The following is a 55,496-nucleotide window of genomic DNA, read 5'->3' as shown; positions in this document are numbered from 1 at the left end:
CCAGGGCTTCGGCAATGGGCTCGCCACGATGCCCAACGGCGTCTCCACCGCGAGCGCGCAGGAGCAGCTGGACGACCTGCGCCACCGCACGGACCTGATCCGGATCGGGATGGCCGGCAACCTCGCCGACTACGAGCTGCGGAGCTCCTCCGGTGAGGTGCTGCGCGGCGACCAGCTGGACTACAACGGCGCCCCGGCCGGATACGCCACCCAGCCGGCGGAGAACGTGAACTACGTCGACGCGCACGACAACGAGGCGCTGTGGGACATGAACGTGTGGAAGCTCCCCCAGGACGCCCCGATGGACGTGCGGGTGCGGATGAACACCCTCTCCCTCGCCACCGTGACGCTGGGCCAGTCGCCCTCGTTCTGGGCCGGCGGCACGGACCTGCTGCGCTCGAAGTCGCTGGACCGCGACAGCTATGACTCCGGCGATCACTTCAACACCATCGACTGGACGGGCCAGACCAACGGCTTCGGCAACGGCCTGCCCCCGGAGGGCAAGAACGGTGAGGCCTGGGATCTGATGGTGCCGATGCTCGAGGATCCCGCGAAGACCCCCACCCCGCAGGACATCGCCCTGAGCAGCGAGGTCACCCTGGACCTGCTGCGGATGCGTTCCTCCTCCCCGCTGTTCACGCTCGGCGAGGCCGCGCTCATCAAGGAGAAGGTCACCTTCCCCAACGCCGGCCCCGACGCGACCGCCGGACTGCTCGTGATGCGGGTGGACGACACCGCGGGCGAGGTGGACGTCGATCCGGAGCTGGACGGCCTGGTCACGGTGTTCAACGCCTCCGACGAGCCGATCACCGAGGCGATCGACGGCATGGCGGGTCTGGAGTACCAGCTGCACGAGGTCCAGGCGAACGGGGCCGACGAGATCGTCAAGGGCGCGAGCTGGGATACGGCGAGCGGCACCGTGACGATCCCGGCGCACACCGTGGCGGTGTTCGTGGATCCGCAGGCCGGGGCCGAGGGCCCGGGCGACGGGGACGGCGGGAGCGACGGGAAGCGGACCGGCCCGCCGGCGCATGCCGGCACGACCGGCCGTCCGGACCACGCCGGCGAGCAGGGCCCACCCGCTCACTCGAACGGGAAGGGCACGCGCGGCGGCGACGGCGCAGGCACGGGGCGCGACGAGGGTGAGGGCTGAGCGGCTGGACCGGGCCGCCACGGCCCTGCGCCCCGCGCGGCGCAGCCGGCGGACGGCCACGCCCCTCAGCGCAGCACGGAGCTCAGCAGCAGGCTGGTCTCGCTGTTGACGACCCCGTCGATCGAGCGGAGCCGGCGCAGCACGTCGTCGAAGGCCGGCAGGTCCGGGCAGGCGATCTCGGCGACCAGGTCCCAGCCGCCGTTGGTGGTGTGCAGGGACTGGATCTCGGGAAAGCCGCGCAGGTGGACGATGACGCGGTCGGTGCTGCGGCCCTCGACCTCGATGAACGAGGTGGCGCGCACGGTCGAGGCCTCGGCGTAGTCCCGCACCCGCACGGTGAAGCCGACGATCACCCCGGCGGCGGTGAGCTTGTCGATCCGGCTGGTGATCGTCGCTCGGGACACCCCCAGCCGGGCGGCGAGGGTCGCGATCGGGGCACGGCCGTCATTGCGCAGGGCGGCGAGCAGTCGTTCGTCGAGGTCTGTCAGGCGCTCCATGCGCATGATGGTAATACTCGCTGTGCAAAGCGCGTACGGACTAGACAGAACTTCAGCATTTCCGCCATTTCGCCTGCCATCTGCGAACTCTAGGCTGGAAGCACCAGCGCCGGCGCTCCCCGTCCGGCCCCGCACCCAGGAGGCGAGACGATGACCCAGCTGCTCGATGTCGCGAACATGGCCCGGTGGATCCGGCGGGACGGCGCGGAGAAGATCCTGGTGCGGATGACCGAGTACCTGGAGGCGGACTTCCGCCGCTGGGAGAAGTTCGACAAGACCCCGCGGATCGCCAGTCATACCCCGCTCGGCGTGATCGAGCTGATGCCCACCTCGGACGGCGAGCTGTACTCCTTCAAGTACGTCAACGGCCACCCCTCGAACCCGGCCCGCGGCTTCCAGACCGTCACCGCCTTCGGGGTGCTCGCCGATGTCGACAACGGCTACCCGACGTTCCTGGCGGAGATGACGCTGCTGACCGCGCTGCGCACCGCCGCGGCCTCTGCGATGGCCGCGAAGGTGCTGGCTCGCCCCGATTCCCGCACCCTCGCCCTGATCGGCGCCGGGTCGCAGTCCGAGTTCCAGGCGATGGCGTTCCGCGGGGTGCTGGGCATCGAGGAGCTGCGGGTCTTCGACATCGACCCCGCCGCGATCGATAAGGTGCGCCGGAACCTCGAGCCGCTCGGCTTCCGGGTCCACGCCGCGACCTCGGTCGACGATGCGGTCGACGGCGCCGACATCATCACCACCTGCACCGCGGACAAGGCCGAGAACACGATCCTGGACGTCTCCCAGGTGCGGCCCGGCGTGCACCTGAACGCGATCGGCGGGGACTGCCCGGGCAAGACCGAGCTGGACGCCCGGATCCTGGAGCAGGCCGGCGTGTTCGTCGAGTTCACGCCGCAGACCCGCGTCGAGGGCGAGATCCAGCAGATGGCCCCGGACTTCCCCGTCACCGAGCTGTGGGAAGTGCTCACCGGCGCCGCCGCAGGGCGCACCGGCTCGGAGCAGATCACCCTGTTCGACTCCGTCGGCTTCGCGATCTCCGACTTCGCCGCGCTGCGCTGCGCCCGGGATGCCACCGCCGGCAGCGCCCTGCAGGACGAGGTGGACCTGGTGGCCCAGCCCGACGACCCCAAGGACCTGTTCTCCCTGGTCGACGTCCTGGCACCGGTGAACTGAGATGACCGGGCAGGCGCCGTCGCACGTCGTCCTCGTCCGCCCCCACCACTTCCGGCCGAACCCGCTGACCGCGGCCGACAACGCCTTCCAGCATCTCCTGGACGCCCCCGCCGAGGAGATCGCACGACGGGCGGCAGCGGAGGTGACGGGACTGGCCGAGGTGCTGGACGCTGCCGGGGTGGGGGTCACCGTCGTCGACGACGAGGGCACCGCGACCCCCGACAGCGTGTTCCCCAACAACTGGCTGTCCACGCACGCCGACGGCACCCTCGCCGTCTACCCGATGTACGCCGTGAACCGTCGGACGGAGCGACGCGATGACGTCGTCGAGCACCTCCGCGAGCACTTCGCCGTGCACCGGGTGCTCGACTACTCGGGCGCCGAGCAGGAGGACCGGTTCCTCGAGGGCACCGGAGCGATGGTGCTGGACCATGTCGCGCGCATCGCCTACGCCTGCCGTTCCCGTCGAGCGGATCCGGACCTGTTCAGGACGGCATGCGCCGACCTCGGGTACGAGCCGGTGCTGTTCGAAGCCTCCGACGCGGCCGGGGTGCCGGTCTACCACACGAACGTGCTGATGAGCGTGGGGACCGAGGTCGCGCTGGTGGGTGCGGAGATGATCCGGGATCCCGCCCGACGGGGCCGCGTGCTGGACGCGCTGCGGGGCAGCGGCCGAGAGGTCGTGGAGCTCTCCGAGGCCCAGGTGCACGGCTTCCTCGGCAACTGCCTCGAGGTGCACGGCGGCGCGGGCCGGATCCTGGTGATGTCGGCCCGCGCCGCCGCGCAGCTCACCACCGACCAGCGGCGTCAGATCGAGCGCTCCTGCCGGATCCTCACCGCGCCGGTGCCCACGATCGAGGCGGCCGGAGGCTCGGTGCGCTGCATGCTCGCCGGGATCCACCTGCCTCTGCGGCAGGCGGAGGGATCGACCCGGGTGCCCGGCTCGAGCTCGCTCCCCCGCACCACGGCGGCGTCGGCCGCGGTGTAGAGGTGCGCCGCGGTGCCGTTGCTCCGCTGGGGAGCACGGGGTACGGTCAGCTCAGTTGTGACACGAGCGACGACGAGGTGGATCGTGAGCACTGCACGCCCTTGGGCACCGGCCCCTCTGAGCACGTCCGGATGACCGCCACCCGCTGGTCACCGACGGATTCTGCCTACCAGGCGCGGCTGTTGCGCGCCCATGAGGACCTGCGGGCGAACACCGAGCTGCGTGGCGGGCGGGAGCTGGTCCGCCCACCGGTGCTCGCCTCCTGGCGCCGCTCGCTCGCCGCTCTGCCCGCCGGCGCGCTCCGCACCGGTGAAGCGCTCGACGGAGAGGGACTGGCCGCCGCCCGGCAGGCGCACCTCTTCTCCGCCGTGCTGCCGCTGCTGCGCTCCCGGCTGATCGATCCGGCCGTCGAGGCCGGACTGATGGTCGCCCTCGGCGATGCGACGGGGCGGCTGCTGTGGGTCGAGGGCCGGCCCCCGCTGCTCTCCCGCGCAGACGACATGGGCTTCGCGCCCGGGGCCGACTGGTCCGAGTCCGCCATGGGCACCTCCGCCCCTGCTCTCGCCCTGACCACCGCCTCCTCGATGCAGGTGGTCGGGGCCGAGCACTTCCACGAGGCCGTGCACCCCTGGAGCTGCAGCGCGGTCCCGGTGCTGCACCCGCACACCCGCGAGACCCTCGGGGTCCTGGACGTCACCGGCAGCACCGAGGCGGTCTCCCCGCTGGTGCTGCCGCTGCTGGAGGCCACCGCCCGAGCGGTGCAGGAGGAGCTGCGCTCACGCCTGCCCGTCGGCGCCGCGGAGCCGGCCCGCACCCACACCTCTCGGCCGCGGATCCTGCCCCGCTCCCCCGCCGGCCCGGCGGAGCTGCTGCTGACCGGACGCCGCGCCCCGCTGCTGCGCCAGGGCTGCCGCAGCCTCGAGCTGAGCGGCCGCCACGCCGAGCTGCTCACCCTGCTGCACCTGCGCCCGGGCGGCATCAGCGGCGCCGAGCTGGCCGAGCAGCTGCACGGGAGCATCGCCGCCGAGGGCACGGTGCGCGCCGAGATGGTGCGGCTGCGCACGATGCTCTCCGCCGTCCCCGGCCTCGAGATCGCTTCGCGTCCGTACCGTCTGCTGGGGCCGGTCGACAGCGATCTGCAGCGCGCCCGGGCCGCTCTCGAGCGCGGTGACGTGGAGGCCGCCCTGGAGCACTGGAGCGGGGACCTGCTGCCCGCCTCGGAGGCCCCGGCGATCCGTCGGTGGGACCGACAGCTGGGCGACCACCTTCGCGAGCTGCTGCTGGAGGTGGGCACCGCCGCCCAGCTGTGGCGCTTTGCGCAGCGGCCCGAGGCGGAGGCGGACCTGGAGCTGCTGCTGGCGATCCTCGAGCTCGCCCCCGCGAACGCCCCGGAGCGCTCAGCCGTCGTGGCCCGGGCCCGGGCGCTGCGCGGCGAGAGCGGCTGACCCCGCCCGCACCCGCGCAACGTTCATGCAACGTGACGTGGATTACAGTGCTGGGCATCCGACGACGTCGTCGGCCCCGCACCGCAGCGAAAGGAACGCCATGACTGTCTACGCACGCCCCGGCACCGAGGGCGCGAAGGTCAGCTTCAAGCCCCGCTACGAGAACTTCATCGGCGGCCAGTGGGTCCCGCCCGTCAAGGGCGAGTACTTCGAGAACCCGTCCCCCGTGACCGGCGAGGTCTTCACCGAGGTCGCCCGCTCCACCGCCGAGGACATCGAGGTGGCGCTGGACGCCGCCCACGCCGCGGCGCCCGCCTGGGGGAAGACCTCGGTCGCCGAGCGTGCGGTGATGCTGGGCAGGATCGCCGACCGCATCGAGGAGAACCTCGAGCTGCTCGCCGTGGCCGAGACCTGGGACAACGGCAAACCGATCCGGGAGTGCCTGAACGCGGACCTGCCGCTGGCGGCGGACCACTTCCGCTACTTCGCCGGGGCGATCCGGGCGCAGGAGGGCGCGCTCTCCCAGCTCGACGACGACACCGTCGCCTACCACTTCCACGAGCCGCTCGGCGTGGTCGGGCAGATCATCCCCTGGAACTTCCCGCTCCTCATGGCCACCTGGAAGCTCGCCCCCGCGCTCGCGGCCGGCAACGCCGTGGTGCTCAAGCCCGCCGAGCAGACCCCGGCCTCGATCCTGGTGCTCGCCGAGCTGATCGGCGACCTGCTGCCGGACGGCGTGCTGAACATCGTGAACGGCTTCGGTGCCGAGGCCGGCAAACCGCTGGCCTCGAACAAGCGGATCGCGAAGATCGCCTTCACCGGTGAGACCACCACCGGCCGCCTGATCATGCAGTACGCCTCGCAGAACCTGATCCCGGTGAGCCTGGAGCTGGGCGGCAAGAGCCCGAACCTCTTCTTCGAGGACGTCGCCGCGCAGAAGGACAATTTCTACGACAAGGCCCTCGAGGGCTTCGCGATGTTCTCCCTGAACCAGGGCGAGGTGTGCACCTGCCCCTCGCGCGCGCTGGTGCAGGAGTCGATCTACGACGGCTTCGTCGCCGACGGCATCGCCCGGGTCGAGGCCACGACGCAGGGCGACCCGCTGGACACCGACACCATGATCGGGGCACAGGCCAGCAACGACCAGCTCGAGAAGATCCTCTCCTACCTCGACATCGGGAAGCAGGAGGGCGCGACGCTGCTCACCGGCGGCGAGCGCGCGGACCTCGGCGGGCACCTCTCCGGCGGGTACTACGTCACGCCCACGGTGTTCGAGGGAGACAACTCGATGCGGATCTTCCAGGAGGAGATCTTCGGCCCGGTGCTGGCCCTGACCCGCTTCAGCGACTACGACCAGGCGATCTCGATCGCCAACGACACCCTGTACGGGCTCGGCGCGGGCGTGTGGAGCCGGCAGCAGAACACCATCTATCGCGCCGGTCGGGCGATCCAGGCGGGCCGGGTCTGGGTGAACAACTACCACTCCTACCCGGCGCACTCCGCGTTCGGCGGGTACAAGTCCTCCGGCTTCGGCCGAGAGAACCACCTGATGATGCTCGACCACTACCAGCAGACCAAGAACCTGCTGGTCAGCTACTCGGAGAACAGGCTCGGCTTCTTCTGAGCCGCTGCAGCAGCAGCCGACGGGCGGGTCGGCCGGGGTTTCCCCGGTCGGCCCGCCCCGATCGCGACGGGGGCCTATCCTGGAGGTCAGAGCTCCCCACGACGCAGCACTCCTCGACCCCCTGCGCGATGACGCGCCCACCGACGGGAGATGATGACGATGCCCCACCTGCTCGATGTGCCCGGTATGAGCCGCTGGATCCAGCGCGATGGCACGGAGAACGTCCTGACCGCCCTGGTCCGGGTCCTCGAGGAGGATCTGCGCCGCTGGGATTCCTTCGAGAAGATGCCCCGCCTGGCCAGCCACACCCCGTACGGGGTGGTCGAGCTGATGCCGATCACCGACGGGGAGCTGTACGCGTTCAAGTACGTCAACGGCCACCCGCTGAACCCGGCCCGCGGACTGCAGACGGTCACCGCCTTCGGGGTGCTCGCCGATATGGACAACGGCTACCCGATCTTCTTCGCGGAGATGACCCTGCTGACCGCGCTGCGCACCGCGGCGCTGTCCGCGCTCGCGGCCCGGGAGCTCGCCCGTTCCGGCGCCCGGGTGCACGCCCTGCTGGGCGCGGGATCACAGGCGGAGTTCCAGGCCCTCGCGTTCCGGGCCGTGCTGGGGATCGATCAGCTGCGGGTGTTCGACGTGGACGCGTCGACGATGGAGAAGGTGCGGCGCAACCTCGAGCCGCTGGGCTTCACCGTGCACCTGGCAGGGTCTGTCGAGGACGCGATCGCCGGGGCCGACGTGATCACCACCTGCACCGCCGACAAGACCCGGGCCGCCGTGCTGCGCCGCGACCAGGTGCCCCCCGGCGCGCACCTGAATGCGATCGGCGGCGACTGCCCGGGCAAGACCGAACTGGACCCGGCGATCCTCGAGGCGGCGCGAGTGGTGGTGGAGTACGCCCCGCAGACCCGTCTCGAGGGCGAGATCCAGCAGCTGCCCGCGGATTTCGAGGTCACCGAGCTGTGGGAGGTGATCACCGGGGAGGCCGCCGGCCGTACTGACGATGCGGAGATCACCGTCTTCGACTCCGTCGGCTTCGCTCTGGCGGACTTCTCCGCGCTGCGCTGCGCCCAGGAGGCGACGCAGGACTCCGAGCTGCTGAGCTGGATCGATGTGATCGCCGATCCGGATGATCCCAAGGATCTGTTCTCGCTGCTCGCCTCGCCACCGGCACCGGGCTGAACGTCGCGAGGCCCGGCCCTCTCGGGGCCGGGCCTCGCCGGGTCAGGCGTGAGCGGTCAGGACGTCGGCGGGGTGCCCTCGCTGCTTCCGGACTTCTCGGTGTCCCGGGCGTCCCCGCGCTGCTGACGGTTGAAGAGACCGCGGGTGCGCGTGAGGCGGTAGTCGATCCGGTCGTCGACCAGATCGGTGATCTCCCCGGTCGACGGGTGGTCGTGGCCGAACTCGTCGGAGACGTAGGCGGTCACCGTCCGCAGACGACGGATGCGGTCGTGCTCCTGGAGCACCGCCCGGTCCAGGCTCAGCGCCTTGACCAGCGCGACGGCCATCAGCAGCAGGATGATGCTGAACGGCAGCGCCGTGATCAGCGAACCGGCCTGCAGCGAGGTCAGCCCCCCGGAGAGCAGCAGCGCCGCGGCCAGCAGCCCCTCGAGCAGGGCCCACAGCACGCGGGACCAGATCGGCGGGTTGGGGTGGCCGCCGGAGGCGAGCATGTCCACCACCAGGGAGCCGGAGTCCGAGGAGGTGATGAAGAAGATCGCGACCAGGATGATCCCCAGCACCGAGAGCAGGCCGGTGGCCGGGAAGTTCTCGAAGATGCGGAACATCGACTCCTCAGCGGTGATGTCGCCCAGGTCGCCGGCGCCGAACCACTGGCGGTACAGGCCGTTGCCGCCCCAGATCGAGAACCAGAGCATGCCCACCAGGGTGGGGACCAGCAGCACGCCGGAGACGAACTGGCGCACGGTGCGCCCCTTGGAGATGCGCGCGATGAACACGCCCACGAAGGGCGCCCAGGCGATCCACCAGCCCCAGTAGAACAGGGTGTTGCCCGAGAACCAGGACTGCGCGTCCTCGGAGCGGGTGTAGGCGCCGACGTCCAGCGTCATCTGGAACACGTCCGCGAGGTAGATGCCCAGGGACTGCACGAAGTTCTGCATCAGGAACACCGTGGGCCCGAACACCAGGGCGGTGATGGCCAGCAGGCCTGCCAGCGTGAGGTTGCCGTTGGAGAGCCACTTGATCCCCACACCCACGCCGGAGATCACGGAGAAGGTGGCCAGGAACGTGATCACGACGATGATGATCATCAGGGTCGTGTTGGAGGCGGAGCCGACCAGGCCGACGACCTCGAGCCCGGCCCCGATCTGCTGCGCGCCCAGGCCCAGTGAGGTCGCGATGCCGAAGACGGTGCCGAAGATGGCGAGGACGTCGATGACGTCGCCGAGGGTGCCCTTGACCCGCTCGCCGAAGAGCGGCTCGAGAGCCCAGCGGATGGAGACCGGGCGGCCACGGCGGTGCACCGCGTAGGCCAGGGCCAGGCCGATGACGGCGTAGGCGGCCCAGGGGTGCAGGCCCCAGTGGACGAAGGTCTGCGCCATGGCCTTCCCGGACAGCTCCACGCCCTCGCCGGTCCAGCCGGGCTTCGCGTTGCCGGTGGTGTAGCCGAGGGGCTCGGCCACGCCGTAGAACACGAGGCCCACACCCATGCCCGCGGAGAACAGCATCGCGAACCAGGACAGCAGTCCGAACTCGGGCTTGTCCGTGTCGCGTCCCAGCCGGATGGAGCCCCAGGGGGATACTGCCACGGCGATCGCGAAGACCACGAAGAGGCCGATCGCGAGCATGTAGAACCAGCCGAGGTTCGCGGTGATCCAGTTCTGGGTGCCGCCCATCGCGTCGCTGGCCACCTGCGGGAAGATGATCGTCAGCACGGCGAAGACCAGGATCACGATCAGCGAGGGCCAGAACACCGCCGGCGCGATCGTGCCCCTGCCGATGCGGGCGCCCTGCCGGCGGAGCTTCTCGGTGATCTGCTCGTCGCTGTCGGAATCGGCGATCTGCTGGTCGCGCGGCAGATGCACGGTCCTCGGGAGGTGGTCGGGCCAGGCTGCCGGGTGCGACTCGTCCCCGGCGCCCTCGCGCGGCTCGGTCGTTCCTGGGGAACTCATAGTGGGATTCCTTCCGGATGTCGATGAGACTCTCAGTCGTCCCACAGTGTGCTACATGCACCAGGATGTCAGACAAACGGATGGGGCGTACAGGTGGTCCGTCCCTCAGTGCGCGGCGTCCGACGCGCCGAGCTCCGTCGGCTCCGGGGCCGTCACCTCCGTGCCCGGGGCCGGTCCCAGCAGGTTCATCGCGTGGTAGATCACCAGGGCGGAGACGGTGCCCAGGGCGATGCCGGTCAGGGTGATGCCGTCGAACGTCCAGGTGACGTCCGCGATGCCGACCACCAGTGCGACGCCGGCGGTGAACTGGTTCTTCGGGCGGGAGAAGTCGACGCGGCCGTCCACCCACATGCGCACGCCGACGATGCCGATCAGTCCGTAGAGGACGAAGGTGACCCCGCCCAGCACGCCCGGCGGGACGGTGAAGATGGCGGCGCCGACCTTCGGGGAGAGCGACAGTCCGATCGCGACGACCCCCGCCACCCAGTACGCGGCGGTGGAGTAGACGCGGGTGGCGCTCATGACGCCGATGTTCTCGCCGTAGGTGGTGGTCGGCGAGCCGCCGAAGCCGGCCGAGAGCGCCGTGGCCAGTCCGTCGGAGGCCAGGGTGCGCCCCACCATGTGGTCGAGGTTGCGGCCGGTCATCAGTCCCACGCTGGTCACGTGGCCGACGTTCTCGGCCAGCAGCACCACCACCACCGGGAGGAACATCGGCAGCAGCCCGAGGTGGAACTCGGGGTGGTGGAACTCGGGCAGCCCGAACCAGGCGGCCTCGGCCACCGGGGTGAAGTCGACCTCGCCCCGCAGCACCGCTGCGATATAGCCGACGAGCACGCCCAGCAGCACCGAGACCCGGCCCAGCAGCCCCGTGAACAGGGCCGTGCACAGCACCACCGCGCCCAGGGTGATGGTCGCGGTGACCGCGGACTGCTGGAAGTTCTCGTACGCCGTCGGGGCGAGGTTGAAGCCGATCAGGGCCACGATCGAGCCCATCACCACCGGTGGCATCAGCGCCCCGATCCATCGGGTGCCGATCCTCGTGACCAGCAGCCCCAGCAGCGCCAGCAGGACGCCGGTGATCATCACGCCGCCGAGCGCGGCGCCCATCGACTCCGCGGCGGTGGACGCGGTGATCGGGGCGATGAAGGCGAAGGAGGAGCCCAGGTAGCTGGGCACCGTGTTCCGGGTGATGGTCAGGAACAGCAGGGTGCCGATGCCCGAGAACAGCAGGGTGGTCGAGGGCGGGAAGCCGGTCAGCAGCGGCACCAGGAAGGTGGCACCGAACATGGCGACCACGTGCTGGGCGCCGATGCCGATGGTCAGCGGCCAGGCCAGCCGCTGCTCAGGCAGGACGATGGCATCGGGGGCGATGGTGCGGCCGTCGCCGTGCAGGGTCCAGCGGAACATGGTTCTCCAGGGGTCAGGAGCGGCGAGCGGCGACCCGGGCTCAGCGGCCGGGGAAGGTCTTCCGCTGCGCGGTCTCCGCGGTGATGTCGGGGACGCGGTCGAGCAGGGAGGGCGAGCCGCCGTCCCGGGCCCGGAAGTCGGCGAACATCCGGGTGACGTCCGGGGAGCCGAACTCGTCGCGCACCGGGGCGGGCACCGTGAGCATCAGCGCCACGGCGAGCCCGATCGCCAGGGCCGTCCCCCCGGTGACCAGTCCCGCTCCGGCGGCCATCGCCAGCGAGTTCACGATCACGTCGAGGAAGCCCACGACCACCAGGATCAGTCCGGCGACCACGCCGCTGGCCCGGGCGCTCACGGCCGGACGGGACAGCAGCGAGGTGCGGCCGAACAGGGAGACGACCACGAAGCAGACGCAGACCACGGCATCGATGAGATGGAGGGCGGGGCTGCCGGGCGCCCGCCCGCCGAGGGCGGCGATCGCGGCCAGCAGGTGCCACAGCACCGCGGCGGCGTGCATGAGCGCGCTGAACTCGAAGGCCCGCACGCAGTAGACCAGCCAGTCGGTGCGACGGAAGGACACCGGCATGCTGCGCACGAAGGAGCGGGAGATCATCAGGCCGAAGGCCGCCACCAGGAACGGCAGGTAGACGAAGCCGGAGGCGAAGCTCAAGGGCGCCGCGAACTGGAGCTCGAGCGTGTTGTCGGCGAGTGCGGCGATCACCAGGGCGGCCACCACCGCCGTGGACAGCACGTACCAGGAGCGTTCCCGGCGCAGCGCGGAGACCAGCACGATCCCCAGCAGCAGGGCGGAGATCACGGTGTTCGCGAAGGCGATCAGGGAGTACGGCCAGCCGGTCGTGAAGATCCGCCCCACGATCATCACCAGGGCGATCAGCAGGGCCACGGCGGCGGCGATCCCCACCCCGATGAGCAGCGAGCGGGCCGCCCGACGCGCCGGGGCCTGCGGGACATAGCCCTCGTGCGCGCGCGGCTCGATGCCGAGGACCGCCCCGAGCAGGAGCAGGGAGACGCCGATCCCGATCCCGAGGGGCGGCCCCTCGGGCAGGGACGCGAACAGTTTCGGCAGCGAGAGCACCAGGTCGGCCACGACCACGGTGACGGCGGCGGCCAGGGCCGGCAGCATGCCGATGATCCGCAGCAGGCGCACCGCGGGCAGCGCCGGCGCCCGGGGGACCCAGCGCAGCACGTGCACGAGCAGCAGGGCGAGCAGCGCCCCGCCGATCGCGAGCTTCCCCAGCAGCTCCAGCAGCGGGCTGTGGGCGAGGGTGAAGGTGGTGGTCAGGGCGGCGGCCAGGCAGATCAGGGCGGCCACATCACGCAGCGCGTCGAAGACGCCGAGCTCCGTGAAGCGGTCGGGGAGCACGAACCCGTTCCACGGGATCTCGTCCCCGTCCTCCCGGTTCGGAGTGGTGCCGGACCGGGCGTAGGAGACCGCTCCCGGCCGGACCAGCGGCGCGACCAGCGCCTCGTCGTCGACGGGGTCGCCGTCGGGGCCGAGCAGCGGGATCGCACCGGTCGCGGCGGCGGGCTCGGCAGCGGGAGCCTGCAGATCCAGGCCGCTGAGGTCCACGGTCTCGTTCTCTCCCGGGGGCCTCACCGGGTCCACCCCGCGCCGGGCGAGCAGCGGTGTGGCGTAGCGATCGAACTCGGCCCGGTCCGGCAGGCGATCGGTGGGCAGGTTGTGAGGATCGTCCGCGGCGAAGATCCAATCGGCGCCCCCGGGGTCGTCCTCGTGCCGCTCCCTGTCCATCGACCTTCTCTCCTGCTGGTGGGCGCCCACGGGCCGTTCGGGTCCGCCTCTCTCGTGCGGACGTGCGTCTTGCATCTTAAGGACGTGCCGTCCGCCGGAACCGTCGGCGCGCCGGGGACCGGCGAGCGGATGCGCCGGGGTCGGGCTACAGGTGCAGGCGCGTGGCCAGCTCGTGGCGCACCGCGCCGCCGCGCAGCGTCAGCAGCAGCACCACCACGGCGAGGCTGAGGGCGCCGCAGATCACCGAGGGCAGCGCCACCCCCACCCATCCCAGCGACAGGAACACGATCGGGGTCAGCCCCAGCAGCACCGTCAACCCGCTGTAGACGACGTAGTCGGCCAGCTCCATCCGGATCAGCCGCACCGTGATCAGCAGGCCGACGATCGAGGCGGCACAGAGGATCGGCACCACATAGGTCAGCGACCAGGCGGACCACTGGGTGAGAAAGTCCCAGTACACGCTCACCCCGCCTGCGGCCAGCACCAGGTAGACGATGAACTTCGCGAGGTTCCGGCGTTTGCTCACCGCCATCAGCACCACCAGCCAGGTCGCCACGATCCCCAGCCACACGGTGCGCAGCGCCCCGAGGCTCTCCGCGTCGTGGCGGAACAGCAGCTGCGCGAGGAAGGACAGCGCGATCACACCCAGGGAGGTGAGCGTCAGCACACGCAGCACCCGGCGTCGGGAGAAGCGCAGCGGCACCGCGGGGTACGGGCTGGGCTCCGGCTGCCCGCCCGGCTCCGCGCCGTGCAGGACGCTGTCGCACAGGGGGCAGCGCTCCCAGTCGCCCTCGACCCGGAGGTCGCAGTCGGTGCAGGTCCTCATGGGTCCACCCCCGCGAGCTCCTCCTCGGTGGTCCGGGCGGCGGCGAGGGAGACCTCGACCCCGGCGGCGGTGAGCAGCCGTGCGTACTCCCGCACGTGGGCGGTCTCCACGAACGGCGAGGTGAAGCCGAGGGTGAGCTGCCCGTCGTGGGAGATCGCGCAGAACTGGGGGCGCACCGCGGAGACGTGGAACTGCATCCGGCCCACGTGCGCCTGGGCCGTATCGGGCAGCGTGACCCGGCCCAGGTTGGAGATCGCGACCGTCAGCGAGCGGTTGTTCGCGCGGTTGACCAGGCTCAGCAGGACGTCCTTGACCGGCCTGGGCACGATCCGGGCCAGCGGCCAGCGCTCCACCCGGAGCAGGCGATGGAGCCGGCGCTCGAGCGCCTCGGGGGTCGCCTCGGCGCTGAACGCCTCCTGCAGGCGCCGGGCGACCGCCCCTGGCGCGTCGTCGCCCTGGCCGAAGGTGTGCTCGACCCGGATGGTCGCGAAGAAGTTCCGCGCGGAGGTCGAGGGGAAGAACTGCCGCAGGTTCACCGGCACCGAGGCCGCCATGGTCGCGCCGGCATGCGCGCTCTCGTCGGTGCGGCGAATCGCCTCGAAGAACAGGGCGGTGAGATACATGGTCAGCGCCACGCCCTCGGCCTTCGCCAGTCCCAGCACGGGCGCGGCCGGCATGGAGAGCTCGAGGGCATGGGTGCGGTTGTCGGGGGTGCGGGTGCCGCGCACCCGATGGATCCGTCGACGGGGCGGGCGCGCGGACCGCGAGTCGCCCTCGCCCTCCTCGGACCACGCGTCCTCGGGATCGTCGGCCTCCTCCACGGTGAGCACCGCCGGGGCGGCCTCCCGGGTGAAGTCCTGCTCGTGCGAGGAGGGTTCGCGGCGCCGGCGCCGGCCGCGGAAGTAGTGGGCGAAGGAGTCCGTGGTCAGCTCATGCACCTCCTCGGCGGCCTGCGCGCCCGGATGGGTGCCGATCTGGGCCGGTGGCGGGTCGGGGCGCTCGCTCGCCCCCGGACGGACCCGCTCGGCGTCACCGCCGCCCGCCGGGACCTCGCCGGGGAAGCGGCGACGCATGTAGGCGCTCAGCAGATCGGTGAGGAACCACAGCGCCCCGGTGCCGTCGGAGAGGGCGTGGAACACCTCGAGCGAGACGCGCCGGCGATGATGGACCACCCGGAACAGCAGGGTGCGCCGATCCGCCTGGTAGAGCGGGGCGCAGACCTGCTCGGTCTCGGCCCTCACCGCGGGCTGCAGCTCGCTGTCCTGGAGGTAGTACCAGAACACGCCGCGGCGCAGCACCGCATGGTAGAGCGGGAAGCGCTCGAAGGACTCCTCGAGGGCCTCCTGCAGCAGCCCCGGATCGACCTCGTGATCGAGCTCGGCGCCGAGCCGGAACACCTTGGGGTCCACGTCGCTGCGCGCGGCGGGGAAGATGTTCGAGGCGTTGTCCAGACGCACCCAGTGGCGACGCTTCACGGAACGGCGCTCCCGGGCGGGCCGCCGTCGAGGAAGTCGTCGATCACCTCATAGGCGTCCTTCAGCGGGCGGGCGAAGCGGGGCAGGGCGATGAAGCCGTGCAGCGCGTTCTCGATACGGCGCAGCTGCACCCGATTGCCGGCCCCGGCGAGCGCCTGCGCGTAGGCCTCCCCCTCGTCGCACAGCAGATCGAGCTCGGCGGTGATCATCAGGGTGTCGGGCTGTCCGGTGAGGTCGGGGGCCATCAGCGGGGAGACCAGGCGGCTGCGGCGCAGCTCCGGATCCGGGACGTACAGATCGAAGTAGTCGCGCATCTCGGTGCTGGTCAGCCGGAAGTCCTCGCCGTGGCGGCGCACCGACTCGAAGGGCGAGGTCTCGGGATCATGGTCCCAATGGGTGACGGGGTAGAGCAGGATCTGCCGACTGGGCATGCGATGCCCCTGCTCACGCAGCAGCAGGGAGACGACCGCGGCCAGGTTGCCCCCGGCCGAGTCGCCCACCAGCACGATCTGGTCCGCCTCCGTCAGGCCGGCACGGCGCGGGTCCTCGAGCAAACGGCGCGCCGTGCCGTAGCAGTCCTCGAGCCCGGCCGGGAAGGGATGCTCGGGGGCGAGCCGGTAGTCGACCGACGCCACCCGGCAGCCCGTGAGCTCCGCCATGGTGGCGCAGGCGGGGGTGTAGCTCTCGATGTCGCCGGTGACCCAGCCGCCGCCGTGGAAGAACAGCAGCAGCTCCTCGCGCCGCTGCTCGCGCGGGGTGAACACCCGCACCGGCACGCGCCTGCCGTCCCCGCTGTCCGAGAAGGTGTCCCAGGTGGGCATCCGGTAGCGGGCGGTCGGCAGCGCGGCCAGCTGCCGCTGCATCCGGCGCACCCGGGCATAGTCCTCCCGCACGTCGAAGCGAGCGGCGGAGACCAGGCGCAGTGCCAGGCGCAGCAGCGGGTTCACCGCTGCCGGTCCGCGACGGCGAGGAGTGGGCGCATGCTGCCGAGGATAGTCGCCGTCCCTGGGTCCGCGATCAGTGCAGGGTGCGCTTCTCCCCGGCGAAGCGCAGGGCGGGCTCCGCGCCGCTGGTCCCCTCCCCCATCTCCACCACCGGGCCGATGAGCAGCCGATGGGTGGCGGCGTCCACCGCCTGCTCGACCCGGATCGCGAAATGGGCGAGAGCGCCGGCCAGGATCGCGTCCCCGTCCCCGGTGCGGGTCACCTGCAGGCCGTTGAGCATGCCCTGCAGGGGTGCTCCGGGGGTGCCGAAGCGGTCGGCGAGCGCCTGCTGCTCGGCGGTGAGCAGGGTGAGGCAGAAGTGCCCGGCCTCCTCCACCGCCTCGGCCGCGCGGGACATCCCGTACAGCGCGATGAGCATGGTGGGCGGGTCGTAGGAGAGGTCGAGGTAGGAGTCGACGGTGACGAGCAGGTCATGGGGCCCCTGCCGGGTGCTGGCCACGGCCACGCCCACCGCCAGCAGATCGCTGAGACGGCGGTACTCGTCCTGGTCGACGGGATCGGGCGGCGCCACCGCTCAGCGGACCGTCGGGAGCATCCGGGACCGGGCCGAGTCCGAGTCCATGACCTCCTTGCCGAAGGGGAAGCAGGTCACCGGGATCAGCTTGAGGTTCGCCCACGCCAGGGGGATGCCGATGATCGTGATGGCCTGGGCGAGGGCGGTGCCCACATGGCCCAGCGCCAGCCACCAGCCGGCGATCACGAACCAGAGCACGTTGCCCAGCGCGCTGCCCGCGCCGCCGCGGCCGGTGTCCACCACCTCGCGGCCGAAGGGCCAGATCACGAAGCCGGCGAGGCGGAAGGAGGCGACGCCGAAGGGGATCGTGACGATGAGGAGGCAGGCGATGACGCCGGCGAGCAGATAGCCCAGGAAGAGGGCCCAGCCGGCCGTGAGCAGCCAGATGAGGTTCAGGAGCAGCGAGAGCAGGGAACGCATGGCTCCAGCCTAAGCAGGACGCCCGGGTCCGGGGAGGGGGCTGTCCCCCGTCGTGCACGGTGGCTCACCGCCCCGGTCCACGTGCCGTCGGTCGCACTCGCTGCGTCCGGGCGGCCCCGGACGGGGTCCGAGCGCGCGTCGCGATTACCCTGGGGCCATGCCTGCTCCCGAGATCGCGCTGACCCAGCGCTTCCAGACCGCCTTCGTCGCCGCCTTCGGACCCGAGTACGCCGAGGCGGACCCGATCATCCGCCCTTCGCAGTTCGCGGACTTCCAGTGCAACGCCGCGATGGGCCTGGCCAAGCGCTTGGGACGCGCACCCCGTGACATCGCCGCGGAGATCGTCGACGCGGTGGACCTGGCGGACATCGCCGAGGCCCCGGAGATCGCCGGGCCCGGCTTCCTGAACATCCGCCTGCGCACCGACTGGATCGCGGCGCAGACCGCCGAGCTGGTGGACCCGGCGGCCGCCCTGGGCGTGCCGGCCCCCGAGCAGGCGCAGACCGTGGTCGTCGACTACTCGGCGCCGAACGTCGCCAAGGAGATGCACGTCGGCCATCTGCGCACCACCGTGGTGGGCGACTCCATCGTGCGCACGCTGGAGAAGCTCGGCCACACCGCGATCCGGCAGAACCACATCGGCGACTGGGGCACCCCCTTCGGCATGCTCATCGAGCACCTGCTGGAGGTGGGCGAGGACAGCGCCGAGGCGGATCTGGTGCGCACCGACCCGAACGCCTTCTACCAGGCGGCGCGCGCGAAGTTCGATGCCTCGGAGAAGGCGGAGGCGGCCGGCTCCGGTGCCGGGGGCGAGGACTTCGCCTCCCGCGCCCGCCGGCGAGTGGCGACGCTGCAGTCCGGCGACGCCGCCTCGCTGCGGATCTGGACGCACCTGGTGGAGCTGTCCAAGCAGTACTTCCACCGCATCTACGACATGCTCGACGTGACCCTCACCGATGAGCACCTGGCCGGGGAGTCCACCTACAACGACCTGCTCGAAGCGGTCTGCGACGACCTCGAGGCCGCCGGCCTCGCACGGATCTCCGACGGGGCGCTGTGCGTGTTCCCGGAGGGTTTCACCGGCCGCGACGAACAGCCGCTGCCGCTGATCATCCGCAAGTCCGATGGCGGCTACGGCTACGCCACCACGGACCTCGCCGCCGTCCGCCACCGCGTGAGCACCCTGGGGGCGGACCGCATCGGCTACGTGGTCGGTGCGGCGCAGGGCCTGCACTTCCAGATGGTGTTCACCGCCGCCCGCGAGGCCGGCTGGCTGCCCGCGCAGGTCGCGGCCGAGCACGTGAAGATCGGCTCGGTGCTCGGCGAGGACGGCAAGATCCTGCGCACCCGCTCCGGCTCCTCGCTGCGGCTGATGGCGCTGCTGGAGGAGGCCGTGGGCACGGCCCGCACCGTCATCGACGAACTGCGCCCCGACCTGCCGGAGGCCGAGCGGGAGCAGATCGCGCACGACATCGGCATCGGCGGCGTGAAATACGCCGACCTCTCCACCGCCCACGACTCGGACTACACCTTCGACCTCGAGAGGATGCTGGCGCTGACCGGCAACACCGCGCCCTACCTGCAGTACGCCGTGGCACGGATCCGCTCGATCAGCCGCAAGGCCGCGGCCCGCGGCCTCACCGCCGCTGCCACGCCACGGGTGGACAACGACGCCGAGCGCGCGCTGGCGCTGGCGCTGCTGGAGTTCGGGCCGACGCTGGTGAGCGTGGGGGCCGAGTACGAGCCGCATCGGCTGTGCGCCTACCTGTTCTCGCTCGCCCAGGCCTTCACCTCGTTCTACGAGGCCTCCCCGATCCTCCAGGACGCCGACGCGGAGGTGCAGGCCGGGAGGCTGGCCCTCGCAGAGCTCACCGAGCGGGTCCTCGTCGAGGGCCTCGACGCGCTCGGGGTGAACGCTCCGCAGCAGATGTGACACCGGATGTGACACCGCGGGCGGTGGAGAGCACCGGGCGATCTGCATGAAACGGACAGGTCCCCGGGGAATCCGCACAGTCGTCACCCTTCGTGACCGAACCGTGCCTCGACGTTACCCAAACGTGCCCGTCATCGGTGGTCATCGGCCTGGTCCGGGCCGGGGAGGCTTCCTACTCTTGAGCAGTGCCACCGATCCGCTCCGTCCACCTCGCGCTCTGGGCGGCGTATGCCCTCGCGGCGATGGTGAACATCGGTGCCGTGATGGCGGACGCCGAGATGGCCCGGCGTCTCTCACAGCCGCTGTTCGCCCCGCTGCTGCTGGCGCTGCTGCTGACCGCGGCCCCGCACCGCTCCCGCACCACCACGCTGCTGATCGGCGGTCTGCTGTGCGCCTGGGCCGGTGACGGCCTCGGGCAGCTGCTGCCGCAGTCCGCCCAGCTGGTCACCGCGGTCGGCTTCCTGGGCGCGCTGATCTTCTACGCGGCCGCGCTGGCTCCGCAGTGGGCCCGCACCCGTGATGCGATGCGCATCGCGCTGGCCATCCCCTACGGCGCCGTGGTGATCGGGCTGTTCATGGCCTGCGCGGACGGTGCCGGTCCGCTGCTGGTCGTGGTCGGCGCCTATGCGGTGGCGCTGGCGGTGGTGGCTTTCCTCTCGGCCGGCGGGAACAGCCTGACCTGGACCGGCGGGACGCTGTTCCTGCTGTCCAGCTCGCTGCTGGCGATGGACTGGTTCCTGCCCGGCGCGTCGATCGCCTTCAGCACCGAGCTGGTGATGCTCACCTACACCGTCGGCCACGCGCTGCTCATCGCCGGGATGATCCGCCTGATGCCGCGCCGCCGCTGGACCACCTGCGCGCCCGGCGCCGCCCTGGTGATCGTCGAGAGCTGAGGCTCAGCCGCTCGTCCCGAGCGCCTCGGCCAGCAGCTCCGCCTGCTCCCGGTGGAGCCGTTCGATGTCCTCGCCCCTGCGGGGGATCAGCTGCAGGCCGAGGCGACCGCTGATCTCCCGGTAATGCAGATCTGCATCGTTCTCCTCGAGCTGCAGCTTCGCCACCCGCACCTCCGAGAGGAACAGGTCCCGCATCCCCACGCTGAGGTGGACGGGCGGCAGGCCCTCCAGGCTCGCGTTGATCGGGGAGAGATCGGGGTGATCCAGCGGCGTGCGGCCGGCGTAGCGACGGGCCGCATCACGCAGCAGGCGCCGCTCGTGGACCGGATCGACCTGATCGGTCTCGGTGATCCCCGCGTTGGAGAGCTCGAGATCGAGCCAGGGCGACATGGCGATCAGCGCCGACGGGGCGGGGACGCTGTCCTGCTCGCGCAGCCGGCGGGCGATGACGAAGGCCAGACCGCCGCCGGAGTGCTGACCGGCCAGCGCCCAGGGCCGCCCGGCGAGGCGACCGTCGGCCGCGAGCGCTCCGAGCGCCGCCTCGACGTCGTCCCGACCCACCGGATGCTGGTGGTCGGGAGCGTTGCGGTAGTCGATCATCAGCCCGGCGCAGCCCAGCGCGTCGACCTGGCGGGAGAGCCAGGCCCAGTCGCTGGAGAACGGGCCGGAGACATAGGCGCCGCCGTGGAGGAAGACGATCAGGCCGTTCTCCGACCGGTGCTCGTCGAGCCAGACGGTGCGGGTGCGGCCGATCATCTCGTGCTCGATGGCGTGCGTCTTCAGCACGTGCCCGGGAGGCAACGGGCTGCGCGCCTCCCGCAGTGCCTGATGGGTCACTGTCGACGGGATCGGGATGCGCCGCACGGCGCGCGCCCCCATCACCACGGCGTCTCGGATCCGGCCCATCACTGCCTCCTGTCTACGACCCCTGCGGGCCGCCTCGCTGGCGGATGCGACCAGCCTAACGAACACCGCTGGGTGTGACGTCCAGGGCTCCAGCGACGGTCCCGGTAGCCTTCGACCATGCCCGCCTCCGCCGCTCCCCTCTCCGCCTCCGCTGCTGTGCCCGCTGCCGCGCCCGCGCCGCTCGCGGGCCCCCTGCTGGTCCTGGTCGCGATGCCTGAGGAGGCGGCTCCGCTGCTCGCGCGGCTCGAGGGCGGCGAGGAGCTGCCGACCCCCTTCGGCACCGGAGTCGCCGCGCGCCGCGGGCTGCTGGCGGGCCTCGACACGGTGGTGCTCACCACCGGCATCGGCATCGCCGCCGCCTCCGCGGCGGCGACCTGGGGGATCCTCACCACCGCCCCCGGCCTGGTCGTCGCCGCCGGCTCCTGCGGCGGGCTCGCGGCCGAGGTCGAGGTGGGAACGCTGATCGTCGGCGAGACCTTCACCTACTCGATCGCCGATGCGACCGCCTTCGGCTACGCCCCCGGCCAGGTGCCCGGCGGGCCCGTGCGCTTCGAGGCCGTGCCGCTCTGGGCGGACGCCGCCGAGCACGCGGCGCTGCGGGCCGACGGGCAGGACGGGGGCCGGGGCGTGCGCCGCGGGCTGATGCTCTCCGGCGATGCCTTCGTCACCGCGGAGATCGCCGCTCCGATGCGGGAGCGGTTCCCCACGGCGCTGAGCGCGGACATGGAGACCACCGCGAGCGCCCGCACCGCCGAGGCGCTCGGGTGTCCCTTCATCGCCCTGCGCGCGGTCTCGGACCTGTGCGGCCCGGCGGCCGGGCAGCAGTTCCATCTCGAGCTGGACGTGGTCGCCGAGATCTCCGCCCGTGCCGTCACCCAGCTCGCCGCGGAGCTGCTCCGCTGACCCGCTGAGCCTCTCAGCGCGTCGCCGCGTGCAGGATCTCCTGACCGTCGACGAGGGCGCGGAGGTTCGCGGTGATCCGCTCGTCCGCCCCGACGGGACGGCCCCCTGCCGCATGCGGCGTGAGCAGCAGGCGCGGCGCGTCCCACAGCGGGTCGTCCTGCGGGAGCGGTTCCGGGTCGGTGACGTCGATCCCGGCACCGCCGAGCGTGCCCGCCTCGAGGGCCTCCCGCAGCGCCACCTGGTCCACGGTCGTCCCCCGGCCGACGTTGAGCAGGATCGCGTGGTCCGGCAGCGCGGCCAGCACCTCCCGGCCCACCGCCCCCGCGGTCTGCTCCGTCGCGGGCAGGATGTTGATCAGCACATCGACCTCGGGCAGCGCGGCCGGCACCTCGCGCTCGGCGATGACCTCGAAGCCGGCACGGGTGCCCGCGCTGCGGGCCGCACCGCGCACCTCGGCACCGAGCGCCTGCAGGGTCGGGGCGAGGGTCTGCCCGATCTGGCCGAAGCCCCAGATCAGCACCCGGGCCCCGATCAGGGTGGTGAGCCGGCCCGCGGGGTTCAGCGGCTGCAGACCGCCCAGCTCGGTGGACCACTCGTGACGCTGCTGGGCCTCGCGGCTCTCCGGCAGCCGGCGCAGCAGGCTCAGCAGCAGGGCGAGGGCGTGCTCGCTGACGGTCAGCGAGTGCAGTCCGGCGCCGGCGGCGACCACCACCTCCGGGTCGAACCCGGCGGCGAGGATGCCGTCGATCCCGGCGGCCAGCGACTGCACCAGCTGCAGGGCCTCCAGGTGCTCGGCGGCGGAGACCAGGTGACGGCGGGACGCTCCCCACACCACCAGCACCGCGGCGTCGTGGTGCTCGGCGGGGATCTCGGCGCGGGCGTCGACCGTCACCGCCTCCCATCCCTGCGGCAGCACGGGATTCAGCGGAACGGTGTCGGGCAGCAGGATCTTCATGACCCCAGGGTACGGAGAAGATGGGGCGGCGGAGGGCAGGCGCGTCCCCGGCGTGCTCCCGGCGCTCGGACCTCCCCGCGCGGGCCGATATCCGCTGTCGACCCGCGGGCCGGGTCCGATAGCCTGCCCGCATGCGTGCAGGCTCAGCCCCCTCCCCCTCCGGCCCGACCAGCTGGCTGCGGGGGGCCGCCGCCGCGGTGCGCGCTGCGACCCGGGGCAGCGGCCGACGCGCCCGGCGCTCCGCGATCGTCGCTCCGCTGGACACCGCCGGTTTCCTCGGCGCCTCGGCGACGGCCTGGATCTCGACGTCCCCGAGCCTGCTGCCCCGCACCTGGTGGATGTGGGCGGTGAACATCGGCCTGTCCGAGGTGTACGGGTACGCCAGCGGGGTGCTGGCGGGTCGCGTGGTGCGGCGCCTGGGCCGGGAGATCGGCCTGCAGGTCCGGATCGCTCCCGACCACCGCCGCCGAGCGCGCTGGGCCGGGGCCGGAGCGCTGGTGGGCATCTCGGCCTACTCCTGGGTGCGCGGCACGCTGCGCCAGCGGGAGATCAGCCGTCTGGTGCACGAGGAGCCCAAGAACCTCGCCACCCACGTGGTGGGCACCGCGGCCGGGCTCGGCGCCTCCCTGCTCGCATTGGGCCTCGCCCGCTCGACGATCGAGACGACCCGTCTGTACCGGGCGCTGCTGCGGCCCTATCTCCCCCGCCGCCTGGTGTCAGCGGTGTCCCTGCTGCTGACCGTCGCGACCGTGGCCGTGCTCACCGACCGACTGCTCCGGGGCAGGATGCTGGAGACCCTGATCGAGCGGGCGGATGCCGCGAACCGGCTGATCTCCCCGGACGTCCCCCAGCCCACCTCCTCGCTGCGCTCGGGCGGACCGCAGTCGCTGGAGACCTGGCAGTCCCTCGGCGCCCCCGGCCGCAAGATCGTCTCCGGTGGAGCGGAACGGGCGCTGATCTCCGAGACGATCGGTCGCGAGGCGCTCGAGCCGATCCGCGTCTACGCCGCGACGTCCGGGACCCGCACGCTCGAGGACACCGTGGCCGCAGTGGTGGCGGAGCTGGACCGCACCGGGGCCTGGGACCGCGAGGTGCTGGTGCTGTTCACCGGGACCGGCACCGGCTGGCTGCAGGAGTGGTCGCTGTCCGCGATCGAGTTCCTCACCGCCGGGAACTGTGCGACCGCCTCGATCCAGTACTCGTTCTACCCCAGCGGCCTGACCTACGTCATCGACCGTCGCTCGCCCCAGCGGGCGGGTCGGCTGCTGCTCGAAGCGGTCCGTCGGCGGCTGGCCCGGCTCCCCGCGGACCGTCGGCCCGCCCTGTACGTGGCCGGGGAGTCACTGGGCTCCTTCGGGGGCCAGGCCGCCTTCCGCGACGTGCCCGAGATGCTCTCCACGGTCGACGGTGCGGTGTGGACCGGCACCCCCAGCTTCACCCCGCTGTGGCAGCAGCTGACCGCCCGCTCCCGCCCCGGGTCCCCCGCGGTGGCGCCGATCATCGACGGCGGCCGCCACATCCGCGTGGTCACCCGCCCACGGGACCTGCAACGCAACTATTGGGGCGGGCTCTACGAGCAGTGGCAGCACCCGCGGGTGGTCTATGCCCAGCACGCCTCGGACCCGGTGGTCTGGATGGATCTGCCCCTGCTGTGGCGGGAGCCGGCCTGGCTGCAGGAGCGGGTGGGGCACGACGTCACCCCGGCGATGCGCTGGTTCCCGTGGATCACCTTCTGGCAGATCGCGGCCGACATGCCGCTGTCCATCGCCGTCGCCGGCGGGCACGGCCACTCCTACCACGAGGAGATGGTCCCGATCTGGGCCGCGGTGCTGGGCCAGGACGCGGACGAGGGCGAGCAGCGTGCCCAGACCGCGCAGCACCGCGCCATCGTCCGCGCGATCCGGGCGATCCACCCGCAGGGGTGAGCCTCAGGGATGCGGGCCGACGGCGACGGGGCGCGCCGGCTCCGCGCTCCACTGGGACCACGAGCCCGGGAACAGCCGTATCCGGGTGAAGCCCGCGCTCTCCAGCGCCAGCAGGTCGTGGGTGGCGGTGACGCCGGAGCCGCAGTACACGATCGTCTCGCGGTCCTCGGTGACGCCCGCGGCCGCGAACCGACGGCGCAGCTCCGCGGGGTCCAGGAAGCGGCCGTCCTCGTCGAGGTTCCCGGTGAAGGGCAGGTTCACGGCTCCGGGGACGTGCCCGGCGCGGGGATCGATCGGCTCCGCCTCACCGCGATAGCGCTCGGGGGCGCGGGCGTCGACGACCAGCGCGTCGCCGGCGGCGACCTCGTCCGCCGTCGCGAGGCGGTGCGCGGGCCAGTCGCGCGCGGCGACGTCCCCGGACCGGGGGCGCACGTCCGTGGTCTCCAGCTCGCCGTCCCAGGCGGCCAGGCCGCCGCTGAGCACCGCGGCGTCGTGCCCCAGCGCGCGCAGCATCCACACCAGGCGCCCGGCGGGGGCGCCGTTGCTGTCGTCGTAGGCGACGACGACGGAGTCCTCAGTGATCCCGGCCCGGCGCAGCGTGCTCGCGAAGGCCTCGGGCTCGGGCAGGGGGTGGCGGCCAGCCTCGGGGCGGGCAGGGGCGGCGAGCTCGGTGTCGAGGTCGATGTACACGGCTCCGGGCAGGTGCCCCGCGAGGTAGGTGCCGTGCCCCTTCGAGCCGTCGAGCGCCCAGCGCACGTCCAGCAGCCGGACCGGACGGGCGCCGTCGGACCCCGCGAGCAGGGCGTGCAGGGCGGCGACCTCCAGGAGCGGGGGCAGCGGGGCCGGGGAGGGACGCACGGAATCGGTCATGCCCGGAGCCTATGCCCGCAACGGGCTCAGTCCTTGACCTGGAGGTCCACCCGCACCAGGCGATGGTCCGAGGCGCGGAACGGGTAGGCGCCGGTCAGCTCGCTGCCGGGCTGGTCCGTGTGCGGCCAGTACACCGCGGAGAAGACCACCTGGAGCGGCCGGGAGGGCAGCACGTAGTCCACCCGCAGGTTTCCGGGCGCGGGATCATCGGTGAAGTCCGCGGTGTCGAGGCGGGGATCGCCGGTGTGCCGGAGGTTCGCTCCGCCCTGCGCCTCGGAGGCTTCGACGGCGCCCTCGCTGCGGGGTTCCGGGTCCTGGACCCAGGGGTGCGTCAGCAGCTGGTCGATCGCGCCGGGCCAGGAGTCGCCGTCGAGGGGATCGGAGTTCAGGTCGCCGAGGATCACGAACTGCTCGCTGGGGGCGAGCCCCCCGCGGGTGCCGGCATCGTCCACGATCCAGCGCGAGCGCTGCCCGGGGCTGAGATAGTCGGCCCACAGCCGGATCTCGTCGTGGTTGCGGCGCTGATTGCGCTTCTCGGGGCCGTCGAAGCTGGGCGGGGTGGGGTGCGAGGCGAGGACGTGCACGGTGCCCGAGCCGACCCGCACCGGCACGTCCCAGTGGGACTTCGAGCTCAGCCGCAGCTCGCTCGCGATCTGAGGGCCGTAGTACTCGGTGGGCAGCAGGTTGCTGGGCATGTCCGCCCAGCGCAGCTTCTGGAAGGTGCGCACCTGCTCGGTGAGGATCGGGTACCTCGAGAGGATCACCATCCCGTACTGGCCCGGGAACTCGCCGAAGCCCCAGGCGTCGTCCGGGCCGCCGACGGTGCCGTCGCGGTTGAGGTCGTGGCCGCTGGGCACCCCGGTGTTGACCGGCGAGGTGAAGGAGTACCGGTACGTGACCGGGCTCTTCCCGTTCTGGGAGACCTCGAGGTAGTTCTTCCGGAAGAGATCGACCCCGGTGCCGTCCTCGTCGTGATCGAACTCGTTCAGCAGCAGGATGTCGGGATTGTTGATCTGGATGATCTCTGCGACGGCCCGGATCTGCGGGTCCTCCCCCTCCCCGGAGTCGGGGTCGGCGGCGAGGTCCTCGAGCAGCTGCCCTGCCGCCGCGCGGTTCAGCGAGGCGTTGAAGGTGGCGACCCGCAGGTTCACGAAGCGTCCCCGATGACGGGTGGGCTGCGGTGCGGCCTCGGCAGCGGCGGGCAGGCCGAGCCCGGCGGCAGCGGCCGCGGCGAGCGCTCGACGGCGGGTCACACGAGGAGTCATGCACCCATTGTGCACGTTCGACAGCAAGGGCGACAGCGCGGTGTGGACGAGAGCCCCGCCCTCCGCCGGCTCGATGCCAGACTGGAGCCATGAGAATCGCATTCCTCGGCACCGGTCGCATGGGCACCGAGCTCGCCCTCCACCTGATCCCCGACCACGAGCTGATCGTCTGGAACCGCACGCCGAGCCGCACCTCCCGGCTCGCCGCGGCAGGCGCGGCCGTCGCCGACACCGCCGCCGCGGCCGTCGAGGGGGCGGAGCTCGTGATCACCTCGCTGTTCGGTCCCGAGGCCGTGCGCGAGACAGTCATCGCGCCCGGGCTGATCCCCGCCGAGATCCCGTGGGTCGACACCACCACCGTCTCCCCCGCCGATGCCGAGGCCTACGCGGCCGCGGTCCCCACCTACGTGGGCGCCCCCGTGGTGGGCTCCCTGGGCCCGGCCCGCGACGGCGCGCTCGGCGTGTACGTCGGCACCCCGGACGACGCCCTGCGCGCACGGGTCCTCGAGCTGGTCGCGCCCTGGGCAGCCCCGGAGCGGCGGCACGGCGTGGACTCCGCGCGCAAGGCCGCCGTGGGGAAGCTGCTGGCGAACCTCGCCCTCGCGGTGAGCGCGCAGGGCCTGCGGGAGGCGCTCGCCCTCGGCGAAGCGACCGGGACCTCCGCCGAGGAGACCCTGGACATGCTCGCCGGCACCGGCCTCGCCTTCATGGCCGACATGAAGGGGGCCTTCGTGCGCGGCGAGCGCACCACCGCGGGCAGCGACTTCACCGCGAACGCGATCGCGAAGGACGCCCGCCTCATGATCGACACGGTCGAGGGGACCGCCGACGGCTCCGCGCACGACGACTCCGGCCCCCGGCCCGGTGCGGATCTGCCGGCGCTGCGCGGGGCCCTGGCCTCGCTCGACGCGGAGATCGCGGCCGGTCACGGCGAGGACGACTTCTCGACCATCCTGCTCGAGGAGGCCGAGCGCACCGGCGAATGACCCGCAGGATGCTTCGGCAAGCACGCGCCCGCGGCGAGCTGGGCGCGGTGCACGTACGTCCGCTCCGTCCGGCTCAGCTCGAGCAGAGACGCCATCGCCACGCCTGGCGCCCCGTCGACCCGGGTCCGCACGGTCCTGTGGAAGGGCCGCCTCAGCGCAGGTCGGCGAGCACGCCGGCGGCGGCCTGCCGGCCGGAGAACAGGCAGCCGCCGAGGAAGGTGCCCTCCAGGGCGTTGTGGCCATGCACCCCGCCGCCGCCGAAGCCGCTGGCCTCACCGGCCGCATAGAGGCCTGGCAGCGCTGCCGTGCGGTACGCCGTGCCGTCGTCGGCCGCTGCGCCCGCCTCGGCGCCCGGGGCGCGCTGCACCCGGCCACCCAGGTCCGTCTCGAGGCCGCCGAGGGTCTTGCGCAGCAGCACGTGCAGGCGCACCGCGATCAGCGGGCCGGCCTGCGGGTCCAGCAGGGCGTGCGGGGCGGCCGTGCGGATCAGGCGGTCGCCGACGTACTTCCGGGCCCCACGCAGGGCGGTGAGCTGTGCATCCTTCGAGTACGGGTTCCGCAGCTCCGCATCTCGGGCGCGGATGAGGTGCTCGAGCTCGCTGGCGTCGACCAGCTCCTCGCCCGTCAGCGCGTTCATCTTCGCCGCCAGCTCGGGGACGCTCCGCGCCTGCAGGAAGTCCTCCCCGTGGTCCAGGAAGGCCTGCACCGGGCCGGGGGCGCCGGGCTTCACCCGGCCCAGCACCTGCCGCCAGTCCCTGCCGGTGAGGTCCGGGTTCTGCTCGCTGCCGGAGAGCGCGAACTCCTTCTCGATGATCGTCCGGGTGAGGACGAACCAGGAGTGGTCGTGCCCGGTGGTGCGCAGGTGGCGCAGGGTCGAGGTGGTGTCGAAACCGGGATAGGCGGGGGCCGGCAGGCGCCGCCCGCGGGCGTCGATCCAGAGCGAGGAGGGACCGGGCAGGATGCGGATCCCGTGCCCGCGCCACACCGGGTCCCAGTTGCGGATCCCCTCGGTGTAGTGCCACATCCGGTCGCGGTGGATCCAGCGCGCGCCGGCCCGCTCCGCGGCCAGCATCCCGACCCCGTCGACGCTCGCCGGGACCCCGTGCACGAACTGCTCGGGCATGGTGCCCAGCTCCGCGGGCCACAGCCGACGCACCAGCTCCTCATTGCCGCCGATGCCGCCGGTCGCGAGGAGCACCGCCGCGGCCCGGTGGGTGAACTCACCGGTCACCGCCCGGGTCGAGCCGATGCCACGCTCGGTGGCATCCGGGGCCAGCACGTCCCCGCGCACCCCGGTGACGCGCCCACCCTCGACCAGCAGCTCGCGGACGGCGCGGCGGGTGCGCAGCACGATGCGGCCCGTCGCGCGGTGCGCGGCGAGCCTGGCGACGAAGGGTTCGACGATCCCGGGCCCCGTGCCCCAGGTGAGGTGGAAGCGCGGCACCGAGTTGCCGTGCCCCTCGGCACGGCCGTCGCCGCGCTCGGCCCAGCCCACCACAGGGAAGCTGCGGTGGCCGAGACCGCGCAGCCACTCCCGCTTCTCCCCCGCCGCGAACTGCAGGTACGCCTCCGCCCAGCGGCGCGGCCAGTGGTCCTCGGGGCTGTCGAAGGCGGCGGAGCCCAGCCAGTCCTGCCGGGCGAGGTCGAGGCTGTCGCGGATCCCCAGCCGGCGCTGCTCCGGGGAGTCGACGAGGAAGATCCCGCCGAAGCTCCACCAGGCCTGACCTCCCAGCTCCTGCTCCCCCTCGCGCTCCAGCAGCAGCACGCGCCGGCCGCCGTCAGCGATCTCGGTGGCGGCGACCAGGCCGGCCAGGCCCGCGCCGACGACGATGACGTCGGCGGTCTCGGACGCGGCGCCGTCGGCTCCTGCCCCCGGGACGCCCATGTCAGTCCACCGCGATGCGGTGCACGCGCTGGAGGTGGTCGGTGCTGTTGCGTCCGCGCATCCGGCGGCTCTGCTGGCGGTTGTTCTCGCCCACCTTGCGGTCACCGGAGCGGAGGTTGCCGACCGACACCTCCGTCTCCCGCTCGAAACGGTGACGCTTGTCGGTGTTGCGGTAGTAGCGGTAGATGCCGCCGTACACCGCGGCGAACACGGCGGGCCCGGCGATGAAGGGGATGGCGATGCCGCCCGCCCCGGAGTCGGAACCGGCCAGCAGCGTCATGGTCACCGGATCGGCGGAGAGCTCAGCGAGCAGCGGCAGCATGGCGTCCTCCCTGCGGGTGCGGATGGTCAGTGGTCATGGCCCCTCCTCAGAACAGGAACTGGCTCAGGCCGACGATCGCGCCGACCACGGCCGCGACGGTGCCGGCGGCGCATGACACGGCGAAGATCTTCGGGTGGGAGACCGGGACCGAGCCCATGGTGGTGCCGGTGCGGCCGTTGACCGCAATGTAGTGGGTCAGCGAGTCCCCGGTGGCGGAGTCCGCGTAGCTGTACAGCCACACCGGCACGTACACCGCCACCCAGCGGGTGCCGCGCACGGCGACCCCCTCCCGCTCCCAGCGCACGCCGCGGTCGTAGCGGTTGATGGTGGGAAGCGCCTTGGCGCGGGCGATCGCCAGGAACCGGTCCTCGACGTCGTCGTCCACGTCCTGCACGTTGAGGTCGCGCCGTTCGGAGGTGAAGTTCTTGAGGTAGTTCGAGTTGTAGGCGACGGCGTTCTCGGTGTCGTACGGCTGCACGGCGTTGAGGATGTTGTTCGTGGCCTGCGCATTGTCGCTGGCGTTGAAGCGGTCGGCGGATTCGATCGTCAGATCGTCCACCAGCAGGTCGAAGGCCCGCTGGATGCCGTAGACGTCGGCGTCGTAGTAGGTCTCGGTGCGCTTGTTGTCGCCGCTGCCACGGGTCACGGTGTACTGGCGGGTGGTGACCTCGCCGGTGCCCTGCAGCACCGCGTGCATGTTGCCGTCCACCACCAGGTACGGGATGTACACGCCCATCACGTTGTCCGGGACGTACTCCTCCTTGAAGCGCCGGTGGGCGAAGGCCCGGCGCTTGGCGGTGAAGGCATCGATGCGCTCGATCGCCTCCTCGCGGGTGAGGTGGAAGGGGAGCACCGCGTCCGGGACCGCACCGTTGGGGATCTGGGAGTTGATCGACAGGGTCTGGCGGCACCAGTGGCAGCGCGCCTGGAGGTCCTGGTCGACGTTGATGACCACCTCGGCGCCGCAGCCCTGGCACTTCAGGGTCACGGTGCTGAGGTCCTCGCGGACATCCGCGGTGCCGGAGGCCATGGTGTGGCCGCGCAGGTCCGCGATCGAGGAGCCCAGCCCGAAGGCCTCCTCGGCGTTCTCCTCGTTCCACGTATGGCGACAGTAGGAGCAGACCAGCGCCTTCGCGGTGAGCGAGTACTGGATCTCCGCACTGCCGCACCGGGGGCACTTGTTCAGCCCGTCGTCCTGGCCGGAGCTGGTATCGATGATCCGGTCCGCGGCGTCCCGCCGGGCGGCCCCCGCGGCCTCGGCGACCGCCTCGTCGCCGAGCATCGGCGGCTGTTGGGCAGGGCTCTGCCCGCCGGGCCGTGGGGGCTCGGCGGGCTGGTCCGGACGGGCCCGGTCCGGGCCCTGGGGAGGGACGCTCATCGCGATCTTCGGTGCCGGGTCAGAGACCGAGCGCGGCCTTCTTCGCCGCCTCGTAGTCCGCTTCCGTGATCAGGCCCTGGTCGAGCATCTGCTTGTACTGGCCGAGCTTGGCCACCGGATCGGTGGGGGCGGGGGCCGCCTCCTGCTGCGGGGCCTGCTGGGTCGGGGCCTGCTGCGGCGGGGCCGCCTGCTGGGGCGCCTGCTGACCCGGCGGGGCCCAGGGCTGGGCCGGGCCCACCATGCCGCCGGCCGCACCCATGCCCGCCCCGAACATGGCCAGGCCCGCACCGCCGCCGGTCTCCCCGGCGGACTGCACGCCGCGCGCGGCGGCCTGGTTCATGAAGGACTGCGAGCGGGCACCGGAGAGGGCATCGGCCTTCTGCACGTCCTTCAGCAGCTCGCGGGTGTTCTTGTCGTACTCGATGGAGACGATCGCGGTCTTCACGATCGCGAGGCCGCGATCGCTGGACCAGCGGTACCCCTCCTCGACCGCCGCGGACAGCGACTGGGCGAAGCCCACCGAGTCCCCCTGGATGCGGGAGATGCGGTTTCCCTTGTCGGGATCGTTGGTGTAGCGGGAGAAGGCCTGCGCGAGGGAGCCGACGACCTCGCGGAACAGCTGCCCGCCGGCCGCGTTGTCGACGTCGCCGAAGTCGAACACCGGGGCGTTCGCGGAGATGAAGGTGGCCGGCACGAAGTTGTGCACGAACAGCAGCGGGTCGATGATCCGCAGGGTGTAGGAGCCGCGGCAGACCGCGCCCACCTGGGTGTTGAGGTAGGCGTCGTCCCAGTAGATCTCCGACTGGGTGCCGAAGCGGTTGTCCGGGATCTCCTTGAGGCTCACGTAGAAGGCGAGCTGCTGCGAGGAGGGGCGGCCGCCGAACTTGAAGCGCTCCCAGGAGGTGCCGACGGTCGAGGCCAGCAGCTCGTCACCGGCGAAGACGGAACGGGCATCCGGGGACTGGTCGTTGAACTCGTAGCCGCCGGCCTCGGTGATCAGGCCCGTCGCCCGGCCGTCGACCACGGTGATCAGGCCGTAGCCCTGGGGCACCAGGATCTTGGAGCCGTTGGAGATGATGTTCTCGGACCCGCGGGTGTTCGAGCCGCGGCCCGCGTTCGTGCCCTGCGGCACCGCCGGGAACAGGGCCGCCGTCTGCGGCAGTCCCTGCGGGACGGTGAGGAAGTCCTTCCACTGGTCGGCGAGCATCCCGCCGACAGCGCCCTTGAATGCCTGGATGAATCCCATGTGAGCTCCTTCGTCGCCCCCGACGTGTGTGATCACGGCCATGCTATCCCGAGCCCGCCGAACGTCGCCTGGATCCGGGCCGCTACCCTCGTCCGGCATGAAGCGGAGCCGGGAGTGGTGCGAGGCCCATCAGGTGGCCCTCTACCTCCTGGCGATCGCCGTCGGCCTCGGGATCGGAGCACTCCTGCCCGCCACGGCTCCCCCGCTCGAGGTGGCGGTGGAGCCCGCGATCGCCGCACTGCTGCTGGTGACCTTCCACGGGATCCCGCTGCACGGGATCGGTGCGGCGCTGCGGGACGGGCGGTTCCTGCTCGCCCTGCTGGCGGTGAACTTCCTGGTCGTCCCCGTGATCGTCCCGCTGATCACCCGGCCCCTCACCGACTCCCCCGAGCTGCTCCTCGGCGCGCTGCTGGTGCTGCTGGCCCCCTGCATCGACTACGTCATCGTGTTCACCGCTCTCGCGGGCGGCGCGCACGAGCGCCTGCTGGCCGCGACCCCGCTGCTGATGCTCGCCCAGCTCCTCGCCCTGCCGGTGCTGGTGCCGCTGCTGAGCGGCGGGGAGGCACTGGGGATGATCGAGCCCGGCCCGTTCCTGCGGGCCTTCGTGCTGCTGATCGCGCTGCCCATGCTGGCTGCGGCGCTGCTGCAGCGGCTCGCCCCGCACCTGGAGCTCTCGGCGGCCATGGTGCCGCTGATGGTGCTCGTGCTGGTCACGGTGGTCGGATCCCAGACCCCGCGCGTGCTCGGCGCGGGCGCCTCCCTGCTCGTCCTGGTCCCGGTCTACGTCGCGTTCCTGGTGCTGGCCACGGCGGCAGGGCTGCTCGTCGGCCGCCTCGCACGTCTCGACGTGCCCGCCGCCCGCGCCCTGACCTTCTCCGGCGCGACCCGCAACTCGCTGGTGGTGCTGCCGCTCGCGCTCGCGATGCCCTCCCCGCTGGTGCCCGCCGCGGTGGTCGCCCAGACCCTGGTGGAGCTGGTGGGGATGGTGGTGCTGGTGCGGGTGCTGCCCAAGCTGCTCAGCCGGTGATATCGAACTTCGCGAGCTTCCGACTGTCCCCGGAGCTCTGCAGCGCGAGCAGCTGGCCGTAGATGCCGCCGGAGGTCGCGAGCTCCGCGGGGCTGCCGATCTCGTCGATGTTGCCATCGCGCAGGGTGATGATGCGGTCCACCTCGGCGATGGTGGAGAGGCGGTGGGCGATGATCAGCGAGGTACGGCCCGCCATCAGCTCGTCCAGGCCCTTCTGCACCTGGATCTCGGCCTTGGTGTCCAGCGCGGAGGTGGCCTCGTCGAGCACCAGGACCGGGGCGTCCTTGAGGATCGCGCGGGCCACGGCGATGCGCTGGCGCTGCCCGCCGGAGAGCTTCAGCCCGCGCTCACCGATCACCTGCTCGTAGCCGTCCGGGAAGCGGAGGATGAAGGCATCGGCATTGGCGCGACGCGCGGCCGCGATTACCTCCTCGTCGCTCGCCTCGGGTCGGCCGTACGCGATGTTCTCGCGGATGGTGCCGGAGAACAGCGAGGCGTCCTGGAAGACCACGCCGATGCGGGCACGCAGCTGGTCCAGCGGCAGGTCCGCGCTGGGGCGACCCACCACCTCGATGCTGCCGCGGCGCGGCTCGTAGAGGCCCAGCAGCAGGTTCACGATCGTGGACTTGCCACCACCGGACTCCCCCACCAGGGCGATCTTCTCGCCGCGGTCCACCTGGAAGTCGATCCCGTGCAGCACGTCCTCGCCGTCCTCGTAGGCGAAGGACACTTCGCGGAAGGCGACCACGGGAGCGCCGGGGACGGGGGCGAGCACGGAGTCGTCGGCCGCGGCGACAGCGGTCGTGACCGCGGCAGGAGCGGCGGCCTCGTCGGTCGCCGCCAGCTCGCCGGCGGTCCCGTCCGCGTGCCCGGCGTCCCGGGCGTCGACCGGCCGCGCGGCCATCACCGCGGCGGTGCGCGGATCGACCGGGGTCTCCATCACCCGGAAGTAGTCCTTGGAGCCGGCGATCGCGCGCTGCGCGGAATCGATCACCCAGCTCATCGACTCGACCGGCGCCTTGGCCATGGCCATCAGCTGCACCAGCAGCACCATCTCGCCGAGGGTGAACTGCCCCTGCACGGTGCGCACGAAGATGATCGCGTAGATCCCGAAGAAGATGAGGTTCAGGAACGCCCGACGGATCACGTCCATGCGGTGCCAGTGCGTGGACTGTGCACGCGTGGTGGCGTCGGTGGAGCGGAAGCGGCGGGAGAAGTCCGCGAGCTCACCGCGCTCGCGCACGAAGGACTTCACCACCCGGATCTGGCCGACCACCTCGGCGAAGCGGCCCGAGGCGATATCGATCTGCTCGTTCTTCTCCCCCTCCAGGCGCTGCCACTTCACCGAGGTCAGGGAGGTCAGCCACACGTAGACGGGGAACACGATCAGCAGCAGGACCGTGAGCGGCCAGGCGTACCAGGCGCTGATGGCGAGCACCGCGACGGTGGTGATGAGCATCGAGGCGAAGGAGTTCGACATCATCTTGGTGAAGTTCGTGATCTCGGTGATCGAGCGGTTCAGCCTCGCCACGATGGTGCCGGTGATCTCGCCGTCGAACCAGCGCTGCGGCAGGTGCAGCAGCTTGTCGTAATAGCGCACCGAGAGGATGGTGCGCATCCGGTTGCTCATCACGTCGCCGAACCAGCCGCCGATGTTCGAGATCACGGTGACGGCCAGCTCCGCCGCCAGCACGGCTGCGGCGATCAGGAGCACGGTGCGCACGGCGGTGCCGGTCGCGGTCTCCCCGTTCACGGCAGCGGCGACGGTGTCGGTCGCGCTGCCGATCAGGAAGGGGACCGCGAGGCCCGCGGCCGCGGTGAGCACCGAGCAGGTGATGATCGCGGTGTAGAGCGGGGCGAGGGCACGGGTGAAGCGGATGATGCGCAGCAGGGGGGACACCGCTCCAGCCTAGGCGTCCGGGTCGCCCCTGCCCACGTGGGACTGCTCTCCTCGCGCCCGCTCAGTCGCTCTTCGGGCCGACGACCCCCAGCAGCACGCCGAGGGAGATCTTCTCCCCTGCCCGCCGACGCCGCAGCAGGCCGCTGCCCAGGGCGTAGGGCACCAGCATCACGAAGCCGACGGCGCTGAGCAGCAGGATCGCGACCACGATCGAGGCGTCGCCGTCCGCGCCGCCGGTCCCGGTGCGGGCCACCAGCAGCGCGGCGGCGATGTTGCGCTGGCTGGTGAGGATCGCGGGGCCGTCCGGGACGGTGAGGGTGTCCCCCGCCAGGTCGCCGGCGAAGCGACCGGCGACGAAGGCCAGCGCCACCAGGCCCGCGGCCACCAGCAGCACCGGGGAGAGCACCAGGCTCAGCACCAGGCCGGTGTTCGCCCCGAAGCCGGAGAGGAACATCAGCACCGCCGAGACCGCGGCGACGCCGCCCGCGATGCGGGCGAACCGATCGGCCCACCCCGGCCAGACGGCGGCGATGACGATGCCCGCGATCATCGGCGAGAGCATGGTGCCCAGCAGCAGCTGTGCCACCGACCAGCCGTGGACGGACACGTCCTGCAGCAGGAACGGCACCACCAGCGGCATGAACAGGATCGACCCGAGCAGCAGCACCGCCATCGGTCCGGCGGTCTCGCCGTAGGGGATCCGGGCCATCGCCCCGAGCTGCAGGACGAAGGGGGCGCCGGCGGCGCACAGGGCGATGACGAAGCCCTCGCCGGTCTGGTGCGGAAGCATCCCGTTCAGCAGCCAGACCAGCAGCGTGCCGACGGCGGGGACCACGACGAAGTTCGCCCCGAGCACGGCGAAGACGGTGCGGCGGTCGCGCAGCTGCCTGCGGAAGGCGCGCAGCGGGGTGCGCAGCCCCATCGAGAGCATGGACGCGATCGCGAAGGCCGGGACGCTGACGTTGATCAGCAGGCCGAGCAGGGATTCGATCGTGTGCACCACGGCAGGCTACGTGGCCGGGCTGAACGGCGTCAGATCCATCCGTTCTCGGAGGCGGCCCGCACGGCCTCGGCGCGGTTCGCGACCCCGAGCTTCCCGATGGCGGAGGAGATGTGGTTGCGCACGGTGCCCTCGGAGAGGAACAGGCTCTGCGCGATGTGGGCGGTGGTGGTGCCGGTCGCGGCGACCTGCAGCACCTCGGTCTCCTTGAGCGTCAGCGGGCTCGCGCCGACGGAGAGGGATTGGGCGGCCAGCTCCGGATCCACCACCCGCAGCCCCTGGTGGACCCGGCGGATCGCGTCGACCAGCTGCTCGACGGGGGTGTCCTTGACCATGAACCCAGCGGCCCCGGCCTCCATGGTGCGGCGCAGGTAGCCGGCTCGGCCGAAGGTGGTCAGCACGATGATCCGCGGAGCCTGCTCGAGCTCTCGCAGGGTCTCGGCGACGGCGATGCCGTCCGGGGGCCCGGGCCCGCCGTCGGTGGTGGTGCCGGCGGGCATCTGCACGTCCAGCAGCAGCACGTCGGGGCGGTGCTCGGCGACGGCGGCGAGGGTGCTCGCCCCGTCGGCCGCCTCGCCCACCACCTGGACATCGGGTTCCAGGCCCAGCAGCGCGACCAGGCCGGAGCGCAGGATCGCCTGGTCATCGGCGACCACCAGGCGGATCATCAGGCTGCTCCCATCTCGACGGTGAGCCGGGTGCCGGTCTCGCCCGAGACCACCTCGAGGCGGCCGCCGGCGAGCGCCACCCGCGCCTCGAGGCCGCGCAGCCCGGAGCGCTCCGCGCCCTGCGGGATGCCCATGCCGTCGTCCTCGATGCTCACGGAGTCCTCGCCGACGCTGATCTCGGCGCGGGTGGCGCGGGAGTGGCGCACGATGTTGGTGACCCCTTCGCGGATCACATAGCCGAACAGCTCCGCGAGGTCGTCGTGCAGCGGGGGCAGGGCGGTGGGGACCTCGGCCTGGATGCCGACGATGCCCAGCACCGTGCGGGCGGAGGCGATCTCGGTCGCGGCGCGCACGTGCTGCATGCCGCTGGCGGTCGCGCGGACGTCCGCGAGCGCCTGGCGCACCGTGGCCTCGATGTGCTCGAGCTGGGCGCGAGCCGCCTCGGGATCCTTCTCCAGCAGACGGCGGGCGAGCTGGGCCGAGATGGTCAGCGAGGTGAGGGAATGGCCGACCAGATCGTGGAGATCCCGACCGATCCGCTCGCGCTCGGCGGCGACGGCGAGCACGGCATTGCGCTGCTGGGCGGCCTCGAGCTGCTCCTGGAGCATCTGCTGGCGCACTCCGTACCCGATGCCCCAGGCCATCACCGTCCCCATCACCGCCAGACCGGCCGCGATCGGCACCCCGAGGACGATGGCGAGCACGACGACGGTCAGGCTCATCAGCAGCATCGAGGGCACCGCCCAGCGCCAGGGCAGCAGCAGCACATGGGTCATGGCCTGGAACATCACCATGAACAGCAGGTTCGGCCCGAGCACCGGGATCATGGCCAGCAGCAGCAGGGTGCATGCTGCGAACCAGAGCAGCCGCACCCGCAGCGGGTAGAGACCGATGCCGCAGGTGGCGACGAACAGCACCGCGTAGATCCCGAGCATCACCGTCACCAGCAGCGCCGCGGGGACGGGCCCCTCGATCCAGGCGAACACGATGGGGAGCAGGATGAACAGCACCGGCGGGACCGCGAAGGCGAGTCCTCCGGACTCCTGCGCCGCCCGGAGGATCCCGCGTGGGGTGACGGGGCGTGCCGCGGCCTCCGCCTCGGTGCCGCGCACCCAGGTCTCCCGCTCCGTCGCCTCGCGTGTCCGCATGGAGGTCATTGTGTCAGCGTCGCTTCAGACCCACGGCACCGCGCAGGCTCACCGCGCACAGCACGCCGAGCACGAGGGTCCAGGCCCCGATCACGAGCAGTCCGGTCACCGGCAGGTCTCCGCCGTACATCGACCACTGCCCCAGCTGGGAGATCCAGTAGGTGGGGATCGCGTGACCGATCTGCTGCATCCAGTCCGGGAACATCTCCAGCGGCATCCAGAGCCCGCCGAAGATCGCCATCGCCATCATGGTGACGACGCCGCCGGCCATCGCGGTGCCGCCCTTGAGCACCATGCCGAGCACGATGCCGATGAGGATCGTGGGCAGCAGCCCCAGCCAGAGCACCACGATGGTGAGCAGGAACGCGGCCGGGCCGACCTCGACGCCGGTCGCGAGCCCCACCACGCCCACCGCGACCAGCGCCGGGATGATGACGGCGCTGGCGGCCATCACCGAGCCGACCAGGAAGGAGCGCGGCGAGAGCCCGGCGACGATCAGCTGACGCAGGAAGCCGGTGCGCTGGTCTTCCTGGATCTGGGTGCCGGCGGTGACGGCGGCGCCGAGTCCGCCGTAGGCGGCCATGTTCACCATGATCATCCCCCGCGCCTCTCCCCCGCCCTGCTCACCGAACATCATCCCGAACAGCAGGTACATCCCCACCGGCATCGCGATGGTGAAGACCATGAACATGACGTTCGTGATGGTCATCGCCGTGGTGTGCAGCGCGTAGCGCATGGTGCGAGAGGTGGCCGAGGGGGCGGCCGCGGCGCGGGCGGCAGGCGCTGTGGAGGTGAGCGTGAGGGTCTCGGGCGGTGGCGTCATGACGGTGCTCCGATGGTCGGTGGTGGTTCCTGCAGCAGTGGCGGCGGGGCGGCTCATCGCCGGCCTCCTTCGTGGTCGGCGTCGTGGTCGGTGATGCGCAGGAACGCCTCCTCGAGACCGGGTGCGGAGACCAGCACCTCGTGGACCTCGGCCGCGAGAGGACCGGTGAACAGTGCGGCCAGTGCCGCGTCGGAGTCCGCGCAGAGGGCGCGCACCCGGCGCGGGTCGGTCTCGTCGGCCTCGGCGTTCTCGACCCCGGGCAGGGCTGCGATCTGGGCGGGCGCGGCGCCGGCGAGGGTGAGCACGCGTCCGGCGACGGCGGCGCTGATCTCGGTGCCGGTGCCGTCGGCGACCACGCGGCCGCGGTCCATGACCACCACGCGCGCGGCCTCGCGCTCGGCCTCCTCGAGCTGATGGGTGGCGAAGACGACGGTGCGGCCGGTCGCGGCGACGGCGCGCAGCTGGCGCCAGAAGGCGCGCCGGGCACCGATGTCCATGCCGACGGTGGGCTCGTCCAGCAGCAGCACCTGCGGGTCGCCGAGCAGCGCGATGGCGAAGCGGACCCGCTGGGCCTGGCCACCGGAGAGCGCCCCCATCTTCCGCCGCATCAGGGCACCGACGTCGGCCTGGGCGATGACCTCGTCCAGCGGCATGGGGTGGGCCTGCAGGGAGTGGAGCATCCGCAGCATCGAGCGGACTCTCTGGTCGGGCAGCAGGGCACCGGCCTGGAGCATGGTGCCGATCAGTCCGGTGCGGGTGGCGGTGGCCGGGTCGGTGCCGCGGATGCGCACCTGGCCAGCATCGGGGGTCGCCAGCCCCACCATCATCTCCATCGCGGTGGATTTGCCGGCGCCGTTGGGGCCCAGCAGTGCGACGATCTCCCCGGGGCGGATCTCGAGGTCGAGCCCGTCCAGGGCGCGGACGGCGCCGTACTGCTTGTGCACCCCGCGGAGGCTGATCGCGGCGGTGGTGGTCGAGGTGGCGGGGACGGGCAGGGTCGTCGTGGTCATGGCTCCAGCCTCCCGGCCACAGACGCTGCGCCCCAGTCCCCGCGATCACCCGCTGCCCATGACAGTCGTCATGCCCTGCCCTGCGGGGGCTACTCTGGATCGGTGCTGATCAGACAGGTGCGGCCGTTCGACGCCGCCACGGGCGAGACCCCTGACACGCCGCTGGACCTGCGGATCCGTGGCGGCGTGATCTCCGAGATCGCTCCCGGCCTCCGCCCCGCGCCCGGCGAGGAGGTCCTGGACGGCGAGGGGGCGCTCGCGATCCCCGGGCTCTGGGACCGGCATGTGCACACCGGACAGCTCGCGCAGGCCCATGCCCGCCTGGACACCGGCGGCGCGGGCAGCGTGGGCGTGATCCTCGAGCTGGTGCGGGCCGAGCTCGCCGCCCGCCGCGAGGCGGGCATGGCGGACCAGGCGCTGATCGGCTTCGGGCACCGCCTGGTGGACTTCGCCGTGCAGCCGACGGTCCCGGCGCTCGACGAGGCGACCGGCTCGGTGCCGACGGTGCTGATCGGCGGGGACGCCCACCACGCCTGGCTGAACTCGGCGGCGCTGGAGCGGCTGGAGCTGCCCCCGCGGGACGGGATCGTGGCCGAGGAGGAGTGGTTCGCGGTGGTCCCCCTGCTGCCGGTGCTGCCCGGGGTGGCCGATGCCGTCGCGACCGGGGCGGCGATGATGCAGCGCCAGGCCCTGCAGCGCGGGGTGGTGGGGCTGGTGGACATGGAGTGGGGACGGCCCTGGGAGAGCTGGCCGCAGCGCGCGCCGCGGATGCGGATCCGCACGGCCGTCTATCCCGAGGAGCTCGCCGCCGCCCCCGGCCCGACGGGCATGGCGCTGGACGCGCGGGGCCTGGTGACGATGGGGCCGCTGAAGGTGATCGTCGACGGGGCGCTCGGCTCCCATTCGGCGTTTACCCGTGATGCGTACACCGACGGCCACGGCTATGCCGGGCGCGGGGTGCTGAGCGTGGGACCGGAGGCGCTGCGCGAAGCGCTCGCCCAGGCGAAGGCTCAGGGCCTGGACGCGGCGGTGCACGCGATCGGCGACGCCGCCGCACAGATCGCGCTCACGGCGATCCGGGAGGTCGGCATCGCATCGAGCATCGAGCACGCGCAGATGCTCACCGATGACGACATCGAGGCGATGGCCGCGCTCGGTGTCACCGCCTCCGTGCAGCCCGCGCACCTGCTGGACGATCGTGATGCCACCGAGTCCCTCTGGCCCGGTCACGGCGCCCAGGCGTTCCGCCTGCGGGATCTGCTGGCGGCCGGGGTGCCGCTCGCACTGGGCTCCGACGCCCCGGTCGCGCCGCTGGACCCGTGGCTGGCGATGGCCGCCGCCGTGCACCGCAGCGCCGATGAGCGCTCGGGCTGGCATCCCGAGCAGCAGCTGCAGCCCCGCGAGGCCCTCGCCGCCTCGACCGATGGGATCACGTCCCTGCAGGTGGGTGGGGTGGGCGATGTGGTGCTGCTGGAGGAGGATCCCTTCGCGGAGGTGCCGCTGGGGGCCCACGGGCTGCTGGTGGACGCCGCGGCCCGGGAGGCGGCGGAGCGGCTGCGGGAGACCTGGGTGCTGGCGACCGTCGTGGCCGGACGGCTCGAGGCCCGGCTCTGAGCGGTCGGATCGTCGCGGCCGATGACCTCCTCGCGACGACTATCCACGATAGTAATGAATGGGGCATAGTGGAGGCCATGCCACAGCTCTCGCGCTGGCCCCGCCGCCTCGGGGAGACCCTCCGCCTGTTCGCCACGGCGCTGCGGGGATGGGGCGCCCGGCAGGTGCTCACCGCCGTCGTCACCGCGACCGGGATCGCCGTCCTCTCGCGGCTGCGGGGCCAGGTCTCCTGCCCGCTCCCCGCCGCGGAGCCGAGCCGATCGACAGAGATCCTATGAGCGGGACGGACGCCTCCCGTCCCTTCCAGCACGTGCGCCTGGGGACCTTGGAGCAGCAGGTGATGGAGCAGCTGTGGGAGCACGAGGAGCTGACGATCCGCGAGCTGATCTCCGGCCTGGGCGACCACCACGCCTACACCACGATCGCCACGGTGCTCTCGAACCTCGGGCGCAAGGACCTGGTCTCCGGTCGCCGGGTGGGGCGCTCGGTGCGGTATCGACCGCGCCATCCGCGCTCGGAGCACGCCGCCCGCCTGATGGAGCAGGCGCTGTCGAGCAGCAATGACCGCAGCGCCTCGATCCTGCGCTTCGTGCAGGGCATGGATGAGCGGGAGACCGCGCTGCTGCGCGAGTACCTCAACGGCCCCGATGCGACCGGCGACCCGGAGAGCGGATCGGCGCCGGCGTGACGCTGGCCCTGTTCGCGCTGCTCGGCGTCGCGGCGGCCGCCATCGCCCCCTATGCCGTGCTGCTGTGGAACGGCAGCCCGCTGCCGCTGTGAGCACAGCCGGTCCCCGGCCCGCGAGCACTCACTCCCGCAGGCCGAAGTCCTCGTCGAACTCGGTGGTGACCACGAAGTACTGCTCCTCGAGGCGCACGGCGGCAGCGGTGTCCGCGGAGAACACCTGAGGGACGGCGAGCGGCCCGGTCCGGTCGACGTCGTAGGGGTGGACCATCAGCCCATGATTCGTATCCAGCACCACGAGCGTGCCCTCCTCGGGACGCACGGCGTAGGCCAGGCGCTCCCCGGCGCAGAGCAGCTGGAGCGGCTCGGGGTCATCATGCGTCCACTTCTCGGTGCCGTCATCCTCCAGACCGCGCACGGTGGTGCCCGAGACGACCACGGTGATCTCGAGGACGTGATCCCGGGCGACGGCGTCCGCGTCCTCGGCGATCACCCGGCCGTCGGCGAGGCCGATCACCGCACCGGGCGAGTCCTGGTCGCCGATCACGGCGAAGGAGGTGGTCGGATCGACGGTGCCGCGCACCCGTGCCCGGTCCGGTGCCACCCCGGCGGGCAGCGGGCAGCGCCAGAGCTCCTCGCCCGCGGCGCCGCTGGCCAGCAGCTCGGAGCCCTCGGTGCGCAGCAGCGCGCCCAGATGCTCGCCGAGGATGCGGCCGTCGGCGAGATCCGCCTCGTCCAGCAGGACCTCCCCGGTGACGCCGGACAGCGCCGTGCGCGGGCCCCTCTCCCCCATCGCCTGAGCGGTCGGTGCCGCATAGACCAGGCCGGGGGCGGCCTGGGGGCCGGGTGCTCCGACCGGGCCCCAGAGGGGCTCGGCGGTGCGCAGGTCATAGGCCGTCAGGGTCATCGCCCCGGTCCCGTCCTGCTCGGGGGCGGCCAGATCGGCGAGCACCGCGATCGGTGCCTGCTGCGCCCCGCGGGTGAGCACGTACCCGGTGCAGCTCAGGGGCCGGTCCGCCCGCCACAGCACGGTGCCGTCCTGGTCGACGGCGAGGAACCGCAGATGATCGTCCTCCTCGCGATATCCGAGGAAGATGCCGTCCAGCTGGAGGGGGACGGCGGTCCAGCCGGGGTCGACGACGACCATCGGGGTCATCTCCAGCGGCAGCCGCACCTCGGTGTACTCCACCACCTCGGCGAGCTCGCCGACCTGCACGGGCTCGGGGTGCTCGACCGGGGCCGCCGGCGCCGGACCGGCGGGCTCGCCGCCGCCGTCCGGACCGCAGGCGCTGAGGCCGAGCAGACCCAGCGGCAGGGCGGCCAGGACGCTGCGGCGCCTCATGGCCGCCTCCCCGGGGTCAGGGTGATGGTGGTCGGGGCGTCCTGCTCCCGCCGCCGACGCCGCTCCCGCCGCCACCACAGCAGCAGGGCCAGGGCCCCGAGCGCGAGGATCACGGCGATCTGCACGACGGGGTCGTTCAGCCCGGCGCTGCCCGCCTGCCAGCGGGCGAGGGTGCTGGTGGGGACCAGGGAGGGCAGGGTGACCAGGCCGTTGGTGGTCCAGAACACGATGCCGAGGGCGATGATCACCACTCCGGTGATGAAGGTGGTGGTGTGCAGGCGTCGCCCCAGCAGCGTGAACTCGCGGCCGCGCAGCAGGTTCCTGCCCCGGCTGCCCAGGCGGTTCCAGACCGCCGCCAGGATGGTCAGCGGCACCACCATCCCGGCGCCGTAGACGGCGAGCAGGATCCCGGCCAGGAGCATGTTCCCCTGACCCATGGCCAGGGTGAGCACGGCGCCGAGGATCGGCCCCGCGCAGAATCCGGCGATCCCGCCGACGGCGCCGAGCACGAAGCTGCGGGCGAGCCCGGAGCCCTGGGTCGAGCGCTGCTGGAGACGGTCGAAGCCCGGGAGGGCCCGGCTGAGATCGACGCCGAGGCCCAGGGCGTGCAGGGCGCCGAGCAGCACCAGCACCAGCGAGGTGATGCCGATCAGCAGGGTGCGGTGCCCGATCACCAGGGCTCCGAGCGCCCCGGCGCCGACGCCGAGCGGGGCCAGGGTCACCACCAGACCGAGATAGAACACCACGGCGTGCGGGAGCAGGGCGGCGCGGGAGGTCACGGTGGAGGCGAAGAAGCCCGGCAGCAGGAGCGCTCCGCACGGACTGAGGAGCGCGAGCGCCCCGCCGAAGAAGGCGGTGAGGAGTCCGACCTCCATCTCAGCCCTCGCTCTCGGCCAGCGCCTGGTCCACCAGCTCGGTGAACACCTCGGTGGGCTGCGCACCGGCGGTCGGGGCGCCGCCGATGAGGAAGGCCGGGGTCGACATCGCCCCGAGCTCGATGCCCTGCTGCGCGTTCTCCGCGATCGTCTCGGCCACCTGCTCCGAGTTCATATCGGCCGCGAACTGCTCCGTGTCCAGGCCGATCTGCCCGGCCAGCTCGACCAGCGACTCCTCGCTGAGCCCCTGGCCGGAGCGGATCTCGCCGTCCTCGAACAGCAGTGCGTGGTACTGCGCATGCTCACCCTGCATCGCAGCGGCGAGGCTCGCCCGGGCCGCGCGCTCGGAATCCTCGCCGTAGATGTTCACGTCGCGGTACTCGATGCGCAGCTCCCCGCGCTCGACGTACTCGCGCATCTCCGGCAGGGTCTCCTCGGACCACTTCGCACAGAAGGGGCACTGGTAGTCCGAGAACACGACCAGCACGACAGGCGCGTCGACGGGCCCCTCGGCGAGCAGGTCGTCAGGATCCCGCCCCTCCTGGGAGCTGAGATCGGGGGCGGCCACCGAGTCGGGATGCTCGATCGCCGCCGGCTGCCCGGAGCTCGTCGAGCTCCCCCCACCGCCCTGCACGGGCGTGGTCGCCGGCTCCTGCTGGACCCAGAACACCCCGGCGATCAGCGCGGCTGTGGCGACCGCGATCCCCACCGGGATCCCCCAGCGACGCAGGACGCCGTCCCGCGACGCATGCGTGGTGTCGGCTAGAGGGGCGCGAGACATGGGTCCTCCGGTCGGGTCGGGTGAGGCGTCCGGCGCCACCCTCCCACATCGTTACTATCGTTGATAGTAATGATGTGGGGCATTCGTCAGCTCTCGCCCGTCTCAGCGGCGCCGCACCAGCTGGTCGAGGGTCACCACGGCGACCGGCACCAGGAGGCAGAGGGCGAGGCCGGAGAAGCCGACCCCGGCCAGGATCAGCCCGGCCAGCGCCCCACCGCCCGCACCGGCGAGGTTCATCAGCAGGTCCGAGGTGCCCTGGGTGGCGGGCCGCTGCTCGACGGGGACGGCGCCGCTGAGCATCGTGGATCCGGCGACGTTCGAGGCCGACCAGCCCAGCCCCAGCAGCACCAGGGCGATCGCGACCAGCGGGTTGCTGTGGGAGCCCAGCGCCGCGATCAGCAGCGCCGCCGTCAGCAGCACCTGGCCGAGCAGGATCACCGCCCGGCCCCCGACCCGGTCGGTGAGCAGACCGAACACCGGCGAGATCCCGAACATCCCGGCGATGTGGAGGCTGATGGTGATCCCGACGACCGTGAGGTCCGCGCCGTGGCCCATCAGGTGGATGGGTGTCATCCCCATCAGCGCCACCATCACCGCATGGCTGAGGCTGGTGGCCAGCACCGCGCGGCGGGCGGTGAGGTTGCTGCGCAGGATCGCGAGGCCCCGCGCGGCCCGTCGCTGCGGCCCGGCGGGCACTGCGCGATGCGGACCCAGGGCGAGCAGCAGCGGGTCCGGGCGCAGCGCGACCGCGTAGAGCAGGGCGCCCAGCAGCTGAGCGGCCGCGGCGATCACGAAACCGCCGGTGAGCTCCGGCAGGCCCAGGGAGCGGCCGAGGACATCGCTGGGCTCGGCGAGGTTCGGACCGACGACGGCGCCGATCGTCGTGGACCACACCACCAGGGACAGGTCCCGGCCGCGGGTGGAGTCGGTCGCCAGGTCGGTGGCGGCGAACCGTGACTGGAAGTTCAGGGCGGAGCCGATGCCCAGCACCGCCATGCTGGCCAGGAGCAGGAACGGGTTGTCGAGGACCGCGGAGACCACCACCGCGAGGGCGCCGAGCGCCGCCGTCACGGCTCCGGTGGTCAGGGAGATCCGTCGGCCCCGGCGACGGGCGAGCAGCGCCAGGGGGATGGCGAACAGCGCGGCACCGAGGGTGTTCATCGTCGCGGCCATCCCGGACCACGCCTCGCTGCCGGTCACTGCGGCGACCAGCAGCGCGCCCATGCTCACCGCCGCACCGATCCCGAGGCCGGAGATGATCTGGCCCGCGATCAGCACCGCGATGGTGCGTCGCTGGACCCGACGCCGCTCGAGGCCGTCGACGGGGAGGGTCAGGGGCGCGGTCATCGCGCCACGCGCCGAGCCTGCGCGATGAGCACGCCCTGCAGCGGCAGGCGTGCCAGCGCGATCACCCGCTTCCGCGGTCGGGCATGGCGCCAGTCGTACGCCATCTGCACATTCGCGGGGAACACGGCGACCAGCAGTGCGGTCGCAGCGTGCCCGCCGAGGCGGCGGGTGCGCGGATGCGCGAGCAGGCCCGCGACGACGAGCTCCGCCGCGCCCGAGGCGCAGGTATAGGCCCGCGCCGGCCCGGGCAGGACGGGCGGGACGATGCTGTCGAAGAGTGCGGGCCGGGTGAGGTGCAGGACCCCGGCCGCCCCCAGCAGCACGGACAGGAAGGCGGCGGTCCGCCGCCCGTCGCTCACGGCGCGACCGCCGGCGCGGGCAGCACGCAGAACTCGTTCCCGGAGGGGTCCTGATGCACCCGCCAGGGCAGCTCTCCCCAGTCGGGGTGCATCTCGCGGCCGCCGCGCCGCTCGATCTCGGCGGCGATCTCCTCGGGGTCCTCGCCCGGCTCGAGGCGCACGTCGAGGTGGATCGGATTCTTCGCATCGGGCCGCTTGGGCGCCCGCTCCGGGACGAGCTCGAGCAGCGGTCCATGCAGGGACGGGTGGCGCAGGGTGTGCGCCCCGCGGTCCGGCGCCAGCGCCCAGCCGCTCAGCCAGGCCCAGAACTCCGCGTCCCGCTCCGGATCGGCGGACTCCAGCAGCACCGCCGCGAGGGGCCCGGTGCTGGAGTCCGCCTCGTGCCCACCGCTGACGCGGAAGGCCCTGCCCTCGATATCGGCGAGCACGATCCCGGACTGCTCGCCCTGGTCGCTGTCGAGGTCGCTCGCGCCGAGTCCTCGCAGGCGCTCGACCACGTCGGCCTGCTGCGCCCCGCCGCGCAGCGCGAGCTGCAGGCGCAGCGGCGCCTGGTTCGGTGCGGGCACCTGCACGAAGCACAGGTCGAGGTACGCGGTCCCGTCGAGGTCCAGGCGCGTCTCGAGGAGATCGGGCTCCACCGTGAGCGAGCTCGTGCCCAGCGCCGCCTCCCAGAAGCGGCCCAGGCGGAGCGGGTCCAAGGCATCGACGCCGAGGTTCTCGAGGAACATGGGGACAGTCTCCCTCATCCCCGTCGGCCGAACCGCCACCAGCGTCGACGAAGCCGTGAGGCCGCGACCGGAGGATCCTGGACCGCGGGCTCGGGCTGCGGCGGCGCCGCCCGCAGCTCCCGCCATCGCTGCGCGGCCTCGTCCGGATCCCAGGTCGGGGCGAGCATCCGCTGGAGCGGGTGTGCGCGGCGATCCTGGTGGACCCGCTCGGTGAAGTCCGCGGCGTACTCGCGGGCGGCGCTCTCGTGCGGCAGCGCGGCGAGGGTCTGCTCGCGCCGCTCGTACTCCTTGCGCAGCAGCACCACCACCGGCAGCAGCGCCTCGCGATCGATCTCGCCGCCGGCCAGGCGCTGGTTGATCCACCAGTCCGGGTCGTGGGAGTCGGGCAGGTCCAGCGGCTCCCCGGCCCCGGGCAGGTCGTCGAAGTCGCCGCGGCGCACCGCCTGCTCGATCGTCGATTCGATCCGGGCCACGGCGGGATCCATCATCGGCCCGCGGGTCCTGGGATCGACGGGCTGATCCGGCGGTTCCTGCGGCGAGCTCAGGAGTGCCCGCCCTCCTCGGCGAGCGCCGCCAGGCGGTCGATCGAGGCCAGCAGCTTCTCGGGAGTCATCAGGCGTGCCTTGGCCAGGCGCTTCTCCTGCTCGGCGGGCAGCGCGGTGAAATCGTAGGTGTGGGTGACACGGGTCGTGCCATTCGCGAGCGGTTCGAGCTGCCAGCCCCACTGGTGGCCGGGCGGCTGTTCGCCGTGCGGTGCGGTGCGCCACGCGATCTCGCGCCCCTCGGTGAAGGCGACGATGTGGTTGTCGCGCACCGCGCCGTTCTGGTTCGTCATCACGAACACGTCGCCGACGGCGCGCACCCGCTGGCCCGGGGCGGCGTCGGCGAGGTTGTCGTTGCCGTCCCAGCGGGGCTGCTGCGCAGGATCGGCGATCAGGGCGAAGAGCGTCTCTGCCGGGGCGGCGATCTCCCGGGAAGCGGTGACGATGCCGTCGGTGTGCTGGTTCATGGCTCCATGGTGCCACTGGCGGTGTCGTCGAAGACGTCGATCGAGCCGGCGTAGTTCGCGACCCAGACCCGGCGCTGGGTGGGCTCGTAGGTGATGCCGATGGGGTTCTTGCCCACCTCGACCGTCTGGATCTCCTCGAAGGTGTCGGTGTCGACCTTGGAGACAGTGTTCGCGTAGTAGTTCACGATGTACAGCGCCAGCCCGTCCGGGGAGATCGCCATGGTGCGCGGCTCCCGGCCGGTCTCTGCGGTGCGCAGCACCTCGCCGGTGGCGGCGTCGAGCTCGACCAGCCGATCGCTGCCGGAGACGGTCATGTACAGCCGGCTCGCATCGGGTGAGAGCACCAGGTGGCGGGGCTTGTCCCCGGTCTCGAGCACCTGCTCGCTCTCGCCGGTGACGAGGTCGATGCGGAACAGCTCATCGGCGTACATCGCGGTGACGTAGGCGGTGCGGTTGTCCGGCAGGATCACGCTGCCGCGGGGCGCGGCGTCCACCTCGATCACCCGGATCTCCTCACCGGCCTCGAGATCCAGCACGGAGACGGTCTCGTCGCACCAGTTCGAGACCAGGGCGCGCGTCCCGTCCGCGGAGAGGGAGAGGAACTTCGGGACCCGGCCCACCTCGATCACCTGGTCCCACTGGCCGGCGGCGACGTCGAGGCGGAACACCGCGGAGGGCCCCACCTGCTCGCCGGCCCGGCAGTCGTCGTGCGCGACCTCGCCCGCGCCGGGGCCCTGGAGGCGGTACTGGGAGACGTAGGCGTACCGCCCATCGGGCGAGAACACCGCCTCGACGGGCGCGCCCTGGGTGACCCCGGCGCGCTCCGGGACGCCGAACTCGGCAAGGTCCACCTCGTCCACCACGGTGTCGGTGAGCTCGAGGGTCTTGGCGTCGTACAGCGTCGAGGAGTGGCTGTACATCATGTTGTTGGCGATGACGGTGCCGGTGGGGCTCGCGACCACGGATTTCGGGGTGATGTCCCCGGTGATGCGGTCCAGATGCACCAGGCGGGTGGTGTTCGAGGGCTCACCCGGCGGCATCACCGGTGCCGCACCGACGGCCGTCTGCCCGCCGTCGGGCCCGATCGCGCTGGTCGCGAGGCCGGCGACCATGCCTCCGGCCATCACCAGCGAGAGGATCGCGATGGCGATGGTGAACTGCTCATGCGGTCGCCCTCGCCGCGACTTCCTGCGGTGCTTCGCCTGCACGGTCATCTACCGCCCCTTCCCGTGCCGCCGAACCTAGCCCGAGGTGCGGCAGGGGACGGGAGGCGGGACGGCGTGTCGGGGATTCAGAGCGAGGGACGGCCCTGCAGCACCAGCTCCCGGTAGAGGATCTCGTACCCGAGCTTCTCGTTGATCCCGATCATCCACGGGTTCACATGTGAGTTCCAGGTCACCAGCGAGCGCAGCTGCGGGGCCCGCTCTCGCAGCCGACGATGGGTGGCGACCTTCAGCGCCAGCCCCAGCCGGTGCCCGCGATGCTCGGGCATGACCAGGGTGTTCTCCTGCCAGCCGAGCGTGCTGCCCGGCGCGGTGTGGACGTGCACCTCGGAGTTCCCGACGAAGCCGCCGTCGGGCGCGACAGCGACCGCAAGGATCCGATCCATTCCCTCCTCGCGCATCCGCCGCTCGCTCTCGCGGATGCGCTCCGGCGTGTACTCGGACGCCTCGTGCTCGACCTCCTCGTCGGGCTCGTCGAGCTCGAGCTGGCGCAGCAGCAGGCCGTAGGCGAGCAGGTGCTCCTCGGGGATCTCGCCGTCCCACAGCTCGATGCGGTACTCGCCGAGCTCCTCCTCGACCTCGGCCTGCAGCGTCTCCAGCAGCGTCTCGTTCAGGGGGAGCGGCAGCGCGCGGCAGACGGCGAGGTTCTTGCGGGTGATCCCGACCCGGCGGGCCAGACGGTTCACCGGCAGCTCAGGGGCGTCGGCGTCGCCGTCGGCCGGAATCTCGCCGTACCCCTCGACCAGGGTGCGGCCGGATTCGCGGATCGCGGGGAGCAGCACCTCCTGGACCATCGCGGTCGCGATCCCCTGGCCGCGGAACGCGGGATGGATGGAGACGCCGACGGAGATGGTCTCGAGGTTCTCCTGCAGCGGCATGAACGTGCTGGCGCGGCCGACGAGGCTCTCGCCGCCATCCATCGATTCACTGATCGCGACCCAGCGCCGCACGCTCCCGTACGGGGAGTCGACGAGCTGCGCGCGCAGCTGCTCGCGGGTCTGGGCCTCGCTGCCGCCGTAGGTGTGCTCGTCCAGCGCCCTGTCCAGGGCGAGATACTGGTCGAGCTCGACCTCGGAGGTGGGGTCCAGGGGACGGATCGTCAGGTGCATAGGGGCAGTGGATCACGACGGTTCGGTGCAGGTCGACGGATTATTCCGGCGCACGGCTTGACTCTTCCCCCGGGTCAATCCGGAGCGTGGTCATCACCGGGACGGTCCCGGTGCCCGGGAGATCGGGTGAGGCATGACGGAGGATCGCATGGACGAGACGCTGCTGAGCATCGGGGAGCTGGCCGCCGCGAGCGGCCTGAGCCCGAAGGCGCTGCGCCTCTACGCCGACTCGGGGCTGCTGGTGCCGCGCCGGGTCGACCCGTTCACCGGCTACCGCTCCTACGGGACGGACCAGGTGCAGCGGGCCCGACTCATCGCCGCGCTGCGCGGCCTCGGGATGGGGCTCGCCCGCATCGGCGTGCTGTGCGATCTGGAGACCGGCGCCGCTGCTGCGGAGCTGCGCTCGTGGTGGCGGCAGGAGGAGGCCGACGCCCTCTCCCGCGCCGCCGCCGTCACCGCCCTCGCCCGTGATCTCGGGGAGCTCCCTTCGGAGGACATCATGACCATCTCCCCCACCTCAGCCACCGCTGCGCCCCGCACCGCCTCGGCGCTGCATCAGGGCCTGGTGCGCACCGCCCAGCAGGATGCCGTGCTCGTGCGCGAGCTTCCCGGTGGGCGCACCCTGCTCGCCGTCGCCGACGGCTTCGGCAGCGCGGACGATCTCGCGTCGCGGATCCTGTCGACGCTCGCGGCGGCGCTCGAGCGCGAGCTCGGGGCCGACCCGTCGGCCGCGCCGCTCACCGCGCTGGAGACGGCGTGGTCCGCGGTGGAAACGCTGGTACCGACCAAGGGAGATGCCGGCTCCACCCTCACCGCGGCGGTGCTCGATGGGGATCGACTGCACGTGGCGCATCTCGGGGACACCCGGGTGGTGCGGGTGCACGGCGGGCAGGTCGAGCACGTCACCCAGGACCACACCCGCCTGCGCTCCCTGGTCGAAGCGGGCCGGCTCTCCCCCGAGGAGGTCGCCGCGCATCCAGAGCGTGCCGTGCTGAACCGCGCCCTCGCCGCGGGCGCCCCCACCGCCCCGGATCTGCTGATGCGCCGGCTCGCCCCGGGGGATCTGGTGCTGGTGGCGACCGACGGGCTGCACGCCGTGGTGGATTCCGCAGTCCTCGCCCAGGCGCTGACCGGCGGGACGGAGGATCTCGAGGCGCTGGCGGGGTCGCTCGTCGAGCTGGCGCTGAGCGCCGGGGGACCGGACAACCTCGCGCTCGCCCTCGCCCGGGTCTGAGGGCGGGCTCTCAGCGCCCGGCGCGCACCAGGCGCACGATCCCGGTGATCGCCGCGGCCAGCATCAGCACGACACCGCTGACGGTCAGCGCCGTTCCGCCGGTCAGCACCACCGACCAGGCGATCCCGAGATAGAGCAGCACCACCCCGAGCAGCGTTCCGACCAGCATCCGCTCCCCTTCGCGGTAGAAGGCCTGGGCGTTGCGCGCGGTGACCGCCACCGGATAGTTGAAGAGCCGCGGGCGTCCCGACAGTGCGGCGAGGGCCAGCGAGAGGAGCAGCATCACCCCGGCGAGCACCAGGATCGACCATTTCGGTCCCCAGTCGTCGGCCTTACCGCTCACCGTGAAATGCGTGGCGACGGTGTCCGGGAGCGAGGGGTACCGCCCGATGATCCACGCCGTGATCCCACCGGCCGCGAGCACGCCGAGCCATCGCAGTCCGCGGGTGATGGGCCCGGTGGTGCCGCCGCGGGCGGGGCGGGACGGATCGGCGGATCTCGAGTTCATGGCGTCGTCCACGCTACCGACGCAACCGTGCCCTGACCATCAACTATGGTCGGCCCTTGCGCCGGGCCCGATGGGAACGACGCACTCCCCTGTCGGGCTCGACATCGGCCCCCACCCCCTCCCGTGCCTCGTGCTGCAGGGCGTCGCCGAGGTAGGGCAGGGCGAACTCGACGAAGCCGCGCCCGGCCGGGCGGATCAGCTCCTCCTCGATGAGCCGCTCTCGGTAGGTGGACTGGTTGCGGGGGTCGATGCCCATCCGGCGGGCGATGTCGCCCACGGCGGAGGGGCCCTCGTCCTCGAGCATCGCGTGGAGGTACTCGCGCTTGCGCGGACTCAGCCCGCGCAGCGCCGGGCCGTGGACGTTCTTGATCATCGCCGCGATCACGGCGTCCCGCCCGCCGCGCACGTCCTCGAGCTCGATGGTCTCCGCGTCACCGCTGTTCTGCCAGGCCTTCGACCCGATGAGCTGGATCAGGTAGGGATAGCCCCGCGAGATCTCGCCGGCCAGCACCGCCGCCTCCGGGGCGATCGTCCGTGCGGTGTCGGCGATGGTCATGCGGATCGCCTCCGCCGCGGTGCCGACGTCCACGCTGCCCACCTCGATCCGGTGCGCCCGGCGCAGGAAGGTGGTGCGCTCGTGGTCCAGCAGGGCGTCGACCCCCGGGCGCACCCCGGCAGCGATGAACGCGACCGCATGGCCGGAGCCGATGAGGTCCTGCACGTGCTGGGTGAGGGCGTGCAGCTGGTCGCGGTCCACCGACTGCAGCTCGTCCAGGGTGATCAGCAGGCCACCGCCGTCCTCGTCGCACAGCTGGGCGAGACGATCCAGCACCGTGGCGAGCACCTCCCCCTCCCCCTCGTAGCGCCGGACGATATCCCGGGAGGCGCCGACGTTGAACGCCCGCGCGGAGGTGAGGTGGGAGGTCTCGGCCTCCGGATCCATCTCCCGCAGCCGGGCGATGGCCTGGCTGCGCAGCTCCTCAGTGAGCGAGGTGGAGGAGGTGTGCATCCGCAGATCGGTCCAGCCCGACTCGAGGGCGAGCTCCCGGAACTCGGTCAGCAGCACGGTCTTGCCGGAGCCGCGAGCGCCCGAGATGAGGATCGCCCGCGCCTCGGGGATGTTCCCGGCGAGCGCCGCGGTGAACTCGTCGATCGCCACCTCGCGTCCAGCGAGGATCATCGGCGTGAGGCCGAAGCCGGGGGTGAAGGGGTTGGCCTCATAGATGGTGCGGGAGGCCCCGGGGGTCGTGGATGTCGTGCGGTGCGAGGGCGGCATGCGGTTCGAGGAAGAGGTCGCCATGGAGCCATGGTGCGCTGTATGTCGTTGTATGTACAGGCCTCGCGTGTGGGCGGCGCGGGCAGGTGTCGCGGGAGGGCTCCGGTGCGGCGGCCCGGCGAGGGGCTGCACCGAAGGGGAAGGCGCCGACGGGGAGGCGGCCGGGGAGGAGGGTGGTGCCGAGGAGGAAAGGTGCCGCAAACGAAAGAGGCGGACGACAGAAAGTGCCGCCCACCTTTCCTCCACGCTCCGCTTTTTGCACATTATCCGGACCCCTCTTGACTTCGATCGATGAGCTGTTGAGCACCCCTTTTCTTCCCTCTGCGAACTGGGTGCCCGCCACACCGGAGGCTGTCTCGACAGCCCGCACGGCAGGTAGGCGCAACCCCGGCCCGCAGCGCCTCTCGACCTGGTCAGACATTGTTCTTGCGAGTCGCTCGCGGGTCGCCTGCGCGGACCGTTCCTCCACACCTCGCGGTTATCCACAGAACCGTTCCTCCACACACAGCAGTTATCCACAGATTCATCCCCATTTCGCACTGACTCTTCAGTATCAGGTGCGCAGGGAATAGGGTTGAGGGATATCGCAGATGCGGTTCGAGAAGTGCTCTGGCGCGGAGAGGAGGTGGACACGGTGGGTGAGTTCGAGGACCAGGAGTTCGGTCGCACAGACGCCTCCGGCGGGACGCATGGCGCGGTCGGCAGGTCGCACGACGACGCCGACAGGCCTCGGGATCTCGTTGTCGAGGGCCCTGGCCCGGCCGGCGAGGCCGCCGCTGAGGATCCCGGACATGTCCGCACCGGTCCTGCCGTCCCCTCCTCCGTCGACTCCTCGACATGGCGGGTCCGGGCGCGGCGCGCACTGTCCGAGGAGTACATCCTGGAGGAGGTGGAGCCGGGCAGCCTCGAAGCAGCCCGGGTGCT

Annotated in this window: 51 protein-coding genes and 1 pseudogene (1 of these 52 running past the window's edge); 17 read left to right on the top strand and 35 right to left on the bottom strand. The window is 72.1% G+C overall.

Annotated features, from left to right (window positions below):
* Positions 1–1,153 carry the 3' end of a pullulanase-type alpha-1,6-glucosidase gene (gene pulA, locus ACHUEU_RS06215; protein ID WP_394215041.1) on the top strand. It extends 4,811 nt beyond the left edge of the window, so the window shows 1,153 of its 5,964 coding nt (coding positions 4,812–5,964); its start codon lies off the left edge, out of view; the stop codon is at positions 1,151–1,153.
* Between the two features lie 65 nt (positions 1,154–1,218).
* Here pulA and ACHUEU_RS06210 read toward each other — a convergent pair whose 3' ends face one another.
* Complete coding sequence (locus tag ACHUEU_RS06210) at positions 1,219–1,650, bottom strand: Lrp/AsnC family transcriptional regulator (protein ID WP_394215040.1); 432 nt, start codon at positions 1,648–1,650, stop codon at positions 1,219–1,221.
* A gap of 150 nt (positions 1,651–1,800) precedes the next feature.
* On the opposite strand from ACHUEU_RS06210, the gene ACHUEU_RS06205 reads away from it, so the two are divergent.
* From ACHUEU_RS06205 to ACHUEU_RS06185, 5 genes are all read left to right on the top strand, one after another.
* Positions 1,801–2,829, top strand: coding sequence for an ornithine cyclodeaminase (locus tag ACHUEU_RS06205; RefSeq protein ID WP_394215039.1), 1,029 nt, complete (start codon positions 1,801–1,803; stop codon positions 2,827–2,829).
* A 1-nt stretch (position 2,830) separates the two neighbouring features.
* Entirely contained in the window at positions 2,831–3,817 is a 987-nt protein-coding gene (ctlX, locus tag ACHUEU_RS06200) for a citrulline utilization hydrolase CtlX (RefSeq protein ID WP_394215038.1), read from the top strand.
* A gap of 131 nt (positions 3,818–3,948) precedes the next feature.
* A complete protein-coding gene (locus ACHUEU_RS06195) occupies positions 3,949–5,262 on the top strand; it encodes a transcriptional regulator (protein ID WP_394215037.1) in 1,314 nt (437 codons plus the stop codon).
* A 100-nt stretch (positions 5,263–5,362) separates the two neighbouring features.
* The gene (gene adh, locus ACHUEU_RS06190) at positions 5,363–6,886 is read left to right on the top strand and encodes an aldehyde dehydrogenase (protein ID WP_394215036.1); all 1,524 of its coding nucleotides are present in this window, start codon (positions 5,363–5,365) and stop codon (positions 6,884–6,886) included.
* Positions 6,887–7,045: 159 nt separating this feature from the next.
* Positions 7,046–8,074, top strand: coding sequence for an ornithine cyclodeaminase (locus ACHUEU_RS06185; RefSeq protein WP_394215161.1), 1,029 nt, complete (start codon positions 7,046–7,048; stop codon positions 8,072–8,074).
* 56 nt (positions 8,075–8,130) lie between these two features.
* Here ACHUEU_RS06185 and ACHUEU_RS06180 read toward each other — a convergent pair whose 3' ends face one another.
* The 8 genes from ACHUEU_RS06180 to ACHUEU_RS06145 form a co-directional block, all read right to left on the bottom strand.
* Positions 8,131–10,023, bottom strand: coding sequence for a BCCT family transporter (locus ACHUEU_RS06180; protein ID WP_394215035.1), 1,893 nt, complete (start codon positions 10,021–10,023; stop codon positions 8,131–8,133).
* A 105-nt stretch (positions 10,024–10,128) separates the two neighbouring features.
* Positions 10,129–11,430 (bottom strand): uracil-xanthine permease family protein, encoded by a 1,302-nt coding sequence (locus ACHUEU_RS06175; protein WP_394215034.1) that lies wholly within the window; start codon positions 11,428–11,430, stop codon positions 10,129–10,131.
* Positions 11,431–11,470: 40 nt separating this feature from the next.
* Positions 11,471–13,201: a DUF7937 domain-containing protein gene (locus tag ACHUEU_RS06170; protein ID WP_394215033.1), complete on the bottom strand. Its 1,731-nt coding sequence runs from the start codon at positions 13,199–13,201 to the stop codon at positions 11,471–11,473.
* A gap of 145 nt (positions 13,202–13,346) precedes the next feature.
* A complete protein-coding gene (locus ACHUEU_RS06165) occupies positions 13,347–14,027 on the bottom strand; it encodes a DUF6320 domain-containing protein (RefSeq protein ID WP_394215032.1) in 681 nt (226 codons plus the stop codon).
* A complete protein-coding gene (locus ACHUEU_RS06160; RefSeq protein ID WP_394215031.1) occupies positions 14,024–15,502 on the bottom strand; it encodes an alcohol acetyltransferase in 1,479 nt (492 codons plus the stop codon). Before ACHUEU_RS06160 ends, ACHUEU_RS06165 begins: the two co-directional genes overlap by 4 nt.
* Positions 15,499–16,449, bottom strand: coding sequence for an alpha/beta hydrolase (locus tag ACHUEU_RS06155; RefSeq protein WP_394215030.1), 951 nt, complete (start codon positions 16,447–16,449; stop codon positions 15,499–15,501). Before ACHUEU_RS06155 ends, ACHUEU_RS06160 begins: the two co-directional genes overlap by 4 nt.
* Positions 16,450–16,519: 70 nt before the next feature.
* A complete protein-coding gene (locus ACHUEU_RS06150) occupies positions 16,520–17,017 on the bottom strand; it encodes a flavin reductase family protein (protein ID WP_394215029.1) in 498 nt (165 codons plus the stop codon).
* Between the two features lie 3 nt (positions 17,018–17,020).
* On the bottom strand, positions 17,021–17,440 hold the full coding sequence (locus tag ACHUEU_RS06145; protein ID WP_394215028.1) for a YccF domain-containing protein: 420 nt from the start codon (positions 17,438–17,440) through the stop codon (positions 17,021–17,023).
* A 157-nt stretch (positions 17,441–17,597) separates the two neighbouring features.
* On the opposite strand from ACHUEU_RS06145, the gene argS reads away from it, so the two are divergent.
* The gene (argS, locus tag ACHUEU_RS06140; RefSeq protein ID WP_394215027.1) at positions 17,598–19,373 is read left to right on the top strand and encodes an arginine--tRNA ligase; all 1,776 of its coding nucleotides are present in this window, start codon (positions 17,598–17,600) and stop codon (positions 19,371–19,373) included.
* Between the two features lie 185 nt (positions 19,374–19,558).
* Positions 19,559–20,266, top strand: coding sequence for a lysoplasmalogenase family protein (locus ACHUEU_RS06135; RefSeq protein ID WP_394215026.1), 708 nt, complete (start codon positions 19,559–19,561; stop codon positions 20,264–20,266).
* 3 nt (positions 20,267–20,269) lie between these two features.
* On the opposite strand, the gene ACHUEU_RS06130 is transcribed toward ACHUEU_RS06135, so the two are convergent.
* Complete coding sequence (locus tag ACHUEU_RS06130) at positions 20,270–21,172, bottom strand: alpha/beta hydrolase fold domain-containing protein (RefSeq protein ID WP_394215025.1); 903 nt, start codon at positions 21,170–21,172, stop codon at positions 20,270–20,272.
* 117 nt (positions 21,173–21,289) lie between these two features.
* On the opposite strand from ACHUEU_RS06130, the gene mtnN reads away from it, so the two are divergent.
* On the top strand, positions 21,290–22,075 hold the full coding sequence (mtnN, locus tag ACHUEU_RS06125) for a 5'-methylthioadenosine/S-adenosylhomocysteine nucleosidase (protein ID WP_394215024.1): 786 nt from the start codon (positions 21,290–21,292) through the stop codon (positions 22,073–22,075).
* A 13-nt stretch (positions 22,076–22,088) separates the two neighbouring features.
* Here mtnN and ACHUEU_RS06120 read toward each other — a convergent pair whose 3' ends face one another.
* Entirely contained in the window at positions 22,089–23,030 is a 942-nt protein-coding gene (locus tag ACHUEU_RS06120) for an NAD(P)-dependent oxidoreductase (protein ID WP_394215022.1), read from the bottom strand.
* Between the two features lie 131 nt (positions 23,031–23,161).
* Between ACHUEU_RS06120 and ACHUEU_RS06115 the strand changes: the two genes are divergently transcribed.
* Positions 23,162–24,955 (top strand): alpha/beta hydrolase, encoded by a 1,794-nt coding sequence (locus ACHUEU_RS06115; RefSeq protein WP_394215021.1) that lies wholly within the window; start codon positions 23,162–23,164, stop codon positions 24,953–24,955.
* Between the two features lie 3 nt (positions 24,956–24,958).
* Here ACHUEU_RS06115 and ACHUEU_RS06110 read toward each other — a convergent pair whose 3' ends face one another.
* Together ACHUEU_RS06110 and ACHUEU_RS06105 are read right to left on the bottom strand one after the other, a co-directional pair.
* On the bottom strand, positions 24,959–25,825 hold the full coding sequence (locus ACHUEU_RS06110; RefSeq protein ID WP_394215020.1) for a sulfurtransferase: 867 nt from the start codon (positions 25,823–25,825) through the stop codon (positions 24,959–24,961).
* Positions 25,826–25,851: 26 nt separating this feature from the next.
* The gene (locus tag ACHUEU_RS06105; RefSeq protein ID WP_394215019.1) at positions 25,852–27,090 is read right to left on the bottom strand and encodes an endonuclease/exonuclease/phosphatase family protein; all 1,239 of its coding nucleotides are present in this window, start codon (positions 27,088–27,090) and stop codon (positions 25,852–25,854) included.
* Positions 27,091–27,179: 89 nt separating this feature from the next.
* Here ACHUEU_RS06105 and ACHUEU_RS06100 point away from each other — a divergent pair, with 89 nt between their 5' ends.
* The gene (locus ACHUEU_RS06100) at positions 27,180–28,076 is read left to right on the top strand and encodes an NAD(P)-dependent oxidoreductase (protein WP_394215018.1); all 897 of its coding nucleotides are present in this window, start codon (positions 27,180–27,182) and stop codon (positions 28,074–28,076) included.
* Positions 28,077–28,227: 151 nt separating this feature from the next.
* Here the strand turns inward: ACHUEU_RS06100 and ACHUEU_RS06095 are convergent, their stop codons facing one another.
* The 4 genes from ACHUEU_RS06095 to ACHUEU_RS06080 are packed head-to-tail and all read right to left on the bottom strand — an operon-like array spanning position 28,228 to position 32,907.
* Positions 28,228–29,961 carry an FAD-binding dehydrogenase gene (locus ACHUEU_RS06095; RefSeq protein ID WP_394215017.1) on the bottom strand — a complete coding sequence of 578 codons (1,734 nt, stop codon included), beginning with the start codon at positions 29,959–29,961 and terminating at the stop codon, positions 28,228–28,230.
* Position 29,962: 1 nt separating this feature from the next.
* Positions 29,963–30,283, bottom strand: coding sequence for a hypothetical protein (locus ACHUEU_RS06090; protein ID WP_394215016.1), 321 nt, complete (start codon positions 30,281–30,283; stop codon positions 29,963–29,965).
* A gap of 46 nt (positions 30,284–30,329) precedes the next feature.
* Positions 30,330–31,661 (bottom strand): TFIIB-type zinc ribbon-containing protein, encoded by a 1,332-nt coding sequence (locus ACHUEU_RS06085; RefSeq protein WP_394215015.1) that lies wholly within the window; start codon positions 31,659–31,661, stop codon positions 30,330–30,332.
* 19 nt (positions 31,662–31,680) lie between these two features.
* Entirely contained in the window at positions 31,681–32,907 is a 1,227-nt protein-coding gene (locus ACHUEU_RS06080; protein WP_394215014.1) for an SPFH domain-containing protein, read from the bottom strand.
* A gap of 97 nt (positions 32,908–33,004) precedes the next feature.
* Between ACHUEU_RS06080 and ACHUEU_RS06075 the strand changes: the two genes are divergently transcribed.
* Positions 33,005–33,934, top strand: coding sequence for an arsenic resistance protein (locus ACHUEU_RS06075; RefSeq protein ID WP_394215013.1), 930 nt, complete (start codon positions 33,005–33,007; stop codon positions 33,932–33,934).
* On the opposite strand, the gene ACHUEU_RS06070 is transcribed toward ACHUEU_RS06075, so the two are convergent.
* The 6 genes from ACHUEU_RS06070 to ACHUEU_RS06045 form a co-directional block, all read right to left on the bottom strand.
* On the bottom strand, positions 33,924–35,834 hold the full coding sequence (locus ACHUEU_RS06070) for an ABC transporter ATP-binding protein (protein ID WP_394215012.1): 1,911 nt from the start codon (positions 35,832–35,834) through the stop codon (positions 33,924–33,926). The two genes, ACHUEU_RS06075 and ACHUEU_RS06070, sit on opposite strands and share 11 nt — an antisense overlap.
* Positions 35,835–35,895: 61 nt before the next feature.
* On the bottom strand, positions 35,896–36,834 hold the full coding sequence (locus tag ACHUEU_RS06065; RefSeq protein ID WP_394215011.1) for a bile acid:sodium symporter family protein: 939 nt from the start codon (positions 36,832–36,834) through the stop codon (positions 35,896–35,898).
* Between the two features lie 32 nt (positions 36,835–36,866).
* Complete coding sequence (locus ACHUEU_RS06060; protein WP_394215010.1) at positions 36,867–37,502, bottom strand: response regulator; 636 nt, start codon at positions 37,500–37,502, stop codon at positions 36,867–36,869.
* Entirely contained in the window at positions 37,502–38,650 is a 1,149-nt protein-coding gene (locus tag ACHUEU_RS06055) for a sensor histidine kinase (RefSeq protein WP_394215009.1), read from the bottom strand. The genes ACHUEU_RS06060 and ACHUEU_RS06055 overlap by 1 nt, the downstream gene beginning before the upstream one ends.
* A gap of 13 nt (positions 38,651–38,663) precedes the next feature.
* Positions 38,664–39,530, bottom strand: coding sequence for an ABC transporter permease (locus tag ACHUEU_RS06050; RefSeq protein ID WP_394215008.1), 867 nt, complete (start codon positions 39,528–39,530; stop codon positions 38,664–38,666).
* Positions 39,527–40,483 (bottom strand): ABC transporter ATP-binding protein, encoded by a 957-nt coding sequence (locus ACHUEU_RS06045; protein ID WP_394215007.1) that lies wholly within the window; start codon positions 40,481–40,483, stop codon positions 39,527–39,529. The genes ACHUEU_RS06050 and ACHUEU_RS06045 overlap by 4 nt, the downstream gene beginning before the upstream one ends.
* 102 nt (positions 40,484–40,585) lie before the next feature.
* Between ACHUEU_RS06045 and ACHUEU_RS06040 the strand changes: the two genes are divergently transcribed.
* The 3 genes from ACHUEU_RS06040 (at position 40,586) to ACHUEU_RS06030 (ending at position 42,785) form a co-directional block, all read left to right on the top strand.
* Positions 40,586–42,097 (top strand): amidohydrolase, encoded by a 1,512-nt coding sequence (locus ACHUEU_RS06040; protein WP_394215006.1) that lies wholly within the window; start codon positions 40,586–40,588, stop codon positions 42,095–42,097.
* 77 nt (positions 42,098–42,174) lie between these two features.
* A complete protein-coding gene (locus ACHUEU_RS06035) occupies positions 42,175–42,375 on the top strand; it encodes a hypothetical protein (protein WP_394215005.1) in 201 nt (66 codons plus the stop codon).
* Entirely contained in the window at positions 42,372–42,785 is a 414-nt protein-coding gene (locus ACHUEU_RS06030) for a BlaI/MecI/CopY family transcriptional regulator (RefSeq protein ID WP_394215004.1), read from the top strand. Before ACHUEU_RS06035 ends, ACHUEU_RS06030 begins: the two co-directional genes overlap by 4 nt.
* Positions 42,786–42,905: 120 nt before the next feature.
* Here the strand turns inward: ACHUEU_RS06030 and ACHUEU_RS06025 are convergent, their stop codons facing one another.
* The 10 genes from ACHUEU_RS06025 to ACHUEU_RS05980 form a co-directional block, all read right to left on the bottom strand.
* On the bottom strand, positions 42,906–44,123 hold the full coding sequence (locus tag ACHUEU_RS06025) for a hypothetical protein (protein WP_394215003.1): 1,218 nt from the start codon (positions 44,121–44,123) through the stop codon (positions 42,906–42,908).
* Positions 44,120–44,998, bottom strand: a complete 879-nt coding sequence (locus ACHUEU_RS06020) for a cytochrome c biogenesis CcdA family protein (RefSeq protein ID WP_394215002.1) — start codon at positions 44,996–44,998, stop codon at positions 44,120–44,122. Before ACHUEU_RS06020 ends, ACHUEU_RS06025 begins: the two co-directional genes overlap by 4 nt.
* A gap of 1 nt (position 44,999) precedes the next feature.
* Positions 45,000–45,779, bottom strand: coding sequence for a DsbA family protein (locus tag ACHUEU_RS06015; RefSeq protein WP_394215001.1), 780 nt, complete (start codon positions 45,777–45,779; stop codon positions 45,000–45,002).
* Positions 45,780–45,881: 102 nt separating this feature from the next.
* Complete coding sequence (locus ACHUEU_RS06010; protein WP_394215000.1) at positions 45,882–47,126, bottom strand: MFS transporter; 1,245 nt, start codon at positions 47,124–47,126, stop codon at positions 45,882–45,884.
* Positions 47,123–47,485: a DoxX family protein gene (locus tag ACHUEU_RS06005; RefSeq protein WP_394214999.1), complete on the bottom strand. Its 363-nt coding sequence runs from the start codon at positions 47,483–47,485 to the stop codon at positions 47,123–47,125. The genes ACHUEU_RS06010 and ACHUEU_RS06005 overlap by 4 nt, the downstream gene beginning before the upstream one ends.
* Positions 47,482–48,213: a VOC family protein gene (locus tag ACHUEU_RS06000; protein WP_394214998.1), complete on the bottom strand. Its 732-nt coding sequence runs from the start codon at positions 48,211–48,213 to the stop codon at positions 47,482–47,484. The genes ACHUEU_RS06005 and ACHUEU_RS06000 overlap by 4 nt, the downstream gene beginning before the upstream one ends.
* A gap of 14 nt (positions 48,214–48,227) precedes the next feature.
* A complete protein-coding gene (locus tag ACHUEU_RS05995) occupies positions 48,228–48,701 on the bottom strand; it encodes a DnaJ family domain-containing protein (protein ID WP_394214997.1) in 474 nt (157 codons plus the stop codon).
* Between the two features lie 53 nt (positions 48,702–48,754).
* On the bottom strand, positions 48,755–49,222 hold the full coding sequence (locus ACHUEU_RS05990; protein WP_394214996.1) for an SRPBCC family protein: 468 nt from the start codon (positions 49,220–49,222) through the stop codon (positions 48,755–48,757).
* Entirely contained in the window at positions 49,219–50,436 is a 1,218-nt protein-coding gene (locus tag ACHUEU_RS05985) for a beta-propeller fold lactonase family protein (RefSeq protein ID WP_394214995.1), read from the bottom strand. The genes ACHUEU_RS05990 and ACHUEU_RS05985 overlap by 4 nt, the downstream gene beginning before the upstream one ends.
* Before the next feature lie 77 nt (positions 50,437–50,513).
* Positions 50,514–51,554 (bottom strand): GNAT family N-acetyltransferase, encoded by a 1,041-nt coding sequence (locus tag ACHUEU_RS05980; RefSeq protein ID WP_394214994.1) that lies wholly within the window; start codon positions 51,552–51,554, stop codon positions 50,514–50,516.
* 148 nt (positions 51,555–51,702) lie between these two features.
* Between ACHUEU_RS05980 and ACHUEU_RS05975 the strand changes: the two genes are divergently transcribed.
* Entirely contained in the window at positions 51,703–52,788 is a 1,086-nt protein-coding gene (locus ACHUEU_RS05975; protein WP_394214993.1) for a MerR family transcriptional regulator, read from the top strand.
* 10 nt (positions 52,789–52,798) lie between these two features.
* Here the strand turns inward: ACHUEU_RS05975 and ACHUEU_RS05970 are convergent, their stop codons facing one another.
* Entirely contained in the window at positions 52,799–53,296 is a 498-nt protein-coding gene (locus ACHUEU_RS05970) for a DUF1648 domain-containing protein (protein ID WP_394214992.1), read from the bottom strand.
* A 43-nt stretch (positions 53,297–53,339) separates the two neighbouring features.
* Complete coding sequence (locus ACHUEU_RS05965; RefSeq protein ID WP_394214991.1) at positions 53,340–54,596, bottom strand: AAA family ATPase; 1,257 nt, start codon at positions 54,594–54,596, stop codon at positions 53,340–53,342.
* A 610-nt stretch (positions 54,597–55,206) separates the two neighbouring features.
* On the opposite strand from ACHUEU_RS05965, the pseudogene ACHUEU_RS05960 reads away from it, so the two are divergent.
* Positions 55,207–55,496: pseudogene (locus tag ACHUEU_RS05960) on the top strand (hypothetical protein); the annotation flags it as partial.

This window comes from Brachybacterium vulturis, from assembly GCF_043641765.1.
Lineage (GTDB): Bacteria > Actinomycetota > Actinomycetes > Actinomycetales > Dermabacteraceae > Brachybacterium > Brachybacterium vulturis_A.
The sequence above is the reverse complement of the archived record's forward strand: the minus strand, read 5'-3'. Positions and strand labels throughout refer to the sequence as shown.

Excerpts from the sequence above, each read along its gene's own strand:
- ACHUEU_RS06210 (WP_394215040.1), bottom strand. The coding sequence starts at position 1,650 with ATGGAGCGCCTGACAGACCTCGACGAACGACTGCTCGCCGCCCTGCGC.
- ACHUEU_RS06205 (WP_394215039.1), top strand. The coding sequence starts at position 1,801 with ATGACCCAGCTGCTCGATGTCGCGAACATGGCCCGGTGGATCCGGCGG.
- ctlX (WP_394215038.1), top strand. The coding sequence starts at position 2,831 with ATGACCGGGCAGGCGCCGTCGCACGTCGTCCTCGTCCGCCCCCACCAC.
- ACHUEU_RS06195 (WP_394215037.1), top strand. The coding sequence starts at position 3,949 with ATGACCGCCACCCGCTGGTCACCGACGGATTCTGCCTACCAGGCGCGG.
- adh (WP_394215036.1), top strand. The coding sequence starts at position 5,363 with ATGACTGTCTACGCACGCCCCGGCACCGAGGGCGCGAAGGTCAGCTTC.
- ACHUEU_RS06185 (WP_394215161.1), top strand. The coding sequence starts at position 7,046 with ATGCCCCACCTGCTCGATGTGCCCGGTATGAGCCGCTGGATCCAGCGC.
- ACHUEU_RS06180 (WP_394215035.1), bottom strand. The coding sequence starts at position 10,023 with ATGAGTTCCCCAGGAACGACCGAGCCGCGCGAGGGCGCCGGGGACGAG.
- ACHUEU_RS06175 (WP_394215034.1), bottom strand. The coding sequence starts at position 11,430 with ATGTTCCGCTGGACCCTGCACGGCGACGGCCGCACCATCGCCCCCGAT.
- ACHUEU_RS06170 (WP_394215033.1), bottom strand. The coding sequence starts at position 13,201 with ATGGACAGGGAGCGGCACGAGGACGACCCCGGGGGCGCCGATTGGATC.
- ACHUEU_RS06165 (WP_394215032.1), bottom strand. The coding sequence starts at position 14,027 with ATGAGGACCTGCACCGACTGCGACCTCCGGGTCGAGGGCGACTGGGAG.
- ACHUEU_RS06145 (WP_394215028.1), bottom strand. The coding sequence starts at position 17,440 with ATGCGTTCCCTGCTCTCGCTGCTCCTGAACCTCATCTGGCTGCTCACG.
- argS (WP_394215027.1), top strand. The coding sequence starts at position 17,598 with ATGCCTGCTCCCGAGATCGCGCTGACCCAGCGCTTCCAGACCGCCTTC.
- ACHUEU_RS06130 (WP_394215025.1), bottom strand. The coding sequence starts at position 21,172 with ATGGGCCGGATCCGAGACGCCGTGGTGATGGGGGCGCGCGCCGTGCGG.
- mtnN (WP_394215024.1), top strand. The coding sequence starts at position 21,290 with ATGCCCGCCTCCGCCGCTCCCCTCTCCGCCTCCGCTGCTGTGCCCGCT.
- ACHUEU_RS06120 (WP_394215022.1), bottom strand. The coding sequence starts at position 23,030 with ATGAAGATCCTGCTGCCCGACACCGTTCCGCTGAATCCCGTGCTGCCG.
- ACHUEU_RS06115 (WP_394215021.1), top strand. The coding sequence starts at position 23,162 with ATGCGTGCAGGCTCAGCCCCCTCCCCCTCCGGCCCGACCAGCTGGCTG.
- ACHUEU_RS06110 (WP_394215020.1), bottom strand. The coding sequence starts at position 25,825 with ATGACCGATTCCGTGCGTCCCTCCCCGGCCCCGCTGCCCCCGCTCCTG.
- ACHUEU_RS06105 (WP_394215019.1), bottom strand. The coding sequence starts at position 27,090 with ATGACTCCTCGTGTGACCCGCCGTCGAGCGCTCGCCGCGGCCGCTGCC.
- ACHUEU_RS06100 (WP_394215018.1), top strand. The coding sequence starts at position 27,180 with ATGAGAATCGCATTCCTCGGCACCGGTCGCATGGGCACCGAGCTCGCC.
- ACHUEU_RS06095 (WP_394215017.1), bottom strand. The coding sequence starts at position 29,961 with ATGGGCGTCCCGGGGGCAGGAGCCGACGGCGCCGCGTCCGAGACCGCC.
- ACHUEU_RS06090 (WP_394215016.1), bottom strand. The coding sequence starts at position 30,283 with ATGCTGCCGCTGCTCGCTGAGCTCTCCGCCGATCCGGTGACCATGACG.
- ACHUEU_RS06085 (WP_394215015.1), bottom strand. The coding sequence starts at position 31,661 with ATGAGCGTCCCTCCCCAGGGCCCGGACCGGGCCCGTCCGGACCAGCCC.
- ACHUEU_RS06080 (WP_394215014.1), bottom strand. The coding sequence starts at position 32,907 with ATGGGATTCATCCAGGCATTCAAGGGCGCTGTCGGCGGGATGCTCGCC.
- ACHUEU_RS06075 (WP_394215013.1), top strand. The coding sequence starts at position 33,005 with ATGAAGCGGAGCCGGGAGTGGTGCGAGGCCCATCAGGTGGCCCTCTAC.
- ACHUEU_RS06060 (WP_394215010.1), bottom strand. The coding sequence starts at position 37,502 with ATGATCCGCCTGGTGGTCGCCGATGACCAGGCGATCCTGCGCTCCGGC.
- ACHUEU_RS06055 (WP_394215009.1), bottom strand. The coding sequence starts at position 38,650 with ATGCGGACACGCGAGGCGACGGAGCGGGAGACCTGGGTGCGCGGCACC.
- ACHUEU_RS06050 (WP_394215008.1), bottom strand. The coding sequence starts at position 39,530 with ATGAGCCGCCCCGCCGCCACTGCTGCAGGAACCACCACCGACCATCGG.
- ACHUEU_RS06045 (WP_394215007.1), bottom strand. The coding sequence starts at position 40,483 with ATGACCACGACGACCCTGCCCGTCCCCGCCACCTCGACCACCACCGCC.
- ACHUEU_RS06035 (WP_394215005.1), top strand. The coding sequence starts at position 42,175 with ATGCCACAGCTCTCGCGCTGGCCCCGCCGCCTCGGGGAGACCCTCCGC.
- ACHUEU_RS06030 (WP_394215004.1), top strand. The coding sequence starts at position 42,372 with ATGAGCGGGACGGACGCCTCCCGTCCCTTCCAGCACGTGCGCCTGGGG.
- ACHUEU_RS06025 (WP_394215003.1), bottom strand. The coding sequence starts at position 44,123 with ATGAGGCGCCGCAGCGTCCTGGCCGCCCTGCCGCTGGGTCTGCTCGGC.
- ACHUEU_RS06020 (WP_394215002.1), bottom strand. The coding sequence starts at position 44,998 with ATGGAGGTCGGACTCCTCACCGCCTTCTTCGGCGGGGCGCTCGCGCTC.
- ACHUEU_RS06015 (WP_394215001.1), bottom strand. The coding sequence starts at position 45,779 with ATGTCTCGCGCCCCTCTAGCCGACACCACGCATGCGTCGCGGGACGGC.
- ACHUEU_RS06010 (WP_394215000.1), bottom strand. The coding sequence starts at position 47,126 with ATGACCGCGCCCCTGACCCTCCCCGTCGACGGCCTCGAGCGGCGTCGG.
- ACHUEU_RS06000 (WP_394214998.1), bottom strand. The coding sequence starts at position 48,213 with ATGTTCCTCGAGAACCTCGGCGTCGATGCCTTGGACCCGCTCCGCCTG.
- ACHUEU_RS05995 (WP_394214997.1), bottom strand. The coding sequence starts at position 48,701 with ATGATGGATCCCGCCGTGGCCCGGATCGAATCGACGATCGAGCAGGCG.
- ACHUEU_RS05990 (WP_394214996.1), bottom strand. The coding sequence starts at position 49,222 with ATGAACCAGCACACCGACGGCATCGTCACCGCTTCCCGGGAGATCGCC.
- ACHUEU_RS05985 (WP_394214995.1), bottom strand. The coding sequence starts at position 50,436 with ATGACCGTGCAGGCGAAGCACCGCAGGAAGTCGCGGCGAGGGCGACCG.
- ACHUEU_RS05980 (WP_394214994.1), bottom strand. The coding sequence starts at position 51,554 with ATGCACCTGACGATCCGTCCCCTGGACCCCACCTCCGAGGTCGAGCTC.
- ACHUEU_RS05975 (WP_394214993.1), top strand. The coding sequence starts at position 51,703 with ATGGACGAGACGCTGCTGAGCATCGGGGAGCTGGCCGCCGCGAGCGGC.
- ACHUEU_RS05970 (WP_394214992.1), bottom strand. The coding sequence starts at position 53,296 with ATGAACTCGAGATCCGCCGATCCGTCCCGCCCCGCCCGCGGCGGCACC.
- ACHUEU_RS05965 (WP_394214991.1), bottom strand. The coding sequence starts at position 54,596 with ATGGCGACCTCTTCCTCGAACCGCATGCCGCCCTCGCACCGCACGACA.